Source organism: Agathobacter sp. LCP21S3_B2, from assembly GCF_052118705.1.
GTDB lineage: Bacteria > Bacillota > Clostridia > Lachnospirales > Lachnospiraceae > Roseburia.
In genome coordinates, this window is sequence record NZ_JBQKGQ010000002.1 from 56,130 (window position 1) to 112,844 (window position 56,715).

Annotated in this window: 64 protein-coding genes and 1 tRNA gene (2 of these 65 running past the window's edge); 15 read left to right on the plus strand and 50 right to left on the minus strand. The window is 43.4% G+C overall.

The genetic code is table 11. The features are described 5' to 3' along the window. From ACTQ1L_RS01760 to ACTQ1L_RS01900, 29 genes are all read right to left on the minus strand, one after another. A protein-coding gene (locus tag ACTQ1L_RS01760) for a hypothetical protein (RefSeq protein ID WP_441365234.1) crosses the window boundary here: on the minus strand, positions 1-365 show its 5' portion. The gene continues 37 nt to the left of window position 1, outside the view; only the first 365 of its 402 coding nucleotides appear in the window; it begins with the start codon at positions 363-365; its stop codon lies beyond the left edge, outside the window. Beyond that, the gene (locus tag ACTQ1L_RS01765) at positions 365-592 is read right to left on the minus strand and encodes a hypothetical protein (protein ID WP_441365235.1); all 228 of its coding nucleotides are present in this window, start codon (positions 590-592) and stop codon (positions 365-367) included. Before ACTQ1L_RS01765 ends, ACTQ1L_RS01760 begins: the two co-directional genes overlap by 1 nt. Next, positions 573-968 (minus strand): HNH endonuclease, encoded by a 396-nt coding sequence (locus ACTQ1L_RS01770; RefSeq protein WP_441365236.1) that lies wholly within the window; start codon positions 966-968, stop codon positions 573-575. Before ACTQ1L_RS01770 ends, ACTQ1L_RS01765 begins: the two co-directional genes overlap by 20 nt. A 6-nt stretch (positions 969-974) precedes the next feature. Then, positions 975-1,289 (minus strand): hypothetical protein, encoded by a 315-nt coding sequence (locus ACTQ1L_RS01775; RefSeq protein ID WP_441365237.1) that lies wholly within the window; start codon positions 1,287-1,289, stop codon positions 975-977. Between the two features lie 2 nt (positions 1,290-1,291). Next, positions 1,292-2,047 carry a hypothetical protein gene (locus tag ACTQ1L_RS01780; RefSeq protein ID WP_441365238.1) on the minus strand — a complete coding sequence of 252 codons (756 nt, stop codon included), beginning with the start codon at positions 2,045-2,047 and terminating at the stop codon, positions 1,292-1,294. A 12-nt stretch (positions 2,048-2,059) separates the two neighbouring features. Further along, positions 2,060-2,371 carry a hypothetical protein gene (locus ACTQ1L_RS01785; RefSeq protein ID WP_441365239.1) on the minus strand — a complete coding sequence of 104 codons (312 nt, stop codon included), beginning with the start codon at positions 2,369-2,371 and terminating at the stop codon, positions 2,060-2,062. A gap of 108 nt (positions 2,372-2,479) precedes the next feature. Beyond that, complete coding sequence (locus tag ACTQ1L_RS01790; RefSeq protein ID WP_441365240.1) at positions 2,480-2,758, minus strand: hypothetical protein; 279 nt, start codon at positions 2,756-2,758, stop codon at positions 2,480-2,482. Then, positions 2,759-3,826 carry a DNA polymerase III subunit beta gene (dnaN, locus tag ACTQ1L_RS01795; protein WP_441365241.1) on the minus strand — a complete coding sequence of 356 codons (1,068 nt, stop codon included), beginning with the start codon at positions 3,824-3,826 and terminating at the stop codon, positions 2,759-2,761. Then, positions 3,816-4,340, minus strand: coding sequence for a Holliday junction resolvase RecU (locus ACTQ1L_RS01800; protein ID WP_296035843.1), 525 nt, complete (start codon positions 4,338-4,340; stop codon positions 3,816-3,818). The genes dnaN and ACTQ1L_RS01800 overlap by 11 nt, the downstream gene beginning before the upstream one ends. Further along, positions 4,333-4,626 (minus strand): hypothetical protein, encoded by a 294-nt coding sequence (locus tag ACTQ1L_RS01805; RefSeq protein ID WP_296035840.1) that lies wholly within the window; start codon positions 4,624-4,626, stop codon positions 4,333-4,335. The genes ACTQ1L_RS01800 and ACTQ1L_RS01805 overlap by 8 nt, the downstream gene beginning before the upstream one ends. A gap of 91 nt (positions 4,627-4,717) precedes the next feature. After that, the gene (locus tag ACTQ1L_RS01810) at positions 4,718-5,350 is read right to left on the minus strand and encodes a single-stranded DNA-binding protein (protein ID WP_441365242.1); all 633 of its coding nucleotides are present in this window, start codon (positions 5,348-5,350) and stop codon (positions 4,718-4,720) included. A 3-nt stretch (positions 5,351-5,353) separates the two neighbouring features. Then, a complete protein-coding gene (locus ACTQ1L_RS01815) occupies positions 5,354-6,367 on the minus strand; it encodes a DUF5131 family protein (RefSeq protein WP_441365243.1) in 1,014 nt (337 codons plus the stop codon). Beyond that, entirely contained in the window at positions 6,360-6,626 is a 267-nt protein-coding gene (locus tag ACTQ1L_RS01820; RefSeq protein WP_243863249.1) for a hypothetical protein, read from the minus strand. The genes ACTQ1L_RS01815 and ACTQ1L_RS01820 overlap by 8 nt, the downstream gene beginning before the upstream one ends. Next, the gene (locus ACTQ1L_RS01825) at positions 6,607-6,828 is read right to left on the minus strand and encodes a hypothetical protein (RefSeq protein ID WP_118389150.1); all 222 of its coding nucleotides are present in this window, start codon (positions 6,826-6,828) and stop codon (positions 6,607-6,609) included. Before ACTQ1L_RS01825 ends, ACTQ1L_RS01820 begins: the two co-directional genes overlap by 20 nt. Then, positions 6,794-8,995, minus strand: a complete 2,202-nt coding sequence (locus tag ACTQ1L_RS01830) for a PcfJ domain-containing protein (protein ID WP_441365244.1) — start codon at positions 8,993-8,995, stop codon at positions 6,794-6,796. The genes ACTQ1L_RS01825 and ACTQ1L_RS01830 overlap by 35 nt, the downstream gene beginning before the upstream one ends. 13 nt (positions 8,996-9,008) lie before the next feature. Then, positions 9,009-10,109: a PcfK-like family protein gene (locus ACTQ1L_RS01835; RefSeq protein WP_173885532.1), complete on the minus strand. Its 1,101-nt coding sequence runs from the start codon at positions 10,107-10,109 to the stop codon at positions 9,009-9,011. After that, positions 10,096-10,935, minus strand: coding sequence for an N-6 DNA methylase (locus ACTQ1L_RS01840; protein ID WP_441365245.1), 840 nt, complete (start codon positions 10,933-10,935; stop codon positions 10,096-10,098). Before ACTQ1L_RS01840 ends, ACTQ1L_RS01835 begins: the two co-directional genes overlap by 14 nt. Continuing rightward, positions 10,916-11,563: a replicative helicase loader/inhibitor gene (locus tag ACTQ1L_RS01845; protein WP_441365246.1), complete on the minus strand. Its 648-nt coding sequence runs from the start codon at positions 11,561-11,563 to the stop codon at positions 10,916-10,918. The genes ACTQ1L_RS01840 and ACTQ1L_RS01845 overlap by 20 nt, the downstream gene beginning before the upstream one ends. Next, positions 11,556-12,407, minus strand: coding sequence for a phage replisome organizer N-terminal domain-containing protein (locus ACTQ1L_RS01850; protein WP_441365247.1), 852 nt, complete (start codon positions 12,405-12,407; stop codon positions 11,556-11,558). The genes ACTQ1L_RS01845 and ACTQ1L_RS01850 overlap by 8 nt, the downstream gene beginning before the upstream one ends. A 49-nt stretch (positions 12,408-12,456) precedes the next feature. Then, positions 12,457-16,302, minus strand: coding sequence for a metallophosphoesterase (locus ACTQ1L_RS01855; protein ID WP_441365248.1), 3,846 nt, complete (start codon positions 16,300-16,302; stop codon positions 12,457-12,459). Then, positions 16,299-16,739, minus strand: a complete 441-nt coding sequence (locus ACTQ1L_RS01860) for a hypothetical protein (protein WP_441365249.1) — start codon at positions 16,737-16,739, stop codon at positions 16,299-16,301. Before ACTQ1L_RS01860 ends, ACTQ1L_RS01855 begins: the two co-directional genes overlap by 4 nt. After that, positions 16,739-17,902: a hypothetical protein gene (locus ACTQ1L_RS01865; RefSeq protein ID WP_441365250.1), complete on the minus strand. Its 1,164-nt coding sequence runs from the start codon at positions 17,900-17,902 to the stop codon at positions 16,739-16,741. The genes ACTQ1L_RS01860 and ACTQ1L_RS01865 overlap by 1 nt, the downstream gene beginning before the upstream one ends. 36 nt (positions 17,903-17,938) lie before the next feature. Next, positions 17,939-18,247, minus strand: a complete 309-nt coding sequence (locus ACTQ1L_RS01870; protein ID WP_441365251.1) for a hypothetical protein — start codon at positions 18,245-18,247, stop codon at positions 17,939-17,941. Beyond that, positions 18,186-18,440, minus strand: a complete 255-nt coding sequence (locus ACTQ1L_RS01875) for a hypothetical protein (RefSeq protein WP_441365252.1) — start codon at positions 18,438-18,440, stop codon at positions 18,186-18,188. The genes ACTQ1L_RS01870 and ACTQ1L_RS01875 overlap by 62 nt, the downstream gene beginning before the upstream one ends. A 6-nt stretch (positions 18,441-18,446) precedes the next feature. Continuing rightward, on the minus strand, positions 18,447-19,052 hold the full coding sequence (locus ACTQ1L_RS01880) for a cell wall hydrolase (protein ID WP_441365253.1): 606 nt from the start codon (positions 19,050-19,052) through the stop codon (positions 18,447-18,449). After that, positions 19,049-19,243, minus strand: a complete 195-nt coding sequence (locus tag ACTQ1L_RS01885; protein ID WP_055237817.1) for a hypothetical protein — start codon at positions 19,241-19,243, stop codon at positions 19,049-19,051. Before ACTQ1L_RS01885 ends, ACTQ1L_RS01880 begins: the two co-directional genes overlap by 4 nt. Positions 19,244-19,252: 9 nt before the next feature. Continuing rightward, on the minus strand, positions 19,253-19,498 hold the full coding sequence (locus ACTQ1L_RS01890; RefSeq protein WP_118389128.1) for a transcriptional regulator: 246 nt from the start codon (positions 19,496-19,498) through the stop codon (positions 19,253-19,255). A gap of 8 nt (positions 19,499-19,506) precedes the next feature. Beyond that, positions 19,507-19,986, minus strand: coding sequence for a helix-turn-helix domain-containing protein (locus ACTQ1L_RS01895; RefSeq protein ID WP_441365254.1), 480 nt, complete (start codon positions 19,984-19,986; stop codon positions 19,507-19,509). A gap of 41 nt (positions 19,987-20,027) precedes the next feature. After that, entirely contained in the window at positions 20,028-20,258 is a 231-nt protein-coding gene (locus ACTQ1L_RS01900; RefSeq protein ID WP_441365255.1) for a helix-turn-helix domain-containing protein, read from the minus strand. 150 nt (positions 20,259-20,408) lie between these two features. On the opposite strand from ACTQ1L_RS01900, the gene ACTQ1L_RS01905 reads away from it, so the two are divergent. The 4 genes from ACTQ1L_RS01905 to ACTQ1L_RS01920 all read left to right on the plus strand — a co-directional run bounded on the left by ACTQ1L_RS01905 (position 20,409) and on the right by ACTQ1L_RS01920 (position 22,968). Continuing rightward, positions 20,409-20,993, plus strand: coding sequence for a helix-turn-helix domain-containing protein (locus ACTQ1L_RS01905; RefSeq protein ID WP_441365256.1), 585 nt, complete (start codon positions 20,409-20,411; stop codon positions 20,991-20,993). Positions 20,994-21,076: 83 nt separating this feature from the next. Beyond that, positions 21,077-21,463: a hypothetical protein gene (locus ACTQ1L_RS01910; protein ID WP_118389124.1), complete on the plus strand. Its 387-nt coding sequence runs from the start codon at positions 21,077-21,079 to the stop codon at positions 21,461-21,463. Positions 21,464-21,476: 13 nt separating this feature from the next. Further along, positions 21,477-21,857: a hypothetical protein gene (locus ACTQ1L_RS01915; protein WP_441365257.1), complete on the plus strand. Its 381-nt coding sequence runs from the start codon at positions 21,477-21,479 to the stop codon at positions 21,855-21,857. Positions 21,858-21,888: 31 nt separating this feature from the next. Continuing rightward, positions 21,889-22,968 (plus strand): site-specific integrase, encoded by a 1,080-nt coding sequence (locus ACTQ1L_RS01920; RefSeq protein WP_055237824.1) that lies wholly within the window; start codon positions 21,889-21,891, stop codon positions 22,966-22,968. Between the two features lie 519 nt (positions 22,969-23,487). Here ACTQ1L_RS01920 and guaA read toward each other — a convergent pair. After that, positions 23,488-25,062 (minus strand): glutamine-hydrolyzing GMP synthase, encoded by a 1,575-nt coding sequence (gene guaA / locus ACTQ1L_RS01925; RefSeq protein WP_441365258.1) that lies wholly within the window; start codon positions 25,060-25,062, stop codon positions 23,488-23,490. Between the two features lie 280 nt (positions 25,063-25,342). On the opposite strand from guaA, the gene ACTQ1L_RS01930 reads away from it, so the two are divergent. Both ACTQ1L_RS01930 and spoIIID read left to right on the plus strand, forming a co-directional pair. After that, positions 25,343-25,930, plus strand: coding sequence for an AAA family ATPase (locus ACTQ1L_RS01930; protein ID WP_055163513.1), 588 nt, complete (start codon positions 25,343-25,345; stop codon positions 25,928-25,930). 142 nt (positions 25,931-26,072) lie between these two features. Further along, positions 26,073-26,345 (plus strand): sporulation transcriptional regulator SpoIIID, encoded by a 273-nt coding sequence (gene spoIIID, locus ACTQ1L_RS01935; protein WP_321110452.1) that lies wholly within the window; start codon positions 26,073-26,075, stop codon positions 26,343-26,345. A 38-nt stretch (positions 26,346-26,383) separates the two neighbouring features. Here spoIIID and ACTQ1L_RS01940 read toward each other — a convergent pair whose 3' ends face one another. The 6 genes from ACTQ1L_RS01940 to ACTQ1L_RS01965 form a co-directional block, all read right to left on the minus strand. Further along, positions 26,384-27,559, minus strand: coding sequence for a cellulase family glycosylhydrolase (locus ACTQ1L_RS01940; RefSeq protein ID WP_441365259.1), 1,176 nt, complete (start codon positions 27,557-27,559; stop codon positions 26,384-26,386). A 21-nt stretch (positions 27,560-27,580) separates the two neighbouring features. Further along, entirely contained in the window at positions 27,581-30,229 is a 2,649-nt protein-coding gene (locus ACTQ1L_RS01945; RefSeq protein WP_441365260.1) for a heavy metal translocating P-type ATPase, read from the minus strand. A 55-nt stretch (positions 30,230-30,284) separates the two neighbouring features. Continuing rightward, entirely contained in the window at positions 30,285-30,662 is a 378-nt protein-coding gene (locus ACTQ1L_RS01950; RefSeq protein ID WP_015515627.1) for a heavy-metal-associated domain-containing protein, read from the minus strand. A gap of 24 nt (positions 30,663-30,686) precedes the next feature. After that, the gene (locus ACTQ1L_RS01955) at positions 30,687-30,998 is read right to left on the minus strand and encodes a metal-sensing transcriptional repressor (RefSeq protein ID WP_055061093.1); all 312 of its coding nucleotides are present in this window, start codon (positions 30,996-30,998) and stop codon (positions 30,687-30,689) included. A gap of 147 nt (positions 30,999-31,145) precedes the next feature. Then, entirely contained in the window at positions 31,146-31,802 is a 657-nt protein-coding gene (locus ACTQ1L_RS01960) for a response regulator transcription factor (RefSeq protein WP_117920155.1), read from the minus strand. A 261-nt stretch (positions 31,803-32,063) separates the two neighbouring features. Further along, the gene (locus ACTQ1L_RS01965) at positions 32,064-33,206 is read right to left on the minus strand and encodes a sensor histidine kinase (protein ID WP_441365261.1); all 1,143 of its coding nucleotides are present in this window, start codon (positions 33,204-33,206) and stop codon (positions 32,064-32,066) included. A 210-nt stretch (positions 33,207-33,416) separates the two neighbouring features. On the opposite strand from ACTQ1L_RS01965, the gene ACTQ1L_RS01970 reads away from it, so the two are divergent. Genes ACTQ1L_RS01970 through ACTQ1L_RS01980 form a run of 3 tightly spaced genes read left to right on the plus strand, consistent with a single transcriptional unit; the run spans position 33,417 to position 36,689 of the window. Next, complete coding sequence (locus ACTQ1L_RS01970) at positions 33,417-34,364, plus strand: ATP-binding cassette domain-containing protein (protein ID WP_441365262.1); 948 nt, start codon at positions 33,417-33,419, stop codon at positions 34,362-34,364. Continuing rightward, positions 34,364-35,554, plus strand: coding sequence for an ABC transporter permease (locus ACTQ1L_RS01975; RefSeq protein ID WP_441365263.1), 1,191 nt, complete (start codon positions 34,364-34,366; stop codon positions 35,552-35,554). Before ACTQ1L_RS01970 ends, ACTQ1L_RS01975 begins: the two co-directional genes overlap by 1 nt. Beyond that, complete coding sequence (locus ACTQ1L_RS01980) at positions 35,541-36,689, plus strand: ABC transporter permease (RefSeq protein WP_441365264.1); 1,149 nt, start codon at positions 35,541-35,543, stop codon at positions 36,687-36,689. Before ACTQ1L_RS01975 ends, ACTQ1L_RS01980 begins: the two co-directional genes overlap by 14 nt. Before the next feature lie 78 nt (positions 36,690-36,767). Here ACTQ1L_RS01980 and ACTQ1L_RS01985 read toward each other — a convergent pair. Beyond that, positions 36,768-36,839: transfer RNA gene (locus ACTQ1L_RS01985), tRNA-Glu, on the minus strand. A 478-nt stretch (positions 36,840-37,317) separates the two neighbouring features. Continuing rightward, complete coding sequence (locus ACTQ1L_RS01990; RefSeq protein ID WP_441365265.1) at positions 37,318-38,274, minus strand: hypothetical protein; 957 nt, start codon at positions 38,272-38,274, stop codon at positions 37,318-37,320. 262 nt (positions 38,275-38,536) lie between these two features. Here ACTQ1L_RS01990 and ACTQ1L_RS01995 point away from each other — a divergent pair, with 262 nt between their 5' ends. From ACTQ1L_RS01995 to ACTQ1L_RS02010, 4 genes are all read left to right on the plus strand, one after another. Next, positions 38,537-38,962: an HTH domain-containing protein gene (locus ACTQ1L_RS01995; RefSeq protein ID WP_441365266.1), complete on the plus strand. Its 426-nt coding sequence runs from the start codon at positions 38,537-38,539 to the stop codon at positions 38,960-38,962. 11 nt (positions 38,963-38,973) lie between these two features. Beyond that, entirely contained in the window at positions 38,974-39,993 is a 1,020-nt protein-coding gene (locus ACTQ1L_RS02000) for an IS3 family transposase (protein WP_441365267.1), read from the plus strand. A 229-nt stretch (positions 39,994-40,222) separates the two neighbouring features. Further along, the gene (locus ACTQ1L_RS02005; protein WP_441365268.1) at positions 40,223-40,444 is read left to right on the plus strand and encodes a transposase; all 222 of its coding nucleotides are present in this window, start codon (positions 40,223-40,225) and stop codon (positions 40,442-40,444) included. Between the two features lie 76 nt (positions 40,445-40,520). Further along, complete coding sequence (locus ACTQ1L_RS02010) at positions 40,521-41,378, plus strand: IS3 family transposase (protein WP_441365269.1); 858 nt, start codon at positions 40,521-40,523, stop codon at positions 41,376-41,378. A gap of 286 nt (positions 41,379-41,664) precedes the next feature. Here ACTQ1L_RS02010 and ACTQ1L_RS02015 read toward each other — a convergent pair whose 3' ends face one another. The 4 genes from ACTQ1L_RS02015 to ACTQ1L_RS02030 form a co-directional block, all read right to left on the minus strand. Next, a complete protein-coding gene (locus ACTQ1L_RS02015) occupies positions 41,665-41,970 on the minus strand; it encodes a DUF3592 domain-containing protein (RefSeq protein ID WP_441365270.1) in 306 nt (101 codons plus the stop codon). Next, on the minus strand, positions 41,970-42,434 hold the full coding sequence (locus ACTQ1L_RS02020) for a hypothetical protein (RefSeq protein ID WP_441365271.1): 465 nt from the start codon (positions 42,432-42,434) through the stop codon (positions 41,970-41,972). The genes ACTQ1L_RS02015 and ACTQ1L_RS02020 overlap by 1 nt, the downstream gene beginning before the upstream one ends. A gap of 202 nt (positions 42,435-42,636) precedes the next feature. Further along, positions 42,637-43,830, minus strand: a complete 1,194-nt coding sequence (locus ACTQ1L_RS02025) for a pyridoxal phosphate-dependent aminotransferase (protein ID WP_441365272.1) — start codon at positions 43,828-43,830, stop codon at positions 42,637-42,639. A 110-nt stretch (positions 43,831-43,940) separates the two neighbouring features. Next, positions 43,941-46,712, minus strand: coding sequence for an NYN domain-containing protein (locus ACTQ1L_RS02030; RefSeq protein ID WP_441365273.1), 2,772 nt, complete (start codon positions 46,710-46,712; stop codon positions 43,941-43,943). A gap of 239 nt (positions 46,713-46,951) precedes the next feature. On the opposite strand from ACTQ1L_RS02030, the gene ACTQ1L_RS02035 reads away from it, so the two are divergent. Further along, entirely contained in the window at positions 46,952-48,280 is a 1,329-nt protein-coding gene (locus ACTQ1L_RS02035) for a DUF4317 family protein (protein WP_441365274.1), read from the plus strand. 380 nt (positions 48,281-48,660) lie between these two features. On the opposite strand, the gene ACTQ1L_RS02040 is transcribed toward ACTQ1L_RS02035, so the two are convergent. The 7 genes from ACTQ1L_RS02040 to ACTQ1L_RS02070 form a co-directional block, all read right to left on the minus strand. Next, positions 48,661-49,536: a methionyl aminopeptidase gene (locus tag ACTQ1L_RS02040; RefSeq protein ID WP_441365275.1), complete on the minus strand. Its 876-nt coding sequence runs from the start codon at positions 49,534-49,536 to the stop codon at positions 48,661-48,663. Positions 49,537-49,548: 12 nt separating this feature from the next. Then, entirely contained in the window at positions 49,549-50,211 is a 663-nt protein-coding gene (locus tag ACTQ1L_RS02045; protein WP_441365276.1) for a hypothetical protein, read from the minus strand. Beyond that, entirely contained in the window at positions 50,199-50,639 is a 441-nt protein-coding gene (locus ACTQ1L_RS02050; protein WP_321110343.1) for a GatB/YqeY domain-containing protein, read from the minus strand. Before ACTQ1L_RS02050 ends, ACTQ1L_RS02045 begins: the two co-directional genes overlap by 13 nt. 514 nt (positions 50,640-51,153) lie before the next feature. After that, positions 51,154-52,449 (minus strand): C40 family peptidase, encoded by a 1,296-nt coding sequence (locus ACTQ1L_RS02055; protein ID WP_441365277.1) that lies wholly within the window; start codon positions 52,447-52,449, stop codon positions 51,154-51,156. A 122-nt stretch (positions 52,450-52,571) separates the two neighbouring features. After that, on the minus strand, positions 52,572-54,146 hold the full coding sequence (locus ACTQ1L_RS02060) for a DUF3794 and LysM peptidoglycan-binding domain-containing protein (RefSeq protein ID WP_441365278.1): 1,575 nt from the start codon (positions 54,144-54,146) through the stop codon (positions 52,572-52,574). A gap of 123 nt (positions 54,147-54,269) precedes the next feature. Continuing rightward, positions 54,270-54,512, minus strand: coding sequence for a Veg family protein (locus ACTQ1L_RS02065; protein WP_321110346.1), 243 nt, complete (start codon positions 54,510-54,512; stop codon positions 54,270-54,272). 336 nt (positions 54,513-54,848) lie between these two features. Next, entirely contained in the window at positions 54,849-55,277 is a 429-nt protein-coding gene (locus tag ACTQ1L_RS02070) for a protease complex subunit PrcB family protein (protein ID WP_441365280.1), read from the minus strand. Positions 55,278-55,473: 196 nt separating this feature from the next. On the opposite strand from ACTQ1L_RS02070, the gene ACTQ1L_RS02075 reads away from it, so the two are divergent. Next, positions 55,474-56,205, plus strand: a complete 732-nt coding sequence (locus tag ACTQ1L_RS02075) for a lysophospholipid acyltransferase family protein (protein WP_441365281.1) — start codon at positions 55,474-55,476, stop codon at positions 56,203-56,205. An 88-nt stretch (positions 56,206-56,293) separates the two neighbouring features. Here ACTQ1L_RS02075 and ACTQ1L_RS02080 read toward each other — a convergent pair whose 3' ends face one another. Next, positions 56,294-56,715, minus strand: the 3' portion of a protein-coding gene (locus tag ACTQ1L_RS02080; protein WP_441365282.1) for an alpha-amylase family glycosyl hydrolase. 1,273 nt of this gene lie beyond the right edge of the window; the window shows 422 of its 1,695 coding nt (coding positions 1,274-1,695); the start codon falls outside the window, past its right edge; it ends in the stop codon at positions 56,294-56,296.

The window sequence follows — 56,715 nt, forward strand, 5'->3', positions numbered from 1 at the left end:
GTGTTTTCGGAGATACCCTCTGTCGAAAAGTCGCTCCACGCATGCCCTTGCCTGTAAATTCTTCCGGCAAGTATGTCCAAAGCATACTCTTCACGTTCAGCATCTTTCTTTAGCCACACGCAACTTGCCTTTACATGGTCTATAATCCGCTGTAACAGTGCCTCAGATCCGGATGCAGCTACGCATTCTCTCATGATTTCAACCCATCTTTCCGGCTTAAAATTTCCCGCATGCGTTTCGTATGTTTCCGCAAATGCTAATACTTCCTTTTTGTTCCCTCTACTATTGACAAAATATTGGCCAGTCCCATTTGAGCGACAAACCCGGTGACTTATCTTATAATCCTCCATCCTGTGTACCTGCATCAGCCCACCTCCTTAACCCTCGTAACATGGGAGCAACGGAAGATTGGTCCCATAGTGTTCCCTCCCTTGTCAAGCAATGCATAATAATTATGCTTCCAGTACAGGTTCGGATTATGCTTGACTGCGTCTGTATTGGTTTTCTGCAGACAGCCCTCGTAGGCTCTTCCATCAAACAGCAGTACCTTGACCTGTCTGCCTATATATGTTTCAAGCTTTTCTCTCTTCATTCACTGTTTCCTCCATTTTCTCAAAATAGAATTTGATAGGTTCTCTGTTCTCCTGTACCATGCCATATCTGACCGCAATATTATATGTGCATACATCCCTTGCTAGCCTGTCCGGTATCTTCTGGAGCTGTTTCCGGAAGTCTTCCAGATCCATAGTTGACTTATAACGATTGCATGATCCACAGGCTGGCATAAGGTTTTTAATATCATGCACATCGATACCTGTAAAATCCTCTGTGTACTCATAGTTTCTCAGACAATACAGGTGATCGACATTGAATCCCTTTTCCGGAATTTTGCAGCCACAGTACGCACAATGTCCGTCATACTTTGCGTACACCAGCTTTCGCACTGATTTTGGAATCGGTTTTCGCATTTTACTTCACCTCACAATCCTTAGTTTTTCTCTGTTCTTCCTTGCATGATAATCATCTATCATATACTTCTCGCACTCTTCCCGTTCCATATTTTCTGAGTTCTCTCCACCAAATACACTGCATATATCGCAGAAAAAGCACGGGTGCCAGTCATATGGTACTTCTTCCGGATTAACAGTAAGGCTCTCTGCATTATTGATACACGACCTGCATAAACAGTAGTAACATGGATCCTCCATCGGAACTCTCTCTTGCTTATGTTCCGGTGACTTTTCCTCTGTTATATTCATAAATTCATCAAATTTCAGTTGTCCATTCATAGTTACTCATATGTTGGCTCCGGCTTTGTGTCCGAATAAACATAATCTTCATCACTCAACTCGTCAGCAATAATTCTGACATCTGCTCTCTGCAGCTTTAAGAGTAATAAGTCAAACTCATCTAGATTTCTAAGGGAATTCAGATTCGGGTTTGTATCTACTCTTATTTCCCATCCATCCTTTCTATCTCCATCCCACTTAGAAAGACGTATTGTTCTGTTGAGTTCCTCCTGCTGCTCCTCTTCATCCACTGTAAAATCAATAGTGGCATATTTGAATGAACTCCAGCTTCTCTCACGATCCTCCTCAAATTCAAAGAAAGCAGTCATTGCCTCATACTCTGGCGACTCATCCCATTCAACTTCTCTGCCATCGGTATCCATATTTCTTGCGACAAACTTTTTGTATTCCTTAAACAAATCCGTTAATTTCATTTCTGTTATCTGAGGTTCTTTCATCAAATACTGGAAATTTTCCAACATTTGCTTATTATCCATAAGAACAGATTTATTAACTATTTCCGTAAGAACTGTATCTAATTTTACTATATAGGCAGACATATCATAGTTCTCAATAAACGGAACTAAAACCTGCTCAACTCTTTCTTTGACCGCCTTTTCAAGCTTTCCATAATTAAATGAACTAGCTATTGCTTTTTCTATTCCATCCGTCACCTTTTCTCTAATAATCTGATCAACAGTTCCATCCGATAGGATTTCATCTGTGATTCTCTTAATATCTTCATCAAAATTTGCCATACTATTTTCCTCCTAATTATGCGTATCTCTAAAATTCTCCATAGCCCATCTGTTTCCCGTTGCGCGAACCTTCGCCTCGGTTCTTTCCTGTGGTGTAGAACCTCTGCCGACACATGCGAGTATGGATTTCCTTACGGAGCTTCCCTCCGTCAGCCCCATTGCGTCCAGAGCCTCCTTTGTTCCACACTCATCACAGATCATCGTCTTGTTGTCCACCCTCGACAGAGCTCTTAACCATTCTGTATCTCTTCCACATTTCGGACACTTCATATTTTCTTTCATGGCCGGTGTGATTGCCGCATCAATGGTCTTTGCGGTATGCACCCATGCAGTAATTCACATGAATGCAGCTTCTACACATTTCCTCCGGATCCATTACTCTCCTTTCCGGGCGGTGCACCACGACCGCCCTGTTTTATTTCGTGATATACATTATTTCTGACCATGAGGTAACTTGGTGCCTGATTGCTGTTCCAGATATTTCTTATTGGCGGCTGATATAACCGCCAGCACATCCTGTAATCTGCATGTGATCAGCAGATTCTTCTCCGGTATCTCTAATGTAACGATACCTCCCTGCACAGTTGATGTGATTTTAATATCACACTGCTCCAGATTGACTGCTCCGCCTTTCCGTAGGCTCTTTCCATTGCGGATTTTTCTTATCACTGCTTTCCCATCTATCACCATTACATCTGTAAATCCTGCCATTTATGCCTCCTTAAAATTAACCGGAAGTACCAAAGCTGTCATGTCGCTGTCATCTGCCTTAATCAGAGCAGGAAATTTGGCTGAGGTAAGTTCCATTGTCACAGTGTCACATTCAAAAGCCTTGAGGCTATCCATCATCAATCTAGGATCAAAAGCAATCTTCAAATCCTTTTCAAAGGGTTCCATTACTGGTATATCCTCATGAAAATCTGCCATTACACTTCTGTATGTAATTCCGATTGTGTCACCACTCATATTCATTATCACAGGAGCTTTGTCTTCTGCCGATCCGCAAAGTCTTGCACGATTTATAGCATCCATAAGAACCTTACGATTTATAATTGTGAAAATATCACCGCTCTTGAACATTGCCTCGTACTTGAAGTATTCTCCCTGGATAATTCTGGTGTATACCTCATATCCATCCGATTTGAACAGCGTACCATTTTCATCATGGTAAATTGAAATATCACCTTCAAAATTCAGTTTTTTCACATTTTCCATAGCCGTTCTCGGAACAATAATTTGGAAATTTCCATCGTATTCAATACAGTCCCAAGCAATCCGGTGTCCGTCTAATCCTACAAAATTCAGTTTGCCGCCCTTGCATTCGAGGAACATTCCAGTCATTTGCTGATTGTTTCCATTAGTAGCAACGGCATAGAGAACATGGTCAATCGCCTTTTTAAGTTTCAAGGCAGAAATCTTTGCCGGCTCCGCTTCTGTATCAATACTCTTTGTATAGGCAAACAATGCTGCATCCAATGTTTTGAACTGGTTCTTAATTTTTCCTGTCTTTATGACAATGTTTCCACTCTTGATGCTGATATCCAGCTCTCCATCCGGAAGACTGTTGATAAAATCAAAGGCCTTGGCAGGAATAATAAATGGTTCTGTCTCTTCCTCTATACCCTCTAATTTTGCCTTAACAGTCAAGTTTGTATCAGAGGCGATTAAATACCCGTCCGCACACAAAACCCCTTTCAAAGCCTCAATAGTGGTTCGAGACGGCACTATGCTTTTAAGCTGACCAATCTTTCCGCTTAATTCGTTCTTCTCAATTTTCATCTTTCAATTCGACTCCTTCCAAAATCAATATTGTGCATTGTCTCTCTTGCAACTGATATGGCTTCAGATCTTCCTCTTTCATGTATTTTCTTCCATACAGTTCTTTCATCCTTTTCCATACATCCCAAGGAACTCTGTAAAAATTCCGCAGTCCCATGGAAACCATGACATAGCAGTGAGCACCGAACTTCTCATAAAGATCTAAACTTTCCCACTGTGTGTCAGTAACCACCTCCTGCCGCATTCGGTCTGAATCCGTGTGTTTTGCTTCAAACATTATCCCTGTACCGTCACACAAAATCCCTTTGTAATCCGGCTGACCTTTTTTCTCATAAAACCCTCTGACTTCCCCACTCCGTTCTTTTCCAGTAATATGAAATGGTTCCGGAGTTTTCTCGATATGAGCCCATCCTTGCTTTTTATAAAATTCACAGGCACTGGAAATCCATCTCTCAAATGTTTCTCCGGCAGCTTTGCTCCTTCTTCCGGTAATCTGTCTTCTCGAATCAGCCATTTACTTCTCCTGCCAATCTCTTCAAAAGAATGGTCTTAATATCTGCCAGCTTTCCAGCTCCAATACCTTTTACCATCCCAATCTCATCTACAAGGCTTTGTATGTCTATCTTTGGTGTTGGTCTGCTTTGTGCTTTTCCCTGATTAAATCCTTCACTTCTCGCTTTTTCCACTCTGTCCTCCACATAATGAACCAACTGCTCGTCTGTCATTTTGCGGATTTTAACCGCCTTCTCGTGGATTTTATCTTCATCTACCGTTCTGCGGCAGCTTCTTTTCTTTGCCATATTCCGCTCCTTTCGTTCGTTCCTGCTGGCATGCGATATTGCAATACCAGCAGTGTAATCTTTATAGCCCTCGCTGTTCCGGCACTACATATTACATACTCAGTACAATCCGACTGGCTGATAACTCATAAGCTGTGTGTCGCTCCGAATTATCCTCACTAATTTTCTTTACATATTCACGGCTCTGGATTCTTCCCTGCAGCTGCACTCTCTGTCCAACCTCTAATGTTGATGCAAATCTCGCATTTCTGCCCCATGTAATACAAGGAATGTAATCTGACTTTCCATAAGCTCTGTTCACAGCAATGAGCAAATCTGCAATTTCCCTGCCAAGTGGAGTCTTTCTATAAACTGGTTCTTTGCAAACGTATCCAATAAGATCAATATGGTTTTCTCCAATAAATTCATCTTCAGTTACTGGATTCAATTCTACGGCAAACACAGAGAGTATCAGGCGGTTCTTTTTCTCTTCATGTCTGTTATAAGAGCGGAACTGACCGACAACCTCATACAATTTTCCCACCTTAATGTCTTCAATATTGCACATTCTTTCTGAAACCATAACCGGCACTGTATCAATGTTTCCGCTTTTTCTCGGAATGTCCATGTCAAAAACATAAAATCCTTCTCCGTACACCTCGTGGCTGTATACCGGTGTTCCTGCAACTTCTCCTGCTAATACTACTGCGTTATTTTCAAATCTGTTTTCTGCATTGTTACTCATCTTTTAATCCTCCATATAGTCAAGTTTTGGGAGTTCAACCCCCATATTTTTACAACTGTTCTCAAAGCATGCCCTGCACAGGTAGGCATACTGTTTAGCTGGTGTACCTCTTTTTGATCTTGCCATCAATGCAACCATCTGGTTCTTGCGAAGCACTTTCCCGCACTCAGAGCACGCTTCATAGAGCTTGTTCTGCATTTTTTCGCTGATTGTCTTTTCAAGGAGCTGTTTTGGGAAATCCCTCCGCATATTCTTTTCTCCAACAATCGGAATCAGACTGTCTTTCATAAAAATTGGTATTCCAAACGTATCTGCAGTAAGCACCAGATTCTTAATCCACTCAAACTCTGGAATGACCTTATTCTTTGACCGCCCTGTCTGTGCTCCGACAATAATCCATGGCGGTGCCGTTTTCACCGTTGCCCCAAACTTGCCGAAATCCTCAAGTATCGGTTCGATACTCAAAAACCAGTTATAAGTGCCGGATTCAAACCATGCGTATTCCTGATCCGGTCTCGTCACTGTCGTGCCATACCAGAAATTATTCTGCTGTGGCAGCTTCCCGGCATTTGCCAGCTTCATGTATCGTTCTGGGTTCTTTGTCAGAAACAAATAATTGTGCTCGTCATGCTCCAGGCACACCGTGAATATTTCCTCAATCCACTGATCCGGTACCCACTCTCCGAATACATCAGCCATAGCTCCCACAAAAATGTTGTTACCCATTTTCAGTTTGCCAATCGTATCCATGCGATATCTGTGAAAGGTCGGCTCGAATCCGAATGGATATACCAGCGGATGCCCTGTCTCACTCAGCATCGGCTTATCCAAAATATATAAAGTGCTTTCGTCCGGTCCAGTCTGCGTCGAATAATCCGCCTTACACATCTTATTGAGCCTTACGTCTCCGCTGAATCTGGCTGTCATAGTTCTTGCATAGCAGTAATGGCATCCATGATTGCATCCCGTAATAGGATTCCATGTGTGATCACACCACTCAATTTTTGATTTATTCACAACGTTCCTCCTTTCTGACATATCCAAGCTGGACTTCCTCTTCCCATGGAACATCTGAACAATTAACATGCTGTCCGCACTTGCTACAATAATCCGGCTGATAATCTGGACCGGCATTGAGGATATGGTTGCATCTAGGACAGATACAATACTGATGAAGCGTAATAGCGAATCCATACTTGTTGTATGTCCCGTGCTTAATCTTGGGCTTTCTCGCAATAAACTTTGGCATTATTAAATTAGTTACCTGTCCCAGCATTTGTATCATCTCCTTCCTCCCAATACTCAACAAAGTATTCATACTGTGCTGTCTTCCTGCCTTCTGTTCCGGGAATCATTCCTCTGCCGATACGTGCCGCATATCCTGCTTTGATCAGCATTCCGCATAATGAAAGCCTGTCCTCTTCATTCCACTGGACTGAACCCTTACGCAGACTGTAAATTCTGTTTCTTTTTGCCATTTGTATCTCCTTTCTGGATTGCATCCTGCATTTTCTTCTCGAACACCTGCACAAAGGCTTTCACATCCGGTGGCATCCCACAGTTGCTTTTACCTCTGCACTGTACGACCTTGTTATTTTTCCATTCCATCGTGAAATAAGATTGCTCTGGATGATCTGCCTTTCTGACAAAGAAGATGTTCGTTTCTCCTTTTGCCACTCTCTCAACGTAACCTCCGACACAATGGTGCAAAGCCTCGCCCTCCTTACGGATTTCATCTCCACTCTGAGGTACCACCAGTATCAAGCCTTTTCCCTTTATCTGGAAAGCATCTACCCCATCATTTCTGCTAAATATCTCTTCCATCGCTTTTTTTGTCTCGGCCATTTTCTTGGCGGCAAGTTTCTCTCTGCGTTTCTTTTCAGCTGCAGCTTTTTTATCTTGCAATGCCTTATATTCTTCCGCAGTTCTGTCATGTACCTTTTTGAAATTGTTTGGCATGTAGATAAACTTGTTATCCAGATCGTATTTCAGTTCCCGGCACCACCCTATATACTCAAGCCAGTCATGTGCCATATTCTGTTTTCTCTCTATTCGTGGATCTGTTCTCTCTTTGTACCTGTTGTAGGAATAGCCCCACATGCAGGCATTCTTTTCTCCAATCGGGTATCTCTCACTCTCCTTGTCTATGTACCGGCAGAGCTTATGGAGCGATACCCTTCTATTCTTCTCCTTCAGAAGATCTGTGTTGCATTCAAAGGTTTCGTAAAATTCCTTTAACTGCTCCGGCTTCATCTGGATATCAAGCTGCTGTGCTACCTGCAACAGGCGGAGTTCGTAATGATTGCCGTCTATTGCCTGTAGTGTCCTCGTATTAACCTTATTCAGCCCTAAGATTTCATAGATGGTGTCAGCCTTATAATTGACCTTGCCCGTCATGTTCCCGCTGTAGTTGTAGCCTTCTACCACATCCTTCGCCAACTGGTTCAAGCCCATTTTGCAGAACCACTCAAGCTTCGGAAATTTCAGATAAATATCAATGGCATCCTCGTATCTGAAAGCCGTGGTCGGCATGTTCTGTGCCAGAATTTCCAGTGCGGAATACTTCATAGGTGTGTGTTCCCATGCCTCTGGAAGATTTCCGGGATATAAGATACACTCCATGCATGCGATTTTTCCCTCGTCTGGAATCCAGCGCGAATTCCCCTTCTGGTGGTACACTCCCCATTCATAGCTTTCCTTCATCAGCTTTTCTCCGAAGAATGTGCAAAAACAGCGGCTGTACTCATGCATGGTTTCTTCAATGCGTTTCTTACATATGCTGCCTGTTATCATTGCGTCATTCTTTATGTGTCTCCACGCTTTGAAGTACCGGAGTAAGAAACCTTCCTCCTGCCGATCCACATATATGAACCATCTTTCATCTGCTATCTGGCATGGCATTTTTCCTCTTGCCTTATATGTCACTCTGCTTCCACAGAAAGGACATTCCCCCTTTTCATTGTTCCGAAGTCTTATCCTGCTCCGGTCAACGATTCCTGTCTTCTGGCAGTGCGTACACTCAAATTCAGCCTTTCCCTTGGATGTCTCTTTATAAATTCCGTACCGGCTGAAACTCATGCCCTGCTCCCATACCCAGTCGGTAAAATCCTGTGAAGGCACTCCTATCGGCTCCATCCGCAGATCAATCGGCGCAAGGACTTTTCTGTGCTTCTCTGCCAGTCGTTCTGCCTTGACCTTGTCCTGGAATCTGTCAATAGCATTCCATACGTTCTCGTCAGTTTCTTTGCGGTAGGCCTTGAAAAAGTTCTCCATGATGCCCTTGTCCTCTGCTGTCCAGATAAACACCTTTGGAATGTGTTCGCTTTTCCATGTTTTTTGATCCCATTTGTACTCCCACAGCCGGAAACCCTGCATATTATCAAATGCAGCTGTAAGCCATTTAACCTTTGACTGTGACAGGTCCTGCGTGATATAATCATCACTCGACAGAAATGTCCTAAATGCTGCTTCCGTTTTTCCTTTTTTGAGCTTCGACACCTCATAGAAATTCAGAAGCAGTATTTTGTTATCATCAACCAGCTCCGCAGTCACAATGTGCTCCATTCCGTCCAGTCTATCTGCCATTTCAACCATTTCTGCTGTTGCCTCTGGTCTAGGCAATGCAGACAGCTTTCTTTTTTCCATCGTACATCCCTCCTTACAGGCCCATCATTGAGAACAGATCCATCTGCCCTTCAAGTTCATTCGACCTCTTCTTAGGAGCTTCTTTTTTCTCCGGCTCTTTCTTCGGTTTGTCCGCCTTTGCTTCCGGTTTCGGAGTTTCCTTGGCAGCCTTATCTTTTCCAGCTGTCTCCGCCTTTTTCTCAGCACGCTTCTTCATGCCGTCCAGACGCTTCTGCTGATCGGCTTTCTGTTTCTTTTCTCTCTCCTTGGCTTCCACAGCCTTTTTCTCTTCAAGAGCTTTATCATCCAGTCTGTAATAGTCCTCTGCCCATTCGTAGACTACGGAATCCTTTACCATGGCACAGTTTCCACTCTTGAGCTTTCGTGCCTGATCCATGATGTACTTGAAGCACTTCTCCCAGGTCTTATGCGTCTGGCATACCGCATCAGCCAATGTCTCCGACTCTTTGCACCGGTCAATCATGTGTGACAGGATAGGCTCGGCATAGCCTTCCTTTGCCTTTTTCAATTCTCCCTGCAGCTTTGCAACAGCTCCATCGATGCCCTTTGCTGTCGGCTCAGGATCCGTTTTTTCTTCCTCTCCACCATTTTCAGAAGCCTCCTGCGTTTCAGTATCGTGAGTTTCCTCAATATCCTGGCCGCAAGAATCATCGCCCGGTTCATCACCTTCTGCTTCCTCTGCTCCTGCCTGCTCTTCCATTGCCTTCTGCACTTCTTCCGGTGTCGGATCAGGAACATTCCCTGTCACAATATCCGCAAGGGAAGTCTTCCCCATATACACAGCCTCGTCAAATGCCTGTTTCTCAATCCCTGCAATGGCTCTTCCAATCTCTGACTTCGGCTCTGTTTCATCCAGACTTTCCATTGCCTCGTATTCCTCTTTGAGCCTGTCATTCGTAACATCAAACAATGTGTTACCGTCTGCATCATAGAATGCGGTTACAGTATCTCTTTTTAGAACCTTGTAAGTCGTGCTCCCGACCTCCAGCTCGCAGTTCTTTTCTTCTGCCGGATATCCCTTTTCCAGATACTCCAAAACTGCCTTGCTCCACTCAAATTCATAATCTCTGTTGTCTCCTGATGCGTAATGCACCACTGTCCTACTTGTTCCCATAGGTTTCCTCCTTTTTGTCAAAATCGAAGAAGAATACATATTCATCCTCTTTCTGTTGCTCCGCCTCTGGTAGAAGCATTAGTCTTTTCATGTTTTGTATAAATATCCGCATCTGCCACCTGTTAGAGTAGTAGAGCGGTGTGTACCAGAACTCCTGTCCTTTCTGTTCGTCCGGTTGTAATACCGAGCCTACAACAGGATTTACAATCGTGTCGGCTATGCAGATATATCCGGCACATCCAAGCAGTGACAGCTGAATGTAGCACATCTGGCCAACCACTCTGTCAATGTCCTGTCCTACGAAAAGAACCTTTTCCTGATAATTTATCCCTCGTTCCTTGAATGTGTTTGCAGCGGATATCAGCGTTGCACCTGCTCCGCATGCCGGGTCCGAAACTGCTATGTAATCCCTGTCCTCTGCCTTGCTTCTGACGGTGTCCCCGATTGTTATAAGGGACATCATTTTGCAGACATCATACGGAGTAAAGAATTGTCCATGCCAGTGACTTCCAAGATTGAGCTGCATATACAGCTTTCCGAGGAAATCCTGATCCGGATTGTTTTCTAATGCCATCGTTACAATGGCGAACAGCTTTGCCGGTATCTCTACATCTCCGCCAAGTTCCTTGATGCACCTCTCATATTCTTTTTCCCTGTCAGCTTTCCTTTTGGGGTTGGTCTCAAATACATTTGCAATCGTGCAAGCCATTGCCGACATAAGATCTGACCATACCTGCCATGCCGTTCTGCTGTAGCACAGATGATTGAACAGGTCTAAGAATTCCTTTTCAGTGCCCTTTATTTCATCATTCGTTTGTACCGCCACCCATCAACCGCCTCCTTACTGCTTCAAATTGTCGTGTTCTTTCCTCACGCTGTTGTGGTGTCAGCTCTTTCCTTTCCGGAGCAACAGTCTGTTCTATCGCAGGAGGTTCTCTGGCTTCAATCTGAGGAACATACTGCTGTCGCAGCATCAACTTTTCGTTCGCTATGAAATCTGGTAGCATATTGCTGTTGACCGCTTCCTTTGCCTTTGCTTCGTATGCTTCCCGGAAGTTGGCTCTGTCCGCTGTCGGATTTTCGCTCTGGCACAGCCTGCTCCATCCGAGATTTTTTACCACCGATACCGTCAGATCATCCATCAAGGCAAATGCTTCCTGCGGGTGATACCATCCATACTCCGACATTGCCCTCTGAACCACTCCCCATGCCTCATCAAAACTAAGGACGGGTGGCTTGCATCTTTCCATGCACAACTTTCTGATTTCTGCAATGTTAGGAGGATAAACGCTTGTGCTTATGTGCTCCATAACCGCATTCTCAACGACTTTCCCATTGAGGTCTTTCAGCATCCGGTACCAGAAATTCATAGATGCATCATCCTCCAGAATTTTGGAAGCTGGATATGCTGACTTGATTCCTACCGCTATAACTGCAAATTCCTGTTTATTCATCTCCGGCCCATCCCCTTGCAAAATCTGCGAACTGTTCTACGTGAGACTGTGATCCTCCGTTCTGAGGTTGCGGTGTTGAATTTTCATAGTAGCCGTCATGAACCTTTGGGAAATTGTTCGGTAAGACAAACCAATCGAACGTTATCATCCAACCGCTCTTATTGTTCCCCTTGAGAAAATCGCTGTTTTTTATCCTCTCAATAGCAGCTAGTACTTCATCAATGCCGTATTCTTTAATTCTGGCATTCAAACACTTGGCTCTCTTGGTTCCTGATGTCAACTTACTTACAGGCCTTAATCCATAGACTGCCAGTGAGTTCCATTCTTCCACAACTCGTTGCACATCAGTGCGACTAACAGTATCTTTAGATACTGCAAATATCTCTGTCTCTCCATTTGACTCTTTATCTAATTCTGACTCTATCTCTTTATCTATCTCTGTGTTACACTCTGTTACATTGGTGTTACATTGTAACGCTTTCTTGTTATTTCTAAACCTTCTAACCCGCTCCGCTCCTGCGGTTTCACTTCCTATGGTTTCTGGTACCTCTGTTAATAAATATTCATCTGTATTATTCAATTCAAGCATGCCATTTTTCATTAAAAAGCTAACTGTAATCTTTACATTTTCCACTTCTTCGTCTAAATCCAGTGCTAACTCTGAGACAAAATCATCCTCAACACCTTCAAAAAATAACTTTCCTTCGTTTTTTAGTGATAAAAGTTGCATTTTAAGATAAATAATTGTGTAAGTATCACCGCCTGCTATCGAACGGAGCTTTTTTATTCGTTTATCTCCAAACCAATCATTTCGGAGTTTCAACCAATAGTATTTTTTTGCCATACTTGTCTCCTTTTAGGAGCTGTAGCTGCAACTACAGCTCCATACTTACTTAATAGATTACTTTGCTTCCTTCATCAGTCTTCACAACATCCAAGCTCTGAGGGAATCGAGCCTTCATTGTAGGATCATGGGTGATTGCCATAATCTTCAAATCAGGGTATCTGCTCTGGATTGTCTCCAATGCGTCGCAATATGCCTGTATTCCGTCCCCATCCAAGAATGGAGGCTCATCAATAAAGAGCATTCCGAGCTGGATTCCTGCCGAAGATGATTTAATCTCTGCCAATGCAAGAATTACCGATAATGAAGACTTGACTTTCTCTCCACCGGATTTTGAAAGGTATGGAAGCACCGACTTACCATATTCCTCGATGTAAATATCCAAAGATACCTTTTCCTTTCCATTTTTCTGAAGTCTCTCCAGTCTGAACTCCACTCCCATTTTTCCGCCAGTCATCTGTCCAAGAATGGTATTTGCTGTAGCTGTCAGCTGCGGAATAATAGAACGGATAATCTGATGTGGCACACCGCTCTGGCTAAATGCGACTTTCAATGTATCGTAATCAGCTGTCTCCTTGGCATATTCCACCTGCTTGTCCTGTAAAGCTGCAATATCCTGCTTCAACTTTGCAATCTGTTCCGATTTCTGCTGTAAAGCTCCAATTCGCATCTGTTTTTCCTTTACCATGCTGTTAATGGCATTCACTTCTGTATCCAGTCCGTTTACAATCGCCTGAGCCTCTTCCATTCCCGCCATAGCAAGTATCTCTTTATCAGCCTCTGCCTGTCTCTCTGAGATTTCATCATCGATACCGGTAATTTCTGCTGTCAACTCCAGAACCCTGTTCAATGCTGTTGCATTTCTTTCCTCTGCTACTGGGAGCATTTTTTCCTTTTCTACCCACGGATCAAGAGCAGTAATGGCACTAAGCACATGCACATGTTCTTCAAACGCTTTGGCATATATATCACGCTCTGTTTCTGCCTGTGTGCCCTTTAATTTGACCTCAGCAAGCCTGTTTTCTGCTTCTGATATATTTGACTTCAAATGTTCCAAAGCCGCCTTAATCAAAGCGAGATTGTTTTCCCTCTGGTTGATTTTTTCGAGCTGTGCCACATACGGAAGCAATGTTGCACATTCGTTTTGCAGGACTGTTAAAGCTGCCGCATCATATCCTATCGCATCCATTTCAGCCTGTTTGTTCTCTATTGCATATCTGCTCTTTGCAAGTTCGCAATCTCTGCGAGCGGCAATGTCTACATACAATGCTTCATGTACTTCCAGCTGTTCCTTTGCTTCGATGGCATCCTGCAAGAATTTACAATGTGCTTTCTCGATATCCACACATCCGGATTCATTCAATATTGCAACTTTCTTTTCAAGAAACTGCTTCTGCTCGTCCGCTTTCTGCTTCTCCCTATCAAAGCTTGACCTTGTCTCGCTTTCATGGAAAACTGCCGCAGAGTATTCAGTTTTTGCTTTCTGATATGCAACAGCTTTTTCCTGCATATCCTCTAACTCTGCTTTCTTTTTGGTGTATGTTTCGGCTTTCTGCCTGACCTCACCATCATTGGCCGAATCCAGTATCATTGCATTCTTTTCATCCTGTTTCTTCTGTAAAGCAGCCTGCAACTCCAGAATGTTCTTCTGTTCACTTTCAGCCTGCTTTGCAAGATTTTCAGCCTCCTGTTTCTTTGTGGTGTAGAGTGCTGACTGTCCTGCAAGTTCCAGTTCCCGCTTCAACAAATCATTTCTTTCAGCAATCTTTTCCTCTATTTCAGGCTTCTGGGCGAGAGTTGCTGAACTGCTGTCTGCTATCGCCTGCTGTGTAGCTCTATTCTGCTCTGCAATGGTCTTTTTTGCTTGTAATGTTGTGACAGCTGCAAGAGCTTTCTTTCTCATTTCTGCAGCTTCCTGCTGATTCGACAGGATAAGTTTCTTCTGGTCTCTCTCATTAATCTTTGCCTGCAGTCTGGCTTCCTGCTCTGCCAATTCCGTCTTGCATGCTTCCAGTTCTTCGTCCGGCTTGCCAAATTCAGCAATTGTAGCATTATGAATTGTGATTTCCTGCTTCAAATCCCTGTTCTTTGCTCCATTCACTTTTGCCTTGTCGGAAGCGATTCTCTCCATTAGCTGATACACTCCAAGTCCAAGAAGTGTTCCAAGGACTTCAACTCTTTCCTCTGGTTTTGCCTGTAGAAATAATCCGTACTGATCCTGCATAATCAAAGCACATGACTTGAATGTAAAGCTGTCCATTCCGAGGATGTTCAATATTTCCTGCTGTGTATCGTTGTATCGTTCCTTGGAACAATCTTTCCATTCATTCTCAACAAACTGAGAGATATTCAAAGTTCCTTTTCCGGAACGGGCTCTGGTTCGTGTAACACGATACTTTTTCTCTCCGATACGGAATGTAAACATAATCGAACCAGAACGGACACTTTCATCATTTCTAAGCCATGGTGCCTTTCCTGTATCATCCTTGATTACACCCTCTCTCGGTTCTTCATAAAGGCAGTCGATAATCGCATCCATAAACAAGCTACTCTTTCCTGCTCCATTCTGACCGTTGATTGTGCAGAAAGTGATATCCTCGAAATTAAATGTCTCCTCTTCGTAGTTACGATAATTCTTAACAGCAATTTCTACAGGTTCAAATGTTCCGCTATTTGCTGTCGCTGTCATGCTTGCCTCAGCTTCAGCAATAATCTGTCTTGCCTTTAATACAAGTTCCTGTATTCTTTCCTGCGGTACCTGCTTTTCCTCAAGATACTTAATGAGGTTTGCTTCTGGATCCGTGGCATTTTCAAGCTGTGTTCTGTTGGCGAATTCATCTATCTTGTCCGGAAGAATTTCCCATACCATAAATGCTCCGTCTTCCAGAAGCTCTCTTTCCAAAGTTGCCTTATTCAGAGCTTTGCTGTTTTCTGCGGTACAGCTATAATGAACACGGACAATCTTTCCATCAATCTGCCCTCTCCACTTTTCAGTAGCAACAAAATCCATAGCCTGCATATTTATCTGTGTCACATCATCATTATTGAGTTCAATAGTCGCAAACTCTCTGATAGGTGTTTCATGGAAAATACTCTGCCATGTTCCCAGCTCGTGCCAGTTGTGAATCCAAAAGCCCCTCTGCTGTCCCTCATCATTAAAGTTCATGGCATTTATCGCACCGGAATAATACCAGTCTCTGTGCATTATCTTCTGTGGTCTGTGAATATGTCCTAAAGCAACCAGATTGTAATTGGCCGCCAATAAAGCCTCCTGCGGAATGATTGGCTCAAACTGTGTGAGCATCATTGTCTGTCCGCTCTCGGTATTGCATCCTGGCACTGTGTAATGTGCCATCAGAATACTTTCCTTTTCTGGAGAGCATTGTGCTTTCAGTCCTGTTACAATATTTGATAATTCATTGGTAAACACCACATTTTCTTCATCACTTGACAATCCCGGATGATTAGCTCTGAACACTCCCCTGTCAAATCCCGGGAGTACCGCAATATCAACATCATCAAATGAAATTACCTGTGGGGTAATCACCACATGAACATTCGGAACATCTGCAAACATTTCAGATAGGACATTGAACTGTCCTGATCCGTCATGGTTTGGAGTACCTCTCATAACAACGACCTGCTTTGATACTGCCGCAAGCTCTCTGATATAATGAATTGCAGTGATAATTTCCTCGCAGCACCTGTCTGACCACAGGCGGCCAACATGGAATATGTCACCAGATACAAGCGAGTAATCCGGTTTTTCCTCATTTGCCACTCTGATCAGTTCATCCAGACATCTTTTCGTGTCCTCTGTTCGGAGATTTACTCCGTCCTTGACTGGGCTTCGGAATGTTCCAAGATGCCAGTCGGCTGTATGTAATATCTTCATTTCAACACCTCCATAGTGGCTTTCATAGCCATAATCATATTGTGTAATTCAAGTTCCAGAAGCTTAAATGTCTTCTCCTCCAATCCACAGAAGTCGATACCATCGCCGCTCCATTCTTCGCCAACAAAGAGTACATTTCCCACAATTGGCTGATTATGCTCATCTGTTTTATAAAGATAGCTTCCAATGAGGTTTGGTGTGTTTGGCTTTAATCGCCCCTCCTCATCAATCAGCATGCTCACGCACTGTCCCGGTATCTTTGTTGGTCGGTCTTTCATATTCAAGTCTGTATATAATCGCTCTGGCATAACATGCTCATACAGCTCGCAGCCATTTCCAATCAGTCCTCTAAGGTAATCGTTCTGTTCTGAATGTGTTCCTGTCGGAAAATCATGCACTGTCAGTTCAAGGTCCGTTGAAATCTTAATCAGCTTCATTACTTACCAGCTCCTTTCTGACACTTCATGCACAGCGGTCTTCCAAATTTATTGAGCGAATACTCATATACCCTTTCGTTGATTTCTGCTCCACATCCATCGCAGAAATATCCAGTTGTCTCATTTCCATTTGTTGTCGGCTGTGACTGTGGTTGTTCCTGTGCCGGCTGTTCCTGATCGAACCTGTTTCTTTCCTGTTCTTCCACAGCCCCATCACTATCCTCAACCTGTTCGGAAGTAAATGCAGGATTGTCAATTTCATCCTCCGGATTAAAGTCTGACGAAAATGCTTCGCCAGAAAATGCAGTGGAGATTGCAGGCGGTGTGGATGAGGCACCGAACATATTCCCCATGGAATTCATCCCCTGCTGGAGCATTGCACTTCTCACTGTAGGATCCGTGTAATCTGGTGCAAATGTTACTGTAGGAACAACAAACGGCTTCTCCAATTCTGCCTTTGAGTATGTCCCCTTAATACCAAGCAATGCTCTGATAACTCTGAGGATTGCTCCTGTCTGTGCTTTTTCAGAAGCAGTCTTTCTAAGAAGTGTCATATTCACCAAGATTGACCTCTCGATATACTTTTCCCTGTCACTGTCAGCAATGACATAATATTTCTCTGGCTTGCCCCACTGATTCATCTTCTCTGGATCATCTTTCCACTCTCCTTTGAACATTTCAGAGGCGGCCTTGGCAGCTCTCCAATCATGGATTCCCATAATTGACTTGTCCATAAATTCAAGGCGGTACTTAGATTCTTCATCATCAAGGCAGATACGCTTGGTTTCCGCATGTGTCTTGTAGCTTCCGTCCGGAAGTCTGACAGCTCCGTATGCCTTGCCTACATAGGTGTTCGTATTCTCTCTTGTAACTGTGGTGTACTCTGGATGAAACTGGATACCTGCCGCAGTTGCCAGCTTCATAAGAAGCGGCTTCGCAGGAGAGTAAACCTCCTCATATACTGCTTTTCCGGTTCTATCCTCTCCGGTTTTTACCTTTCCAACCGAAAAAATATCACCAGAATTCTGTGCTGTATCTGCCACCACTTCCATAACGGAGCACTTGTAAAATGGATTGATCTGCACTGATGTAGCTGCCGGTAACAGCAGATTGCAGTTAGGATATTTGGACTGAATTTCAGCCAAAGCATTTGAATTGTTCATAGATTAAACCTCCATATTGTATAAATTTTATTGATTTTAAGCAGTTGGCTGTGGTACAATATGGTTGCTTACGAGGGTGTTCTGGACTTTGTCCGAGCACTCTTTTTCCATATCTCTCAGTACACTGCATAAATCCATTGTGAATTTTGAAAACGCAAGACTTCTCACATATTCCTCTGTCAGCTTAACGAGATACCAGTGCTGTAACACGACCTCTCTCTGTTCACGCTGATATATGTACTCCTGCTTATGTCTGGCATACTTTAATGCCTGTTCAAACTGCTCATCTGTAATCTCGCATCCGAGCAGTTCTTCTACTTCTCTTTTTTCTACGATTTCTTTCACATTCCAATTCCTCCAACGAATCAAATAAATAGTTAATTGCTTTCCATGCAGCCATATAAGCCACCAATATCACAAGATACTCACCGCCTACCGCCTTGTACCCTCTTTCCAGATATGCAACGTGAAAAGCCCATTTGCTTATTGCTCCGGTAACGAGCAATGACCAAGTAACTGCTATCAAGTCTCTCTTCACTCTTCATCACTCCTTGTAAAAATAATGTTTCCCATGCTTGAACAAAAATGTCAGATGCTCGCTGTGCCAGTTGGATTCGCTCTTACTCTCGAAGTAAGTCGCTCCATGGCTTTCGTCCCAACCATCAATCTGGATAAGCTGTAATGCTCTGTAACAGTCTGCGTCTGGTTCGACCTCGTCATACCGACCGTTGCTGATCGGACTGAACTGTCCGTCTTGAAAAATAACTCCTGCAATCGTATCCGGAAACTCTTCGCTCCAAACTCTGTTTAATACCACCAGTATTACAAGAGCTTTGCCCTCGGTGTCCTCGGATTCCGCTTCTGCCATTGCAATCTTGGCAAGCATATAAGCATCTTCCGCATCCCAGTCCATGCTTCCACTCAATGAACTGCCAGCCGACTGTAAGGTTGCTGTTGTGTCCTCTGTTTCTGCCGAAACTGTCTGCTCTGAGGTTGTTTCCTCACTCTCTGTCGCAGGAGTCACTACAACAATCTGTCGTTGATCGTTCTTTACGTCCGGCTCTCCGGTAAAGCTGAAAGCAAATGCGACAATTGAGGTCAGGGACATGGCAAATACCAATCCCAATGCAAATAGGCACTTATTTCTCATGCTCCTATCGCACCTCCTCCCGGATGTTCGAATGCAAACGACATCTGACCGCTGTTCTTTTCTGTTCTCAACATCTGGCTGAAAAACAGCCTGTTCTTCTCCTGTTCCTTTGCCCTTATACTCTGGCAATCGCACCGTTCTCCCGGATCAAGATTGCTTCCACAAACAGGGCAGACATTGTAATATGCCATGATTACCTCCTATCTGTTCTCCTGTGCAGCTACATACTGAATTGCCTGCTCAATATCCTCTTCCGGAATCTGCAACTTATCCGCAAATAAATGCTTATTGACTTTTCCGGAGCCTATGCTGATATATCCCTGGCTCTCGGATTCCTTATTGATTTTGCGCATCGTCTTGTACGCAAAGTCTTCTTTGCAACCGAGTAAAATCATAACTTCCTTTACGGTAAGAAATGGTCTCGGTGCGGTTCTTACTGCTTCCATAAAGCCTCCTATTCCAGGTTCTTTTGAACCCAAACTTTTAGATTTTGTGATACAGCTGTCAACTCATCCAAGTTGCTAAGTATGTCCTGCAAAATTGGTTTTTCATCCTCAGATATCACTCCGTCGGCTACGACATCTAAAAGGTTTTCTTTTGATTCCTGTACCTTTTTGAGTGAAGCAAGGGCTCTTACAGCAATTCTGTCTAAGCTTTCTGTATCAACCAGCGGTACATCCTGTCCCAAAGGACAGCTATACTTGCAATAGTGATTTCTGAGTTCCGGTGCATTATAAAGATCAGCCATTCTCAAAATCGCATCAGCTGGGATAATCTTTGTAATACCTAATTCATAATCAGCAAGTGTACTAGCAGAAATTCCAAGAAGTTCAGCCGCTCCTTCACGGCTATTCAACTTGTCATTGTATTTTGCAGCTTCTTTTCTACACCGACAGTAGATGTTATCAGCAGCTTTTGTAGGATTTGTTCCCATTTATTTTTCTTCCTCTCTGCAATAAAATATTTTTATAAACATTAGTCTATGGTTTGTGGACTTTTAGAACAAAAAAAATCAGTAGTTATTCCACAAGCCAAAGATATTTGGACAGCACTCTCATAGGTCAAACGAATATGACCTCTCTCTAATTCGGATACCCATTGCTTGGATCGTCCAATTTTTAATCCAAGTTCAGACTGTGTAAGTTTGGCTTTTTTTCTAGCATTTCTAATCTGCTTACCTATGAGTACAGAGTTCAATTCTCTCACTTTGGCTTCTCCTTTCCGTCCATTTTTCTTGGACTTATCTGTATATTAGTCCATTGATTATGGATTGTCAAGTGTTTTGTCAATGTTTTTTGGACTTTTGTTGAAATCCAATAATTTTGGACTATAATATTTTTTAACAGGAGGTGTAACATGATAGGTGATGTAATTCGAAATTTAAGAACTGCTTCATCAATGACACAAGCAGAGTTAGGTCAACGAATGGGAGTTATCAAGCAAACTATCAGTAATTGGGAAAAAAATATATCCACTCCTAACATCGATGCAATAGTAAAGCTATCTAGTATATTTAATGTTCCAACAGACTATCTTTTGGAATCTGGTGTTTTTAGTAATTGGGATTTATTACTTGCCAATAAGATGAAAGTGCTTGAAGTGATTTCTTCATGCTCTACAAGAATATCTAAAGATCTTTTGAATGGCACTGATGATATAACATTTGCAAAATTAGTATATGCATTTAATATTCAAATCCAAAACAGGGACGATGGTGTTGGAATATCTGCCAAAGATCCAATCCCAACATATGCAAATAATGCGATTCAAAAGCATCCTGTTATGAATAATTCCTCTCAGGATATTCTTCAATATTACAACCAACTAACAAATATTGATAAAGTGTGGATTATGGGACAAATAGTGGATCTTATTAAAGGATACGAAAAACCACACTCGTCTGTTGCAGCAGATGATCAAAGAAAAGTTGTTGGAAAATAATAGACCTCGCGTGGTACCGAGGTCACCATAAAAGATAGTATTTTTCTGATTGGTCGTCAGATTAAAAAAGGGGGGATTGTTTTTTGAAAAAAAGAATTTTATATGTACTACTATCATCGCTTATTCTATGTTCGTGTGGTCACGAGCAATCGGCAAGTGATAAGGCTTTAACCAATGCTAAAAAAGCTTACGAAATAGGTCAAAATTATTTATCTGGAGATATATCTGCTGAGGATGCTCAGGAACAATTAGAAAACATTGAAGAGAATATAAGTTATGCTTCTGACTATTCTTATGACGAAAGAAAAAATGATACCCAGAAGTCGGCTGATTATTACTTACACAATTATGTCTACTTCTTATCTCTTGATGTCATGATGGATAAAGGCGACCGAGGCGATGCGGATTCATACGACAAAGTCAAGGATAGTGTAAAAAAATTAAAAGAGCAGATTGACAAGTACGATTAAGGAGGTACATACCATGTATGATGCAGGCAAAACCTCACAAAAGATAAGCGATCTTGAAAAAGAGTACAGAAAGTCACAACAGAAAAAAGGGGCTGAATCCCTTATGGAACTGGAAGCACAGGTTCGTGCCAAGCTCAAACGTCAGGCTGAGGCGGATGATAATATCTACGATCCAGAGTTTGAAAAAGAGATTGAAGAAAGGCTGGCAAAGCTCGACGAGGAATCCAGGTCCGAATTCTACCGGATCCGGACACACAGGAAGAATGACGGAATCCTCTCTGCCAGGGAGATTGATCTGCTCACTCTAGAGGCTATGGAACGGTCATACTATCATTACAAAGGCATAGAATACGAAAAACCGAAGTATAAGAAAGAATTTCACTTCGGAGGATAAATAATCTGCAAAGAATGGAAAGGGGTGCGGCATGCCAGCATATAAATATACTCTGAAAAATGGAAAAACGATGTGGTATGCCAACTTCTACTATACCGATTGGACTGGAGAGAAGAAGCATATCTGCAAAAGGGGCTTCTCTACGCAGCGTGAAGCAAAAGAATATGAACGTACTTTCATGGATCAGCAGAATGCTACTAGCGACATACTGTTCTCCTCGCTTGTTACCAATTATCTCGAGGATATGGAACACCGCCTCAAACCTACCACAATGGAGAATAAGCGGTTTATCATAGATACAAAGCTACTCCCTTACTTCGGAAGACAGAAAGTGTGCGACATTGATACGATCAAGATACGCAAATGGCAGAATGAGCTTATCTCATTCCGGGACAGAGACGATAAGCCTTTCTCCCAAACATATCTGAAAACTGTAAACAATCAGATGTCCGCTATTATGAATTATGCTGTCTCGCACTACCACCTCGCCCTCAATCCCTGCAAGGCCGCAGGCAGTATGGGAAAAAGCAATGCTGACGAAATGAATATCTGGACACAGGCTGAGTACGAGAAATTTTCCAAGGCTATCAGCAAATCATCCATGAAGCTGGCTTTTGATATCCTGTTCTATACCGGTATGCGTTCCGGAGAGCTGCTCGCACTGACACCAGCGGATATTCTTCCATCCAAGAGGATAGACATAAACAAAAACTATGCAAAGGTAAAGGGGAAAGAGATATTTCTGGAACCGAAGACACCAAAATCCAAAAGGTGTATCTCCATTCCGGATTTCCTGTATGACGATATCCAGGAATACATTTCAAAGCTGTATGGGATTGAAAAGGGTGATCGGATATTCTACTTCCAGAAGACTGCTCTGGAAAAGGAAATGAAAAGAGTGTCTGAAAGGGTAGGTCTGAAGCCGATCAGAGTGCATGATCTGCGGCATTCCCACGCAAGTATGCTCATAGAGCTTGGGTTCTCTGCTCTGGAAATTGCAGACCGGCTTGGTCATGAATCCGTAAAGACTACTCTTGACACGTACTCACATCTTTATCCTGATAAGGATCAGAAACTTGCGGACCGGCTGAATCAGTTCCGAAACCAGTAAAATGAAGTTGAAATCATCCGCTGATTGTGATATATTAAGCATAAAGAAAGGCACCTGCTCGAACAGATGCCTCTCAGGAGCCCCACTCCAAAAGGTGGAGTTTCCCGAGTTAGCTTATTTCTCTAAATAGAGACGCCTACTCTGGTTGCGACAGAGTAGGCATTTTTATTTTCGCTTGTTTCTCTTGTCGAGAAAGGCAAGCAACGCAATAACTAAGCTGCCAAAAGACATCAGCAGAGCTAATATCCCAATGAAAATCGAAATGATCTCATAAGCTGTCATCGGCGCCACCTCCCTTCCTATGTATTCCGGAAAACCGGTCCATTGGCTCGGGAGGCTACCACCCCCTGTCGTGGGTTCCATGGCTGTCATTTTATCACACATCAAGACAATTTTCAATCCAGTATAATATGCATAGGAAAAATAATGGTGTCATTTTTCAGCATCACGTTAACATCACGGAGCAAAACAAAAGAGCCACAATCCCATTAAAATAAGGATTCGTGGCTCAAATGTCCGTTATTCAAACTCAATAGTTCCCGGTGGCTTACTGGTCAAATCATAGAATACTCTATTGACTCCCTTTACCTCATTTATAATTCTGCTCATCACTGTCTGAAGTACCTCAAACGGTATCTCGGCTGCTTCGGCTGTCATGAAGTCCACGGTGCGGACTGCACGGACTGCAACGGCATAATCATATGTTCTCTCATCACCCATGACACCTACTGAACGCATGTTGGTAAGGGCTGCAAAGTACTGGTTTGGCATCCATGATGGTTCCTCGCCGTGGGCCTCTTTGTACTCTTTTGCTGCCTTTTCCACTTCGCTTCTGTAAATCCAGTCTGCATCCTGGACAATGCGTACCTTTTCGGCTGTGACTTCGCCGATGATACGGATTCCAAGGCCTGGGCCTGGGAATGGCTGACGGAATACGAGATAGTCAGGTAATCCAAGCTCCAGTCCGACCTTGCGTACCTCGTCCTTGAAGAGGTTTTTGAGTGGCTCCACGATATCCTTGAAATCGACATGCTCCGGGAGACCTCCTACGTTGTGGTGTGATTTGATGACTGCAGATTCTCCGCCGAGTCCACTCTCCACTACGTCCGGATAGATGGTTCCCTGCGCAAGGAAGTCAACCTTTCCGATTTTCTTAGCTTCTTCCTCGAATACACGGATAAATTCCTCACCGATTATTTTACGCTTGCGCTCAGGCTCTGTGACGCCTGCAAGCTTGCTGTAGTAGCGCTCCTGTGCGTTGACGCGGACAAAGTTGATGTCGAACGAACCGCCTTTGCCGAATACGCCCTCTACCTCATCGCCCTCGTTCTTGCGGAGAAGTCCGTGGTCTACGAATACGCAGGTGAGCTGCTTGCCGATTGCCTTGGCAAGGAGTGCTGCGAGTACTGATGAGTCTACTCCACCCGAAAGTGCAAGGAGCACTTTGCCGTCACCGACCTGCTCTCTGATTTCTTCGATTGTGTTTTTGACGAATGAATCCATCTTCCATGTGCCTGCACATCCACATACGCCACGGACGAAATTGTAAATCATCTGTGTTCCGTTCTTGGTGTGAAGTACCTCCGGATGGAACTGTACTGCATATAATTTCTTCTCAACATTCTGTGTTGCGGCTATTGGACAGTCTGCAGTGTGCGCAACTACCTCAAAGCCAGGTGCAGCCTCTGCAATTCTGTCGAAATGACTCATCCAGCATACTGATTCTGATGGCAGATCCTTGAACATCACGCCGTTTGCAGAATATGTGATTCCTGTCTTTCCATACTCTCCAACCTCCGGTGTGATTACCTTTCCGCCTAATTTATGCATCATAAGCTGTGCACCATAGCAGATGCCAAGCACCGGTATTCCCAGCTCAAACAGCTCTTTCCGGTATGATGGAGAATCCTCTTCATAACAGCTGTTTGGACCTCCTGTAAGGATGATGCCCTTTGGATTCATTTCTTTGATTTTCTCAATGTCTATTTTGTATGAGTAAATCTCACAGTACACGTTGCACTCGCGGACACGGCGCGCAACAAGCTGATTGTACTGACCACCAAAGTCTATGACTATGACCTTTTCCTGATCCATGTTTTCCTCCTAATTGTTTATTCGCTATGCTGCTGTTTTACAATCTTTGAAACGTCACGTAATTGCTGTTTGCCACACTGTGGTGTAAACAATAACAAAAACATAACATATGTTATCTGCTGCCATCTCATTGATTACGTAAAAGCAACATGTTTTCTTATGTCATTATAGATTACGGAGTGCTTATCTGCAAGCGATTTTGTTAAATTTCTGTTTTGATTTTATGTGCAATTACGTTATAATGAGTTATAAACACTTTTATAAGCTGGGAGGTTTCATCATGAGTTTTAAAATAATCACTATAAGCCGAGAGTTTGGCAGTGGCGGTCGCTTTATCGGCGAGCAGATTGCTCAAAAATGCGGCATTGAGTTTTACGATAAAAAAATAATTGAGCATGTGGCAAAGGAGCTCGGTATCTCTGAACAGATTGTCGCAAACCAGGGCGAATATGCACCTGCCGGAAGTATTTTTTCATATGCATTTGTGGGGCGCGACATCACAGGAGTTTCTCTTTCTGACCAGATTTTCAATATTCAGCAGAAGCTCATCAAGGATATTGCGCAAAAAGAGCCATGCGTTATTGTGGGACGTTGCGCAGACTACATTCTTTCTGACAGGGATGATGTGCTGAATGTTTTTATAGAGGCAAACACTCCTGAGAAGGCTGCAAGAATAAAAAAGCTCTACCAAAAAAGCGATGACGAGGTCAAAAAGCTGCTAAAGGATGTCGATAAGAAGCGCTCTGTAAATTACCGCTACTTTACCGACAAGGAGTGGGGCAGCAGGAAAAATTATGACCTGGTGCTAAACAGCTCTGTACTTGGATACGATAAATGTATTGAGCTCATCGCATCCGCATACGCTTAATTCACTTAAGATACATCTTTCCTGCTGTTAAGAAACCGTTTTCTTATTTTATTATGAAAAATGTAAATAGAATTACAACCTGTGTGTAATATTAAAAATACTCCTGCATAAACTGTAACAACAGAATATGCAGGAGTATTTTTTGAAATCATATATTGAGACAAGGGCGGTGGAAATCGCCAACTACATAGTTGAAAACAATGCCACGGTGCGTCAGGCTGCAAAGCAGTTTGGCATCAGCAAATCCACTGTGCACAAGGATATCACGGATGCTGACAGGCTGCTTCGCATAAACCCGGAGCTTGCCGCAAAAGCGCGTCACATTCTCGATATCAACAAGTCCGAGCGCCATATCCGCGGCGGACTTGCCACCAGAGAGAAGTATCTGCATCTGCCTCATGTGCATGCCGGCTGAGTGTATATTACCTCCGAATGTTTTTATATGCCATGTGTTTACGGTGTCACATGACTTGTGAGCACACCGTACAGCCACTTGCCCTCATCGCTTAGATCCTCATAGGTAAAGCCGCTTGTCTTATCGCAGGCAGGTGTTAGAAGCGCTGATTTTTCGTCCTTATTGGACAGATTCCAGCACACATAGCTGATGCCGTAGCTGTCAAGCAGGCTGATCCAGCTGTTTGCAGAATCTATGTCCACCTGACCGTTTCCGTCGGCGCTGCAGATGCCAAACTCTGATACAAATATCGGCAGTCCGGCGTCTGCCGCCGATTTTAGCTTGTTTTGCAAGTCCTCCTTGTGGGTTGCGGCATAGAAATGCAGTGTATACATGATATTATCATAGCCTGTGACAGGGTCCTTGACTGCCTCATCCACATCCTGGCTCCAGTTAGGTGTGCCTATCAGTATGACTGCATCCTTGTCGTAGCTTCTGATTGACGGAATGACCTCGCTGGCGTAAAACTTCACATCTCCCCAGGTCGCACCGTTGCACGGCTCATTACAAATCTCGTAAATCACGTTGTTGTATGAGGCATACTGCTGTGCCATTTTGGCAAAAAAAGTATTTGCCACATCACTGTAGCGGTTTGGATTGCCATCGTTAAGCACATGCCAGTCGATGATGACATACATGTCATTGTTTAGTGCGTACTGCACTCCGTTTTGCACAAGTGTCTCAAGCTGTTGCCTGTCACCATCTGTGCAGTAGCCACCGCTTTCGTAGGTGTACATGGCGAGCCTCACCACGTTTGCTCCAAAGCTTTTTAGCGTGGCAAAGCAATCATTGGTCACATACTGTGGATACCACGCAAGACCGTGTGTGCTGACTCCGCGAAGCTGCACCTCGTTGTTATTTTGATCAACGAGCTTGCTGCCCTCCACATGCAGCTTACCGTTTACTGACGGACAGGCAAGAACTGAGCTCTCCTGTCCGTTTTCTGTGGTGAGCTGCTCTGTGTCAGCCACATTCTGATTTTCTGTACTGTTTTCTGTACTGTTTTCTGTACTGCTTTGCGTACTGTCCTCAGTATTATTTTCTGAAGAATTCACCAACTCAGTGGCTTTCTCATCTGTCTGTGATTCTGTCTCTTTGTTGCCCTTGTTACCACATCCTGTAAAAATCCCAAGCACCAGCACTGCAGCCAATACCAATGCTATATATTTCTTCATATTGTTATACTGTCTGACTGATTACTGAATGGATGTAACCTTGTAGTCCTCAGCCTCTACAGTCTCCTTTAATTTCTCATCGGAAATGTCAGAGCTTAATGTCACTACTGCAGTTCCGCTCTCATGGCTTACTGCTGCCTCACTAACTGCATCAAGCGACTCGAGTGCCTTCTTTACTCTTGCCTCGCAGTGGCCGCACATCATTCCTTCGATATTCATTGTCTTTGTCATTGATTTTTCCTCACTTTCATTTGGTTTATTTGTTTTGTTTTTTCTATCTGGTGTTGCTTTTCTGTCATGCTTAGGATCATACACCCTGCACAGATTCAGCCGCAGGGCATTGGTAACAACGCAGAAGCTCGACAGGCTCATCGCCGCCGCTCCAAACATCGGATTGAGCTTCCATCCTAATAAAGGATACCACAAACCGGCCGCAAGTGGAATACCTATTACATTATAGAAAAATGCCCAGAACAGATTTTCGTGTATATTTGTCAATGTAGCACGGCTTAACCGCACTGCTGCCGGTACATCTATCAGGCGGCTCTTCATCAGGACAACATCCGCTGCATCTATTGCCACATCACTTCCCGCGCCGATTGCAATTCCCATATCCGCACGTGTGAGCGCCGGTGCATCATTGATTCCGTCACCAACCATGGCTACCCTGCCCTGTTTTTTTAGTTTCCTTATGACAGCCTCCTTACCATCCGGAAGCACACCTGCGATGACTTCATCCACTCCCGCCTGCTTTCCAATGGCATTGGCAGTCTGCTCGTTGTCACCGGTGAGCATAACAACTCTGATACCCATATTTTTAAGCTGTCTGACAGCTTCCGGACTGTCCTCCTTTATTGTATCTGCAACGGCTATGATACCGCAAAGCCTGTCATCTGCGGCAAAGAACAGAGGAGTTTTTCCTTCCTTTGAAAACTCGACAGCTTTCGCGCGCATATCATCTGACACTTTTACAAATTTGCTGACAAAAGCAAGATTTCCTGCTTTTATCATTTTGCCTGCAAGTATTGCAGTCAGACCATTTCCTACAACAGCGCTAAAATCCGTCACCTCTGCAACGGCGATTTCATCCGTTTTAGCGCGCTCCATAATGGCTTTTGCAAGCGGATGCTCGCTCTTGGCCTCGACTGATGCGGCTATTGCAAGAAGCTTCCTTGACCACAGTGCTTTATCTGTTGATGAGTACGGGTTTAAATCGTCTGCCTTACGCTGACACTCACCGGCATGCTTGCCGATTTCCTCAAAAAATGTCTTATCCGGCACGATATCCGTCACCTTCGGCTCACCGCTTGTTATGGTGCCTGTCTTATCAAGAGCCACAATCTGTGTGCGGCCTGTTGCCTCAAGGCTTGCCGCTGTCTTGAAGAGTATACCGCTCTTTGCGCCCTTGCCATTTCCTACCATTATCGCAACAGGAGTTGCCAGTCCAAGTGCACAAGGACAGCTTATCACGAGCACCGAAATGCCTCTGGCAAGCGCAAAGCCCACTGTCTCACCGGCTATAAGCCATGCTATTATTGTAATGATTGCAATTGTAATAACCGCCGGCACAAATACTCCCGATACCCTGTCAGCGATTTTTGCAATAGGTGCCTTTGTCGCTGCGGCATCAGAAACCATCTGTATAATCTGTGAGAGTGTGGTGTCTTCGCCTACTCTGGTTGCGCGGCATTTTATAAAGCCTGACTGGTTCACTGTGGCAGCGCTTACTGCATCTTTCGGCTGCTTATCCACAGGGATGCTCTCTCCTGTGAGTGCCGATTCGTTGACAGCGGTTGTTCCCTCTATTATTTCACCGTCCACAGGGATATTTTCCCCCGGTCTGACCACGAAAATATCGCCCTTTTTCACTGCATCCACAGAAATTTCCTGCTCCACGCCATCCCTTACAACGGTTGCTGTCTTTGGGGCAAGCTGCATCAGGCTCTTTAAAGCGTCTGTTGTTTTGCCCTTTGAGTGCGCTTCAAGCATTTTTCCGACAGTAATCAGTGCCAAAATCATGGCTGCGGATTCAAAATAAAACTCATGCATATATGACACGACCGCATCCATATCGCCATTCACCTGCGCAGCTGTCATGGCAAAAAGTGCATACACGCTGTATCCAAACGATGCCGCAGAGCCAAGCGCAACAAGCGTATCCATGTTGGGAGCGCCGTGAATCAAGCCCTTAAAGCCACTGATAAAAAACTTCTGGTTTATGACCATTACCGCCACTGTAAGCAGAAGCTGCAAAAGCCCCATAGCCACATGGTTTCCATTGAAAAACTCAGGCAACGGCCAGCCCCACATCATATGTCCCATGGAAAAATACATGAGAACAACTAAGAATATGAGCGATGCTATAAGCCTGTTGCGCAGCTTCGGTGTCTCCCTGTCTACAAGCGCATCCTGCGCTGCCTTTAGCTGCTCTAAGCTGTTATTCGCTTTGTCATTTTCTGATTCTGTTGCTGTGCCTTTGGGACTTGCTCCATAGCCCGCCTGCTCTACTGCCTCCACTATCTGCGCATCTGTAGCGCTTCCCTCGACTCCCATCGAGTTGGTCAAAAGGCTGACAGAGCAGCTCGTCACACCATCAACCTTAGAGACCGCCTTTTCCACTCTGGCAGAGCATGCCGCACAGCTCATTCCTGTAACTGAATATTGCTTCATACTGTCTGTATTTCCTTCTTTCTACTATTCGAATCTAACTATTCAGAAGCCTTTTCTAAAATCTCTCAATTCCTGTCACCTTGAAATCCAGTCTTTCGATGGCAAATGTGATTTCCTCATCGCTTAGCTCTCTGGTTGCCTCAACATGTGCCACGCCATGCTTTAAATCCACATCTGCCGATACTCCGCTCATCTTCTGAAGCGAGCGTGTGACTGAGTTCTTGCAGTTCATGCAGTGCATTCCGTCTATGTGCACATCTGCTCTCGTGACTATCTCGCCTGTAAGCTGTACTGTGGCTTCCTCGTCCTCCTTCATGGCTCCACCGCCACAGCAGGCGCCCTCTCCCTTTGAATGCTTAATAGTCTCCTTTAAGCCCACAATCACCAGAGCGGCAATTATTGCTATTATTAATATTGTGATTATTGTACTCATTTTTATACCTGCCTTCTTATAATGCTACTTCATAAGCTTCTGCAGTGTGTTCAAAAGCTCATCTATTGTCTCATCCTTGCCGGCTCTTATGTCATCTGCCACACACGTCTTTATATGATTGGCCAAAAGGACTTTATTGAAGCTGTTGAGCGCGGCATTTGCGGCCGCCACCTGTGTGATGATGTCAGGGCAGTAGCAATCCTCATCCAGCATACGCTTGATTCCACGGATCTGCCCCTCTATACGGCTAAGTCTGTTGATGAGATCCTTATATTCCTGCTCTGACCGCTCTTTTTTGCGGTTGCAGCAACAGCATTTGGTTTCTTTTTCTGCCATGGGTGCCTCCATTTGTTCTTTGTTCCGCATTATGCATTTGTTTCACATATCTAACCATACCCCTTATGGGTATCTGTCTTCAAGAGTATTGTATACCCCGGTGGGGTATATTGCAAGGGAAGATTTCCTTATTGAGAAATTTTCATGTTATACCATACTTTTATAATAAAAGCATGCAAGCTGTGTCCTGTCCCTCAGCTGCAGCTTTTCAAGTATGACACTGATATAGTTTCGTACGGTTCCCTCACTCAGATACAGCTCATCCGCTATTTCCTTGTTGTTTAGTCCTTCTGCAACCAGCTCTATGATTGAAAGCTCCTTGCCGCTTATATCATAGCTCTTCATTGCGTCAATGAACCGGGCCTGACCGGTGCCTGATGAAGCTTTACCATCAGCTCCGAACAGGTGTGGTATCCTGTCCATTATCTGTGTTCCAAACACTGTCTGTCCGTTGTTTACAGCTCTAAGTGCCGGGGCAATACTCTCAAAGGCCTGTTTTAGTATATAGCCCTTCGCCCCCAGCGAGATTGCTTTTACAATGTATTCATCATCCGAAAATGTAGTCAGAAGAAGTATTTTGGCATCCGGATATTTTCCGAGTATTTTTTCTGCTGCTTCAAGACCTGTCATGCCCTGCATCCTTATATCCATGAGCATCACATCTGGCATATGCTCCTCGTACAGCTTTACCGCCTGCTGCCCGCTGTCTCCAACCGCAGACACCTCTATGTCATCCTGTGCGCTCAGTATTGTATTCAGCGAAAGTGATACGAGATTATCATCATCTATTATTACTATTTTCATGTCCTGTTCCTTTCTTTTTCAAGCCTTGATTTTATGATTAAAGGGTCAAAAGGTATCATCGATGCATGCTTGCATGCAATTCGATGTATACCTTAGTGACCCGCACTACACCGAGAAAGTAGCAATTTGCTGCGGAGATGCGGCAAATTAGCGGATTTCGAGGTGGAGTCAGATTACGGGAATGCGTAGCATGTAGTAATCTGATTAATCATAAATGAGGGGCAAAATACCTTTTGACCCTCATATCATTTTTTTATATCCTCACTTCTTCATGAGCGTCACAAATATCATGAAACCATCGTCTGCCTTTATACGCATGGTTCCTCCTATCGCTGCAACACGCTCCTTTATATTTTTTATGCCTATTCCATCTCCTGTTTCTCCCGAAAGTCTTATTTCGTCAGCCGATGTGCCGTTGTCCATTATCTCAAGCTGGTAAAAGGCGGGATGCTCTCTGACTATTATCCTGATTTCATCGCCGTTACTGTGCTTAACTGCGTTGTTTACCGCTTCCTTTGCAATTGCAATAAAAGCATACTTGACATCTCTGGGCACATCATCCTCACAGTCGTATTCGAGTGAAAATGCAAATGCACTGCCTGTGGGCTTAAGCTTCGCAAGCGCCTGACGCAAATCGACCGATTCATCGTACAAATCATGAACGCTTTTTCTCATGCTGTCCATTGCCGTATCGAGTGTACTCTTTAGGTCTGCGATAGGCGCTTTAAGCTTTTCATCGGTATTTATCACACCGATTGCTCCCACCTGCAAAATAGAGCGCGTAATCATGTGCCCCACGTTGTCATGTATCTCCCTTGCGATACGGTTTCTCTCCTTTAGCGTGGCATTGTATATCTGCGCATTCTGCTTCTCGATAAGCTGGTGATTCATCTGCTCCATAAGCATGTCGTGCTCCATGGACGCATCTCTCATGCTGTGCAGCTTCATCTGATACCCCAAAAGCAGCTCTGTGAAATACGAAAGCATTACCGCAAAAGCCATGAGAAGTACAACCTCCAGGATATAAAAAATCCCGGGTGCTATATGTTTTATCTTTAAAATACAGTCCACCGATACAGCTATCCCCACTAAGGCTGCAGCCATCCTCGACACCGTGTATTTTCTCTTTCTGAATACCATCGCTGCATACGGCAGCATAAAAAATGATGGTGCAAAAAATACTCCGGACAGAATATAAACCGCCAGAATCAAATCCAAAGCCCGGTCTGCCATTTTGCTCTTGTTCTCAGGACTCATCTGCGGCACATCCTGCATGTCTATAAATGTGCACACGATTATTCCTGTAAGTATGCACGCTATCATGACGTAATCGACCTGAAGGGATACCACCATAAGCATCACGCATGATAGAACTATTAAAAACTGACTACATATCTTATACATCAAAAGCCTCCATTTCCATAAAATAAGCTTACAACAAATTCCATCAAACGTCACTATGACAAATGTCATTTTTTACACAACAATGCCTCATCCAAACATAAATACGAATGTGACATTTGACACTTACTTTCCGGCACGCCATATAGTAATCTGTTATTGAGCCGGATATCAGGCTTGCAAACGAAAATACAACATTATGGAGGCAATTCAATGGATACAACCAAAAATGCGATAGAAGTAACCAACCTTGTAAAACGCTACAAGGAGCTTGTGGCACTCGACCATTTCAATCTGACCGTTAAAACCGGAGAGATTTTCGGATTGCTCGGACCAAACGGCTCCGGAAAGACCACCACTATAAACTGCATACTTTCCCTGCTCACATACGATAAGGGAGATATAAAGGTATTCGGGCAGGAAATGTACTCAAACAGCTACGATATCAAACGCGAAATCGGCGTGGTCATGCAGAATGTGGCCGTGTACGACGAGCTGACTGTATATGAAAATATCGACTATTTCTGCGGTCTTTACGTGAGTGACAAAAAGCTCCGCAAAAAATATGTAAAGGAAGCAATGGATTTCGTGGACATAGCGGATTACAGCAAATTTCTGCCAAAGAAGCTCTCCGGCGGACTTTTGAGACGTCTCAACATCGCGTGTGGCATAGCACACAAGCCAAAGCTCATCTTCTTTGATGAACCGACCGTGGCTGTTGACCCTCAAAGCAGAAACAAGATTCTGGAGGGCATCAAAAAACTAAACCGTGATGGTGCGACAATCATCTACACCTCACACTACATGGAGGAGGTTGAGCAGCTCTGTGACCGAATACTCATCATGGACAAGGGCAAGGCTCTCGCGCTCGGCACAAAGGATGAGCTAAAGCGCATGATCAAAAATACAGAGACAATAAACGTAGAAATTGCAGACCTGTCAGAAGCACAGCTTGACTCATTAAAGCAGCTGCACAATGCATATCAGGTCAGCTTTGAAAACGGACAGCTTCGGATTCATTTCAGTGGCGGACGCCACAATATAATCCATGTGCTTGATTATCTGGAGCAGAATAATCTTTCCTTCGGTCAGGTGTACACGCAGCTTCCGACTCTTAACGACGTATTCTTAGAGATTACCGGAAAGGAGCTAAGGGATTAATGAATGGACTAAAATTATTTTTTCACAACTCAAAATACACCATGCTAAGCATGCTCCGCCTGAAAGTCACGCTGTTCTGGACACTTGCATTTCCACTGATACTCGCCACCTTTATGTATATGGCATTCGGAAATCTGTTTGAAAAGGATGAAATGTTTAAGACAATAAATGTAGCAGTGGTTGAATCTGAAAATGATGACACTCTGATGAGCGTGCTTGAGTCTCTCGATGTAAACCATACTGATTCAGCCAGTAAATCCGACGACAAGGACGACAGTTCAAATTCATTTTCAGACCTCATAAACATGAAGCTAATGGATAGCTCAGCAGCCATAAAAGCTCTAAATGACAAAAAAGTGACCGGCATTATTTACACAGAGGATGCTTCACTTGTAGTGGATGAAAACTCATACAATGCCACAATACTTGAATCCATCCTGACACAGTACAAACAGCAAAAAAACGTATTTGCAAACATAGCAAAGACAAATCCGGCTGCACTTGAGGCTGCAATTGCCGGACTATCTGACACCACATCAGAGTATAAAGAGATTTCTCTTTCATCGGGAAATCAGGATGAATACACCAATTACTTTTACGCTGTATTTGCGATGAGCTGCCTGTTCGCCTCATTTTCAGCTGTGACAGCCACAAACCGTCTGCTTGCAAACACAAGTCCTCTCGGCATGCGAAAAAGCCTTGCAGCTCTAAGCAAAAACATACTGATTTTTTCAGAGTATATCTCACTCTTAATCATCCATTTTGTTGTCGAGCTAATTGCATTAGTCTACCTGACACTACTCGGTGTGGACTTCGGAAACAAATATCCGGCAATCATCCTGACACTGTTTTTCGGCTGCATGATAGGTCTTTCAATCGGAGTGATAACAGGTGCCATTCCTAAGCTTACAGAGGGTAGCAAAATCGGTATCTCTGTCGGAATCGGCATGGTGCTTTCCGTGCTTGCGGATCTATGCGCCAACGGTATAAAAGATATGATTGAGCACAAGTTTCCGATTGCTAACCGCCTCAACCCTGCCTGTCTCATATCCGACTGCTTTTACTCGCTCAACGTATATGACAGCTACGACAGATTTTTCAGAAATATATCAATAATGGCAGTTGAATCAGTGATTCTTTTAATCATTGCCTTTGCACTGCTTCGGAGGGAAAAATATGCAAGTATTTAAATCATATTTCAAAATACTCAACAGACATATGGGCCAGATGATTATGTACCTGTCCATATTCATAGGTATCATGGTCGTTCTCACTGCGACACGCACAAACAAGGCTGAACGTGATTATGAGGCTGCCAAGCCCAAATTTGCGGTATTTGACTACGACAAATCATCAGAAAGCAAAGCTCTGACAGAGTATCTTAAAAAGACATGCATCCAAAAAAATATCAAAAATGACAAAAAGGAAACTATGCAGGATGAGCTTTTTGCCAGAAATGTAAACTGTATTCTCATCATAAAAGAAGGCTTTAGTCTCGATGTCGTGACCATACCCGGTACACAGGCAGCGACCACCTTTGAGTCTGCCATAAACAGCTTTACGAAAACGTACAATACCTACATCGCTTCCGGCTACTCTGAAGCTGATGCTCTAGCCGCAGTAAACACCTCGCTAAGTCAAAAGGCTTCTGTCTCACTGCTCAGTGGCAAAAGTGTCACCTCGCACTCAGGGATATACTACTGCTTCAGTTATCTGGGATGGGTGCTCCTTATCATGATGATTGCAGGTATAGCTCCTGTCCTTCAGGTTTTCTCCAAAAAAGAAATCAAAGAGAGAATATCCTGCTCATCCTATAAATTTGCAAACTACAACCGCGAGCTGCTTTTGGGTGTGATTTTAACCGGACTTGTGGTATGCGCTGTAATTTTTGTCTCAGCTACAATCATGTTTAAAGGCAGCACATTCTCGTTTTCAGGTTTCCTGTTCACACTCAACATGCTCTGCTACATGCTCGTTTCACTGGCATTTGCCTTTTTAATCAGCAAAATTACCTCAAAAAGTGAGATACTGAACATGTTTGCGAACACAGTGTCACTCGGCATGGCATTCCTGTGCGGTATATTTGTGCCGGAGGAATTTCTAAGTGATGGCATCATAAAAGCCGCCCACTTCCTGCCTGCCTACTGGTACAACCAGGCTGTAAAAAATATTGACTTTCATCCGGTCAAGGAGCTTGGCTTCATTTTGATGTGCATGGGAATACAGCTGCTGTTTGCCGCCGCAATAATTGTCGTTGCCCTTCGCATCACAAAAGCGCCTGACGGCATCAAAAAACATGCAGTAGCTGTAGCTGCTCATAAATAGCTCTGCCTCATATGAATATATACAACGAAAAAGCCGGTACATCATGCTTCCATGAATGTACCGACTTTAAATACTTAGCAGTCCGTACGGGAATCGAACCCGTGTTTCCGCCGTGAGAGGGCGGCGTCTTAACCGCTTGACCAACGAACCGTGTATTATAATATCATGGTCAAACGAATAATGCAAGTACTTTTTTAAGTTTTTTTAAAAATTTTTTCCGATCTCTTTACCTTGAACATTATCCCTTTAATGTTCTTGTTTTATTAATTCATTTTCACTTATGTAAAAGCTTAATGATAATTACTATTACTCTTTCCGACCTGCTTATCATAAAAGCTTTAATACATCTTGTTTATTGATACCTCAATTTATCGCTACTCCAAATATTTCTCCTTCCATTTATTTATTTTTAACTATTCATACTTAACCTCTTGATAACATTATACAATCATTCGGTCACACAACGGTCACACGGAAACAACTTTGTGAAAACTGCACATTGAACAATTATTTTTTAATCTGATTTTTAGACATTTTTTGCTTGTTTTAGTCATTTTTCACCTTTTTTTAAATCGATACTCATTTTCCATTTTTCATTTGGTAGCCTAACAACTGTATTTTCCAAATGCTACATATTCCTTTTCTCTTCTATATCATAAATTGGAAGTCTCATTTCATTTTCTAAGATGACATCAATTTTCTTTCCACTTCTTTCTACATCTTTTACTTCACTTACAGAGCTACCATACTTTAGTTTACGGTCACAATAAAAAATACGTTTACGATTCACTTTTAACACATAGTGATACTCCATGAATAAACAAAATATAAGAATATAGAATGTTACCAGCAATATATTCCAAATCACTTTTGTTACCATACTGCTATGTTCTGTCATAGCGCCAACTAAAATGATGGAACCCCATCCATTTACCATCTCAGTAGCAAATATCCATGCGATACATCTTCCCTTATGAATATGTACCTTATACCTTTTATTAGGTTTTATTTTCTCCGTTAAAACAATTAACATCCTCGCAATGAAATATAAATGCAACAGAATCATTATGGTTATAAAAAATGCTTTATTCACCTTTTGTTTTAAGGCAAATGGCACCCCATTTACTTCTCGAACCATTCCCATTTTACAATGGCTCAAATAACTTACTTTTATTTGATCTCCAACCTGAACATATGGAAAATATGTCTTCTTTATAGAAAATATCTTATTCGTATTTTCTTCTTGTATTTTTGCCGAAACTAACGTCCATTCCCCCTCATTCGGACTGGTTTTATCTGTAAACTCTATAATTGTACCAGTTACAGTTTTTCCACTTCCACTAAAATACTCTGGTATATCTAAAAGAACCGGTGGCAAAACAGCAAATAATACAACCATTACCACTGTTATAAATACACTAAAAAATCCCATCATCATTTTCCCTATACGTTCATCCTGCATTGGGTTCTTTTCTACCAGGTCATAACCTGAACATACCTCCGCATTCATATATAGCAAACATGGCATTATTACAATTAAAAACAAACTATATAAAACAAAAACTACACTATTATAGGATAACATACTTTTCCTCTCTATTCCTTTAAATTTTCCGCACTATTCATCTTATCTTTTGCATGATGCCAGGCAAATCACTCCCATAATCAAAGAAAATACTACTTATAATGTACCCATAACAGTGGACACACGAATTAGTGTAGTACCCGTTTTACGGACACCCACACAAGACGTGCCCCTGTTCTTAATCACCGTTCCCATGTGAACCCTTTTTCTTGGACACTCCCTTCTAGATGTGATATTCTAATCACAGAAATGGAGGATTTTCATGAGCAGAAAACTATTCACAGAGGAACAACAACAGTTACTTCGCCAAAACCCTTACATCTACAGTGTTACTGAGACAAGGATCACTCTCACCAAAGAGTTCAAGGAGCTCTTCATGACCGCATACAAAGCCGGTGAATCTCCGAGAAAGATTCTTGAAGATCATGGTTTTGACATCAGCATCATTGGCGAGCGGCGCATATGGAGCATTTCCCAGCATATCCGTACAGAATACAAAAAGTACGGGGAATTCCATGAGGGTTATGGTCCACGGGGCGAAGCAGCCAGCCCTGATGCACCCACAGATGCTGCCAAGCCGCTATCCGAGACCGATGAGATCAAGCAGCTCCGGCATGAAGTAGATTACCTGAAACAGGAAATGGAATTTCTAAAAAAAATTTCCTCGATCAGAACTACAAGGAAGTAGGTGCACTGCTCATGAACGATTCTTCCTGTGTATTCGAAATCATCTACAACACCATGCAGCAAAGCCATAACACAATGTCTGTCAAGACACTCTGTGAAATGGCAGGTGTATCCCGCAGCGGTTATTATGCCTGGATCAAAGCCGCTTCTGCAAGAGAACTCAGGGAACAGCAGGACCGTGATGACTTTGATCTGATACTCGCTGCCTACAAAATGCACGGCTATACAAAAGGTGCCAAGGGCATCTACATGGCCCTGCTTCATATGGATCCGCCTGTGATCATGAATCTCAAAAAGATCCGGCGTCTGATGGACAAATTCAATCTGTCCTGCCCCTACAGGGGTCCGAACCCTTACAGGCGGATGGCCAAAGCCCTTAAGACAAGTAATGTCGCAGACAACCTTCTTCAGCGTGAATTTGAGGCATACGGTCCCAGAATCGTCCTGCTGACCGACATCACCTATCTGCCGTACAATGGCACCTTTGCTTATTTATCTACTATCCTAGATGCCTTTACTAAGCAGATACTGTCGTACGTGCTCAGTCCATCGCTGGAAATGGATTTCGTCTTGGAAACCATCAACAAACTGGTAGAAAATCATGGAGTCTCCCTCCAAGCGGAAACGATCATTCATTCCGATCAGGGCTGCCACTATACCAGCCACAAGTTCATAAATATCCTTTATGATAAAAAACTCCGTCAGTCCATGTCCCGCAGGGGAAACTGCTGGGACAATGCTCCGCAGGAAAGCTTCTTCGGCCATATGAAGGACCACATCATGCCGAAACTTGCGGAATGTACTGAGTTTGCTGAGGTTCAGGTCATCATCGATGACTATATGGATTATTACAACAATCGGCGTTACCAGTGGCATCTTGCCAAGCTGTCGCCTAATGAATTCTACAAATTTGTTACTACGGGGGAATATCCTCTGGATATCCCGAATGCACCTGCCCCGCCAGCCATCCGGAAAAAAACGAAAGACCTTGGCAAAACGGCAGTTCATATAGATTCTGAAAATAAAACTTAACTGAATACCATATCAATTCGGTTTGTCCAATTCTGTGGGCACATCAAATGTCATGTGTCCACTTATGTGGATAACCAAACAAAGGAATGTCCAAAATCAGGGATATCACTTTCGTGTAGGTGTCTAAAAAATAGGCACTATAATGGTCTCATAAATTAAGACACTTTTTCGGACAGTTTTTAATGAATCTGATATACTAAAATCAGTAACAAAGAAAGGATTCATAAAAATGTCCAGACAAAGAAGAAATTTCAGTGCCAAATTTAAATCAGACCTTGTAATCGAACTACTTAAGGGTGAGAAAGATCTTAATACCCTTGCTGTTGAAAATAATATCCAGCCGAATCTGCTCCGCAACTGGAAAAAAGAATTCCTCGACAATGCTTCTGCTGTATTTGATGACAAGCGTGAGGATAACCTCAAAGAAAAGCTTGCTGAAGAACGCAAGTAAAAGGCGGAGTATGCCAAAAAGGTTGGTCAGTTAACCATGCAGGTTGACTGGCTCAAAAAAAAATCTGAAGAAATTTGTGGACCAGACTACGAGAGTAAGTTTAGTCCAAAACCTTTTGACGACTAAAGAAATCCCGGCTTCTGTCGGCGCAAAACTGCTTGATATCAATCGTACAAGTATTTATTACAAAGGCACGCCTACATCCGATGAAGAACTGGCTTGTAAAGAGATTATCGATCATCTCCATACAGATAACCCATCCTGGGGTGCAAGACAAATGTCCGCCCAGCTGAAGGCTAGAGGATATCATGTGGGACGTCGAAAAACACGACGTTATATGAATGAAATGGATATTTATCCAATCTATCCTAAGATGAACCTTTCCAAGCGTATGCAACAGGCCAAGGTATGTCCTTATCTGCTCCGTAATGCTATCATAGATAAGCCAAATCAGGCATGGTCTATTGACATTACATATATTCCAATCAAGCGAGGTTTTCTATATTTGACAGCTGTTATTGATTGGCACAGTCGTTGCATCGTTGGCTGGGAAGTAGATGATACGCTTGATACCAGAATGGTCATTAACGCTTTAAAAAAGGCATTCAAGGTAGCAAAACCGCAGATATTGAATTCTGATCAGGGTTGCCAGTTTACAAGTCAGCAGTACATTGATTTTGTAAAGGTAAACGGCATCCGGCAAAGCATGGATGGCAAAAGCCGCTGGGCAGATAACATCATGATTGAGCGTTGGTTCCGCAGCTTCAAATATGAAGAAGCTTATCTGACACAATACAATAACATCAAAGAAGCCAGAACTGCCATCGGACAGTATATCCACACTTACAATTTTGAGCGGCGTCATTCTGCACTTGATTATAAGACACCGGCTGAATGCTACTATCCGGCAATGCTGTTGCCATATGTAGCTTAGCATAAATGGGACTGGGGAAGGTTCAACTACTTTCCCTATGTTCTCTGTAACTTATCAACCATATCAGTTCATTATAAAAATCTCAGATTTTTGTCTTGACAACTGAGCCACTATACACTACACTAATTCAAAATGTCCTTGACAAGGGGTACAGTTTAGTTTACTTTTTCTACAAACCCCTCTTTTTTACTAGCATCATCCTCTGCAATTTCTTACCATCCTGAACTTCCTATTCAAACTTTAACTATTAGCTCAACTAATTTTCTGCGATTTTGACTGCAAAAGATTATGAGATATGATATCCATTATTCTCTGGCAAATAACTTTGCTTTGGTTTGTTTGGATTATATCTAACACGTATACTCGCTCCCACTTCGATATTTTCAATTGTCGAACTTGCATGAACTCCCACAGGAATACTACCTATTTTATGTTTTTTTGTAATATGATACGTTAACTGTTCTTTTACTATATACGTTTTTCCATCTACACTGTATTCCACTGTCAGAAACCATAAATCACCATTCCATCGTTTCTTTTTTATAAATCCAATCGTTTCTTCTGTGCATTTTTTTTTGTTAAACACAAACATTATTTATACCCCAATTCCTTAACAACACTTTTTGCCTTATCCTCATAATCATGGTATGCTGTCACATATAATACTGTATTTTCCTTTTTTAAAACTCTACAATAATAATCAGATGCACTTACGCTGTAGTCCGAAATATTCTGTTTTTCTTTTTCCAAAATCGTAGCATTTTCCACATCTTTATATGTATCACCGAGATTTGTAACCGCATATTGATATACCACATCAGCCGATTCAGCACTATTCATAAAGTAATACTCAAATGAGTATTTTTTATCATCTACTGCAACATATATCTTTTGATATGTTGAGTCAGCTGCTGAAGCTGTTTGATCAACAACAGTAAAACCTTTCTTTTCCATACTTTTTTTAAATTCATTAGCTGTCATCGTTTCTGTACTTGAACATCCTACTAAAAAAATTATTACTAATGTTAAACTAAGTATGCCTTTAATGTTTTTCATTCTATCACCTTTCTATAGTATTTTTTGTAACTATTCCGTTACGATTTTATTTATATTCCCACTCTTCATGCCATTATACAAAACAATGGTCACACAACGGTCACACGGAGACAACTTTATGAAAACTGCATATTGAAAGCGCCAAAAATTGCATATTTTCAGACAATTTTCGGCGCTTTTTCGAATTATTTTTTTGTAACTATTATTTATTATACTTGTTGTATATCTTTTCAAACGCAGGCATAGAGCGCTTTATCATTTCCCTGTCCACACAGTATGATATTCTTACCCAGCCCGGACAGCCGAAGCCATCTGCTGCTACTATGAGCACATCCTCCTCCTTTGCCTTCTCACAGAATGCATTGCTGTCATCCTCGAGTGCCTTTACAAACATATAAAAGGCTCCGTCCGGCTTGAAGCAGTGATAGCCTATCCTTGTGAGTCCCTCGTACAGAAGGTCTCTGTTTTCTTTGTAGGCATTGATATCACCGGTTGCCCCCTGGCATTTTACTATCATCTTCTGGAACAGGCTTGGTGCGCATACATAACCGAGTGCTCTTCCCGCACCACAGACTGCTGCATACAGCTCTGCCTTATCGTACACCTCATCAGGCACGAGGACGTATCCTATTCTCTCTCCCGGCAGCGAAAGTGACTTGCTGTATGAGTAGCATACCAGTGTGTTATCGTAATATTTGGTCACAAACGGTACCTTGATTCCGTCGTAGACTATCTCCCTGTACGGCTCATCTGCGATAATGAATATCGGTCTTCCTATCTCCTTAGACTTTTTCTCAAGGAGGTCTGAGAGCTTTTTGATGGTCTCCTCAGAATATACTGTGCCGGATGGGTTGTTTGGTGAATTGATTATGACACCTCTGGTGTGCTCACTGATTCTCTCCTCAAGCGCATCGAAATCTATCTGAAAATGCTCTGTGTCTGCAGGCACCTCTACAAGCCTTGCGCCTGCTGCATTCACAAATACCTTGTACTCCGGGAAATATGGCGCTATGGTAATAAATTCATCATATGCGTCGCTTGTCAACGCACGAAAGCAGATTGACAGCGATGCCGCTGCTCCCATTGTCATGTAAAGGTTGTCTGCATTAAAATGTGTACTGTGTGTGTTGTTCAAAAATTCAGCTATTGCCGCTCTCGTTTCCACATCTCCCTGTGCTGAGGTGTAGCCGTGCAGCGCAACAGAATCATAATCTGTCACAAGCTCCTTTATTGTGTCGTTTACTATCTGCGGAGCCGGTATGCTCGGGTTTCCTATTGAGAAATCATATACATTTTCCTTACCTACAATTGCTGCTCTTTTTTTACCATACTCGAAAAGCTCCCTGATTGCTGAGCGCACGCTTCCGAGCTGGTACATGCTTTCGTTTACTACCATTTTCTTGTCTCCTTATCTCTGATGTTCTTGCATGTTTACTATTATAATATCTCTGCTTATGACATACAAATGTCTTTATAAACATCTCTTTATACACATATTGTTACCATTCATGACCGTTTATCCGATATGAATGCCTCCATTCCGGCACGCTTCGTCATCTCAATATGCTCCTTAAGCTCGCGGGCTGACATTTGCAGTGCCCCCAGGCTCATGACCGTCTGCTGCTCCAGTCCGTCAGAAGTTGCCACTGTTACCTTGTACCTGTCACGTATGCCAAACACAGTCTTTTCGATAAATGCATCGGCTGTCTCGTCCTGCTTTGTATACACAACCTCTATGTTGTGGAAGGTCTCTCTCTTTCCGGCATTGCCCTTCACCTTGTACGCATCAAACACCAGCAACAGATGACAGCCCTTATAGCCCTGGTAATCCGATAAAACATCCTTCAGCGCATCTCTCGCCGAATCAATGTTTATGCGCGAGAGCTCCTTTAAATCCTCCCATGCAAATATTATATTATATCCGTCAACTATCAGGTACTCTTCCCCCGGGGATTTCTTCGGATAAATCGGATTGCCATGCTTATCATGCTTTACGGTGCGCGGTTTACCACTTAGGCCTTCATACTCATTTTTCTTTTTACCTGACCATTTGCGCCTCTGATCCCCTGCGATATCGTTTTTGCCCATGCCAAACTCCCTGGCATAAACATCTGCAAGCTGCGCATCAAGCTCCACTGATGACATACCTGAAACAGCTTTCTCAAAGCTCGTCCTGCGGCGGTTTCCGGCAAGCGCCTGCGCATCCTCCGCTGAAAATGCATTCTGCGTGCGGGCACTCGCTGCAAGTGCCTCCTCAGACTCATCTCCGTGGTAGACATACGGCAGGTGCATATGCTCCGGGACCTCATCCCACGGCACCACGTAGCCTGAGCCGTGCGCACAAAATACCGAGCCTGTCGGATTGCGGAAATCCTCCTCACTGTCATAGTGCATCTGCGCAATCACCTCCGCAGGATTGTGACACTCATCATAACCCCACAGCTCCAGTGTCAGGTGCCCGAGCCCCTTTGTATACGCATGCACCAGACTCACATAATCCTGCATTGTCGCAACCGGTGCCTTTCCTGTAATTGTTGCCATCTCCCTCGCAGCGGTTGTGGCAAACTGCGGGCTCCCGGCTCTTGCAAATCTCTGCTCCAGATCTGTCATTGCACGGCCGACATACTCCATCGGCACCTGTAGGATAAAGCTGTAGTATGGCTCCAGCAGCACGCTCTCTGTGGATTTAAGCCCCTGGCGGATTGCTCTGTATGTAGCCTGGCGGAAATCGCCTCCCTCCGTGTGCTTTACATGTGCTCTTCCTGTAAGAATAGTGACCTTCACATCGGTAAGCGCTGAGCCTGTGAGCACACCCCTGTGCTCCTTTTCCTCAACGTGTGTGGCTATGAGGCGCTGCCAGTTTTTGTCGAGCACATCCTCACTGCAGGTGGATGTGACTGTGATTCCGCTGCCACGCTCCGCCGGCGACAAAAGCAGATGCACCTCTGCATAGTGGCGCAGCGGCTCAAAATGTCCTACTCCCTCGACAGCCCTCGCTATCGTTTCCTTATATACAATGCTGCCCGGTCCGAACGTGACAACAACACCAAACCTGTCCTTTATGAGACGCACAAGCACCTCCATCTGCACCTGCCCCATGAGCTGCACATGGATTTCCTTAAACTCCTCCACCCACACTATGTAAAGCTGTGGGTCTTCCTCCTCAAGCTGCTTTAGCTTTTCCATAAATGCCGCCGGATTTACATCATCCGGCAGAATCATCCTATAGTTTAGTACCGGTTCAAGGATTGGCATATTTGACTGCTGCTCAAACCCGAGCCCCTGCCCCGGAAATGTCGAGCTAAGACCTGTGACAGCAACTATCTCCCCCGCCTCTGCCACATCAGCTATCTCATATTTTTCGCCGGAATACTTTCTTATCTGGTCGATTTTCTCAATCAGAAGGCCTTTCGCCTCGTCACCGCCATGCGCTTTGTACTCTATTTTGTCCCTGACTCTAAGACAGCCTCCGGTAACCTTTAAAAATGTCAGCCTGCTGCCTCTGTCATCCCTGCCTATCTTATATACGCGGGCAGAAAAATCGTCAGGGTAATTTCTTTCACACATAAACCTCGAAAGCCCCTGAATCAGCGTATCCACTCTGTCAAGCTTAAGTGCCGAGCCGTAAAAGCAGGGGAACACCTCCCTTTGAGCCACCGCCTGCGCAATATGTGCATCCGCAAGCTCTCCCGATTCCATAAATTCATCTAAAAGAGGCTCGCTGCACATGGCAAGCTCCTCAAATAAATCCTGTGAAGAAAAATCCACGCAGCCATCACTCAGCTCGCTCCTTAGCTCTGCCTGCACTTTCTCCGCATCCGTGCCCTGCATATCCATCTTGTTTACAAAAATAAATGTCGGCACGTTATAGTGCTTTAAAAGTCTCCACAGTGTGCGCGTGTGCCCCTGCACTCCATCAGTTGCGCTGATTACAAGTATTGCATAGTCGAGCACCTGAAGGGTACGCTCCATCTCTGCCGAAAAATCCACATGCCCCGGTGTATCAAGCATGACTACATGCCATGTACGAGCTGTATCTGCTGTATGTGCTGTATCTGCCACATTTGTGCCACGCGAAATATCAAGCCTTGCCTGCTTTGAAAAAATGGTTATTCCACGCTCTCTCTCCTGCGCATCGTTGTCCAGATACGCGTCCTGATGGTCCACACGCCCGAGTGAGCGAATCTGCCCGGTGCTGTAAAGCATGGCCTCAGACAGGGTTGTCTTTCCAGCATCTACATGTGCGAGAATGCCTATTGTAATGTGATTGTTTGTCATTTTCTGCTCCATTTATGCCTCAATCCAAGAACAGAGACACCTGTGGATGTCTCTGTGTCAGACTTTATATCATAATCCGTTGATTTCCTAAATTATAGCATTTTGTGGTTGGTCTGTCATCTTTTTTCTTGATTGAAAGCGTGACATAAAAGGCGCCGCTCAATTGACAAATATTTATTCCATACATATAATGTGATTACGGAAATTTTTGAATGGTATGGAAATAATGCGAGGATAATATGAACAAAAAAGAAGTATTGGAACTAAAACGAAGATTAAAAAAAGACCAGGCAACCTTCAGTCGTCTGGTCGGCTGCTACGTGGACTGCAACCATGAAAAGGTCTGCAAATTCGGTGGCAAATTTCTCACTCTTGAGGAGGATGAATACTACAAATATCTCGAGATTTCAAACAAGGTGCTTTCCGGCACTCTCGGAAACAACCTGCTTAATCTGCAGTTTCCGCTTGAGGAGGAAGAGGTCGGAGGTCGCCAGCAGATTCTCATGGCGCTTCGCGACAGTGAGCTTAATGATGAGACTCTGCTCGATACATACTATGATCTGGTCATCGACACATACGATGAGGCCGGGAACTATCTGATTCTTTTGTATCTCGACAGCTACGATGTCATGACACGCACAAAGGACAACATCAACGTGGATGAGTCCGAGGAGGTGTACAAATACATGCTCTGCGCCATCTGCCCTGTCACACTTTCAAAGCCGGGCCTTGGCTATCTGGAAAAAGAGCAGCGTATCGGAGCCCGCATAAGGGACTGGGTAGTCGGCGCTCCTGAGACAGGCTTTTTATTCCCTGCTTTCAATGATAGGAGCACTGACATACACTCCACTCTTTTCTATACGAAAAATACCAAGGAGCCTCACTCTGAGTTTATGACAAACGGTCTCGGCTGCGGTGTGGAGCGCACAGCTACTGAGCAGAAGATGGCTTTTCATTCAATCGTCAGAAACGTGCTAGGTGCCGAGGACGAGAGCACTGATGACAAGCTGCTTGATATCCAGCAGAATCTGTCCGAGATGGCCGATGACTACGCTGAGACTCACGATGATGACGATGATCCGTTCATTCTCGACAGCGAGGCTATGAACAAGGTGCTTAGTGACTGCCATATCTCTGAGGAAAAGATTTCACGCATTGAAAAATCCGTCAATGAGGCCTTCGGTGACAAGCCGCCTATCGCAACCAATGTCATTGATTCAAAGGCTCTTGCAGCTAATGAAATCCGCGTGGAAAAGCTTGCTCTTGAGAGCCAGGTCGGCGATTTAACTCTCGAGCTCAATGAGAAAAATGCGCAGCTTGAGGAGAAGGATTCTGTTATCCAGGAGAAAAATAATCAGATTGAGGAGCGCACCTCACAGCTTCTTGAGAAGCAGGAAGAGATTGATAATTACACTGCCCAAATTAAGACTTATGATGTGGTGCTTCATGTAAAGCCGGAGAAGGCTTCACAGATTCATGCGCAGGTCATCAATGGGGAGAAGTGTCTCGTCATTCCTATGAGGGAGAATGAGAATGCGACCATAAATGGGGTGAATACAAGTTTATAGTGGCTTCGCTATCATGGTGCTTCGCATATTCAGGCTGTGAAAACCGGCCTAGCATGCAGTATATTCCTCAGAAAAATATAAAATCAGCCACGGCATCATTTGCGGATAGTTTATTGATAGTTTGCTATGAATTATCATATCCACATTTTATGGAACGCCGTGGCAGTTTATATTTTTCTTCGGAACACACTGCATACTCTCCGGTAATTTTAGGTTATTTATGCGAAGCAATTAACGATGAGTTTATAAACCATCAAGTTGCTTATCTTATTATATAAAAGGGCGTGTGAAAATACTTTCGTTTTTCACACGCCCTTTATAATGTTATCACCTATGAAATAATATCCTTTTATAAAGGCACTCTCGTAATACTTACAGGTTTACCAGCTCAGCACCTCATGGCCATCCTCTGTGACAAGTACCATGATTTCCCATTGGGCTGATGGAAGTCCGTCGTCGGTGTATACTTCCCAGTTGTTCTTGTCATCTACGTAGATATCGGCCTTGCCCATGTTGACCATTGGCTCGATGGTAAATATCATGCCAGGTGCCATGACCATGTCAGTGCCGCGCTTGGTGTTGTAGCCTACCCACGGATCCTCATGAAATTCAAGTCCCACTCCGTGTCCACCGATTTCACGCACTACTGTGTAACCGTTTGCAAATGCATGGTCGTGCACCGCCTGTCCCATATCTCCGAGGAAGCCCCACGGCTTTACCTCTTTGAGTCCAAGCTCCACACACTCCTTTGTGACTTCAACTAGCTTTTTCTTCTCAGGGCTTACATTTCCGATACAGTACATTCTTGATGAATCCGAAAAATATCCGTTTAAAATTGTAGAACAGTCTACATTTATGATGTCACCATCCTTTAAGATGACGTCCTTTGAAGGAAATCCGTGGCAAACCTGCTCATTTACTGATGTACATACGCTGTAAGGATAACCCTCATAGTTGAGCGGTGCAGGGATGCCACCCATGCTGGTTGTCATATCATAGACTATTTTATCAATCTCTGCTGTGTTCATACCCTCGTGGATATGCTCTCCTATGTAGTCGAGCACTGCGACATTTATCTTGGCGCTCTCCTTGATTCCCGCTATCTGGTCAGGTGTCTTGATGATTGAATGGCTCGGTATCTTATGATGTGCCTCAGCAAGCCTTTCAAGCTTCATATCAAATGCTGCATGACAGGTCTTATATTTCTTTCCGCTGCCACACCAGCAAGGGTCATTTCTTCCAATTTTTGTTGACATAAAATCTTCTTTCTAGTGATCAAGAGTAACGTTTCCCATATCGACTCTTTTCCACACCTTTTCTTTTATTTTATAGTTATTTTTCTCCAGCAGCTTCTTGTATCTGCCTCCCGAGAAATCATAATCCGTTATATCGGCATTGTCAAGCCCTGCATATATTTCCTGATATTTCCGGGCTATTGCATACTTTTCCATGGACGAATAAATATCCTTTTTTTCGACTCCAAGCTTCTTTGCACCATCTATATCAGACAAATCATACCAGAAGTCCTTCTCGGAATTTTTCAAAGCTGCTTTCTCGTCGTCAGTAAGTGTAATGCTCTCTTTTTTGGCCATCGCATAAAAAATCTCATCGTGAATGGCCATGGACATAGCTGCTTTACGCGCTGTAACACGGACAAATTCACCGTTTGTGTGGATATTCCAATACTTGTTTGGATTATCAGAATCATACACAAGAGCCTGCTTCTCAACATTCATCTCCTCATATGCCACATAAAATGCCATATCGCGCAATGTCAGCTCTTTCCCATTCACGTTAACAGCCACGTCTTCCAGATGCTCATTATATACAATATTCTGCTTCATATCATGATAATTATATGCATACACGCCGGCTATGACAGCCAGCACTGCAAGTATAATTGTTGTGATGTGTTTTCTTATTTTGCGCAAAGCTTTGCAACCACCTGATTTATGACCTTTCCGTCAGCCTTGCCCTTGAAATACGGCATGACTGCCTTCATTATCTGTCCTTTGTTTCCTGTTGCGATTACATCTGAGAACTGCTCTGTGAGCTCCTTTTCTACCTCTTCTGCCGACATCATTGCAGGAGCGTACTCCTCAAAGATTGCATATCTGGTATTGTACTCATCAAGCAGATCTGTTCTTGTGGCAGGGCATGTGTCAATCTGCTCCTTCACAGATTTCATTTCCTTAAGGATGACCTTGTTGACAAGATCCTCCGGTATATTGTCTCTACAGCCCTCATCTATTGCCGCCTTTTTGGCTGCCGATACAAGTGAGGATATAGCATCCTTTCTTACCTTGTCTCTTGCTTTCATTGCTGCAATCATGTCTTTTTGTAATTGTTCCATCTGCATGGCTTGTTCCTCCTGCTTTTCTTACTTTATTTACAGGCTTGCTAGTTCGTTTTGTGCGAATTGATGCCGTCTATCTCTATAATACACCTTATGGATGGAAAATGCTATTATTTATTACAATTAGTTTGTTGCCGGTTACTAACATTGGGTCGTGACGTAAGACACGGACATGCCTCCAGCCGCAAGGGACTCTCAATGCGCTAACGCTATGCTGTCAAGAGGCTGTACGAATTATGCCTGTATGGTTTTCTATGCTCGACGAAACCGGCTTTTATGCGCCGTCCATGGCGCATAACACCTTGCCCTGCCGTCCATGGCAGGACATTTCTGTGTTCCATGTGCATAATTCTACAGACTCTAAACAGCTCCGCTAGTCGCTTATTGAGAGCCCCTTGCGGCTGGTGGCAGGTCCGCGTCTTACGCCCTTACTTTATTGGTAACAATTCAGTACTTTGTAGTAAAAATAAAAAGAGCCGGTAAGTATAATAAATATACTTATCGGCTCCTAACCATCCTATACAAGGCGTCGTATAGCAAGTATTGTATGACACTGTACGCTTCTGTTTGCCGTGATTCCTGCCTTTGTGGACTGTGCCTCCACTATAACACCACCACCTGCATATATAGCTACATGTCCCGGATATACCACTACGTCTCCCGGCTGTATATTATCGAAGGATACGGCCTGTCCCACAGACTTAAATGCCTGTGAATATCTCGGTGTGCTGATACCAAAATGTGCATATACCTCATGTACAAAGCCTGAACAGTCTACACCATTTGTAAGACTGTTTCCACCCCATACATATGGATTGCCCTTAAACTGCATAGCGTATGATACTACAGAGCTTCCTGAAACTCCTGTTGAAGCACTCGGGTTCTTTCCACCGCCTGCTGCATAGTCACCGGCAATACTTCCGCCCTTGCCGGCTCCACCACCATCATAGCTGGAACCTGATGAGCTTCCGGATGATGCAGCTGCCTGCTGTGCTGCTCTCTGCTGTGCTGCAAGTGCGGCAGCGGCTGCAGCGGCTTCCTCCTCCTGAATTATCTTTCCCTGTGCACTGATTATATTCTGGTAATTTGATGCCTGCTGCTGAGCCTCACTAATCTGGGCTGCATACTGCTCCTTCTGATTTTCGAGGGCAAGTATTGCTGCCTCTATCTCTGACTGCTGCTTCTCATAGCTGTCCTGCATGGCGTTCAGATCATCCATATCTTTATTGAGCTGCTCGCCAATGGTCTTTACCTGCTGTACCGCTGCCTGATAAGAATCCATCAGCGCTCTGTCCGAATCATAAACATCAGACACATACTCAATACGGTTGAGCATATCTGAGATTCCGTCAGCCTCAATGATCGCTGTCCAGACATTATCATCTGTACTGTTTTCATACATGAACTGTATACGTTTCTTCATTGCGTCATACTGTTCCTGCTGCTTCTGCTGGGCGGCGGCAAGATCCTTCTGGTTCTGCTCTATCTCACCCTGTTTATTTGTGATATCTGTCTGAAGCTCTTTCTGAGCTGCAAGTACCTCGTCAAGCTTGTTTGAATTGGCCTGAATATCATTTGCAGTAACTGTCTGCTTATCCTTTAAGCTATCGATCTGACCGTTTGTATTGTTAAGGTCCTCTTTAGCTTTTTTCATTTTCTCTTCGGCGTCCTTCTGCTTCTGGGACTTGGCATATACCTTCTCAAGTCCACTGTGTATGTATCCACTAAATGCGGTACCTTCTATTGCCGGTCCTGTAAAAACAAGTGCTGATGTCAATACTGTACATATAACGCGCGTCCATTTTTGATTCATTTTATGCCTCCCACAATTTACTTTTCCTAAACATTCGGATATATTATCGCACAAAATGAACCTTTTTTCCACAACTTTTTGTAATTTTACAGAATTTTCCACATTTTTTTATAACATATGGTTCACATCCGCGCTATTATAAGGCGGTCATTTGTTTTGATGCTGTCGGAGGTCAGATCATTTATTTCCATTATGTTTTCAACAGTGGTCCGATATTTCTTTGCAATGTCCCACATTTTATCATCCTTTTGCACTATATAACCAACCAATCCGACTTCCGCATCAGTATCAGGCGCGTTCTTTTCCTGCTCTACTGATGTTATGACTGACAATTCATCCTGCTGCAGGGCAATGGCATTTATGCTGACAACACCCTTAATTTCATATTCGCTGTTGTCGAGTAGATTGACCTGCACCTGGTCCACCTGCACATTTACCTCGCAGCAGGTGTGGGCATCAATGCCCGGTATTTCAACAAACTGTTCAAACGGCACAGTGTCCGTATGCATCTCTATCGGACAGCCATCATCCTCCACAATATTCACACAATTCACCTGCAATACACCTGACACAATAATGCCTGCGTCTGCATTTCTTATCTGTGCAATAGAGGCCTGTGTCTTTGTACCGCAGATTCTTAAAATCCTTTTTTTGCCGTTCTCTCTGTATCGCTGCTCCAAAATACGGCATTTTGTATCATTTTTCATAAGAAGACGGCACACCTTCACATTTTTAAAGGCGGGTCTAATCGGGCAGGAAACGCTGTACATATCATTGAGTATCTCCACAGTTTCCTCACTCCAGACCTTTCCGTCTACCGCAAGCGCTGCCTCAATCGAAAGCTGCCTGAGCTCTCCGTCATAATCATTCTCAGCTTCAACCTGCTGCATGGCTGGCTGTGTTCGAAGCCAGGCGATATTTCCTGCATTATCACCCTCGCAGCGTATTTCATTTGAAAAGCCCTCCTGCACCTCAAAGCAGCATATTTCCTGTTCTTCGCTCAGATACACTATACACGCATGGCACTCACCTGTCAGTGTAATATGGTCACGCTCGTATGTATACTCCAGATTTCTCATATCAACAAGACTCGATATGAGCTTACATATATTCGGCTTGGTCTTTGGCAGGGTGACGACATTTTTGATTCTGACAATATCCCTGACAGCACTGTCAAGCCTAAGCACCTTCATCTGCCCCATAAGCTGCTCCACATCCTTGTCATCAATCCTTTGTGCAATCTCAAGATTTTCCTCCCTCTCTCCATAAAGCTCCACTCTTATAAGACCTCTGACCGAGAGCTTTCGCGAATTGATAACTCCCACCGTAAGCTCATCAAGCCCGGTATACACACGAACCGTATCCTTCTCGCATACTCCCTGAAGCACAAGCTTCTCCTGAAACGGTATTGCATCCTTTATATGCTCCACCCGATTTCCGGCGATACCACCCTCAATGGCATCACCTTCAAAGTTCTCCTCTCTCGTATACAGCACTTCAAACTCAATGCTTCCACTGAGCCAGATATTCTCGCCGGACGCTTTTATCTCGTCAATCTTTACCTGTCCGTTCTGACATACCACCTTTGAAACATCAGGCTTGTTGTCCTTTATGACATAGTCCCTGTCGAAGCCAACCTGCGACATATCATTTACCTTTTCTATGCATTGCCTGATTTTTTGTGTAATTAATTCCATAAAAAATACCCCACTTCAAATATGTATATAAAATACATATTCAAAATGGAGTAACTTTATGCAGCTGCAGCCATTTTAATTCACGATAAAATGATGAAACTGCAATCTCTTTAATTCATGATGCTAGCAAAGCTGCATCCTTATATCCTTTGTAATAACATCAGTGTAGGTAAATGATACGAGCTGTGGCGGATTCTGCTTAAACTCATCATCTATCAGAACCGTAAACACACTTGGGTAAGCCTGCTGAATAACACCCTCCTGAATGTCAACCTTGTTGCGGCCGAGATCCTGCTGGATCTTTACCCTGTTGCCACACTGCTGATGAATCGATGCTCTGACCTTTCTGATCTCTGTCTGTTCCATTTAAAGCCTCCTCTATATATGGCATAACCGCACAAAATCTGTCACTACACACAGCCTTGCACGATTAACAGCCTAAACATAACCACGGGGTCCTCGACCAGTATTGCTATACCGATATTGAAATAGAAACCAATCTGCCTTCAACGGTTAACATTGTATAAATATAAGTCAAAATATTTAAAAATGACCATTTCGCAAATCAATATATTTGAATCTATTAATATATCACCACAATATCTAGTAGCTTTAGTATAGCAAAGTATTACAGTGATAGCAATAGGGGATAAGTACCAATTATCTGATTTTTTGTGAATTTATCTATAATTTGCTCATTTTTTACTCAAATACCACCGGTAATTCACTTAATTCGGTCTTTATGACAATATAAGGATAGCTCGGCTGGCTGCTGACCTTCTCTCCCTCCTTTGGTGCCAGAAGCTTTGTATCAAAATACATTGCCTTATCCTTCACATACAACTGGTTAACCGTAATGCTGTAGCCACCTGTTTCCTTTGTACCAAAGCCTTCCGCTATGTATAAATATTCATCGTCCTTGTACGTCAGCTTCATCGCCTTTGCCTTGCTTTCATTTATCTGCTTTTTAAACTCCTCCGGGATTGCATCCCCGCAGATCACCGTGTACTCAACCATCCTGTCACTCTCCGTGCCTGAAATATTTGCGCGGCAGCCCGAAATCACTGTCGCTGCCGATATCACAAGCACACCTGCAGCCATCACCAGAAATTTTCTCAATTTTTCTGACATTTTTTCCTCTCTTTCTTATCATATCGCTTATGATATGATATAATATCAAATATTGAACTACATTATAGCTATTCAAAATTTCCTTGAGAGCAAAAAAGCTGCTGCTTACATGCAAGCATGACGCATCAGCTTTTTTATTCTCAATGGTTATGAATAGTTACATTACATTTTATATTATGAAAAAGAGAGGTCAAATATGCGTTCAGTTTTAATCGTAATATTCGTATTTTTCTATCTGTTGCTCGGTCTTCCGGTACTTGGAGCCATGTGGATAATACACAAATCTGCACCGGCATGGGCCGATATGGCACAGCTTCGCCTGGTACAGTGGGCTTTCCGTGTCATCATATTCCTAAGCGGAGCAGACATTGAATTTATAGGGGAGGAAAATGTGCCAAAGGACGAGGCTGTACTATATATAGGAAATCACCGTAGTTTCTTTGACATCATAATCACCTACTCCAGATGTCCACGCCTGACCGGCTACATCTCAAAGCAGAGTATCGCAAAAATACCGGTGCTTGGTCTATGGATGAAGCGCCTGCACTGCCTGTTTTTGGACCGCGATGACATCAAGCAGGGACTAAAGATTGTGCTTGCAGCCATAGATCAGGTCAAATCCGGCATCAGCATATGTGTATTTCCTGAGGGCACACGCTGCAAAAACAAAGATGACCTGACAGAGGTACAATCTTTCAAAGAAGGTACTTTCAAGATTGCCACAAAAAGCAAATGCAAGATAGTGCCAATGGCAATCATGGGAACAAATGAAATATTCGAGGATCACCTTCCATGGGTCAAAAAGAATCATGTGATTATCCGATATGGCACTCCTATTGATCCGGCGGCACTCAGTAAAGAGGAACAAAAGCATCTCGGAGCTCATTGCAGAGAAGTGATTGTAGATATGCTTCATGAAATGGTATAGCTGAAAAAACCGCCCAGTCGGGCGGTTTTTCATATTTCTTCTTCAAATTCCTTTAAACTATTACATTTTTATTCTCATCAAATATTTTTTACTTCAAAACAAGCACCGAATACGCCGGCAGCTTTGCCGCCCCATCCTTATACGACGGTGCTTTCTTTGTAGTCTGAAGCATTGCAACAGCATTATTTACTCCAAGCGATGACACATCCACACTTGCTTCATCCTTTGATAGATTAAATATAAGCACTGCTTTCTCACCATTGTACTCTCTTGTGAATATACACACATTATCATTTGACAGATCCTTTTCAAAGGTATTTGTACCTCGTGCTATCTCTGGGAAAGCATTTCTTATTGATATTGTCTGCTTCACAAAGTTGTAAATAGAGTATGGATCCTCCATCTGCTTATCAAGTGTATCATATGTCTGCTCGGTTTCTTCTGCATTCTGAGGTCCCACACACATTCCCTTAGCTTTTGAATCCCCGCTCCATCTCATGGCAAGACGCT

What these genes read in the sequence shown, in the direction of transcription:
- ACTQ1L_RS02020 (WP_441365271.1), bottom strand. Translation starts at nt 42,434, where the DNA reads ATGAAAAACATTAAAGGCATACTTAGTTTAACATTAGTAATAATTTTT.
- ACTQ1L_RS01780 (WP_441365238.1), bottom strand. Translation starts at nt 2,047, where the DNA reads ATGGCAAATTTTGATGAAGATATTAAGAGAATCACAGATGAAATCCTA.
- ACTQ1L_RS02065 (WP_321110346.1), bottom strand. Translation starts at nt 54,512, where the DNA reads ATGGAACAGACAGAGATCAGAAAGGTCAGAGCATCGATTCATCAGCAG.
- ACTQ1L_RS01940 (WP_441365259.1), bottom strand. Translation starts at nt 27,559, where the DNA reads ATGAAGAAATATATAGCATTGGTATTGGCTGCAGTGCTGGTGCTTGGG.
- ACTQ1L_RS01920 (WP_055237824.1), top strand. Translation starts at nt 21,889, where the DNA reads ATGCCAGCATATAAATATACTCTGAAAAATGGAAAAACGATGTGGTAT.
- ACTQ1L_RS01950 (WP_015515627.1), bottom strand. Translation starts at nt 30,662, where the DNA reads ATGAGTACAATAATCACAATATTAATAATAGCAATAATTGCCGCTCTG.
- ACTQ1L_RS02025 (WP_441365272.1), bottom strand. Translation starts at nt 43,830, where the DNA reads ATGGTAGTAAACGAAAGCATGTACCAGCTCGGAAGCGTGCGCTCAGCA.
- ACTQ1L_RS01860 (WP_441365249.1), bottom strand. Translation starts at nt 16,739, where the DNA reads ATGAAGCTGATTAAGATTTCAACGGACCTTGAACTGACAGTGCATGAT.
- ACTQ1L_RS02070 (WP_441365280.1), bottom strand. Translation starts at nt 55,277, where the DNA reads ATGTCAGAAAAATTGAGAAAATTTCTGGTGATGGCTGCAGGTGTGCTT.
- ACTQ1L_RS02055 (WP_441365277.1), bottom strand. Translation starts at nt 52,449, where the DNA reads ATGAATCAAAAATGGACGCGCGTTATATGTACAGTATTGACATCAGCA.
- ACTQ1L_RS01965 (WP_441365261.1), bottom strand. Translation starts at nt 33,206, where the DNA reads ATGTATAAGATATGTAGTCAGTTTTTAATAGTTCTATCATGCGTGATG.
- dnaN (WP_441365241.1), bottom strand. Translation starts at nt 3,826, where the DNA reads ATGAAAATTGAGAAGAACGAATTAAGCGGAAAGATTGGTCAGCTTAAA.
- ACTQ1L_RS01930 (WP_055163513.1), top strand. Translation starts at nt 25,343, where the DNA reads ATGAGTTTTAAAATAATCACTATAAGCCGAGAGTTTGGCAGTGGCGGT.
- ACTQ1L_RS01865 (WP_441365250.1), bottom strand. Translation starts at nt 17,902, where the DNA reads ATGAACAATTCAAATGCTTTGGCTGAAATTCAGTCCAAATATCCTAAC.
- ACTQ1L_RS01960 (WP_117920155.1), bottom strand. Translation starts at nt 31,802, where the DNA reads ATGAAAATAGTAATAATAGATGATGATAATCTCGTATCACTTTCGCTG.
- ACTQ1L_RS02030 (WP_441365273.1), bottom strand. Translation starts at nt 46,712, where the DNA reads ATGACAAACAATCACATTACAATAGGCATTCTCGCACATGTAGATGCT.
- ACTQ1L_RS01990 (WP_441365265.1), bottom strand. Translation starts at nt 38,274, where the DNA reads ATGTTATCCTATAATAGTGTAGTTTTTGTTTTATATAGTTTGTTTTTA.
- ACTQ1L_RS02075 (WP_441365281.1), top strand. Translation starts at nt 55,474, where the DNA reads ATGCGTTCAGTTTTAATCGTAATATTCGTATTTTTCTATCTGTTGCTC.
- ACTQ1L_RS01830 (WP_441365244.1), bottom strand. Translation starts at nt 8,995, where the DNA reads ATGGAAAAAAGAAAGCTGTCTGCATTGCCTAGACCAGAGGCAACAGCA.
- ACTQ1L_RS01895 (WP_441365254.1), bottom strand. Translation starts at nt 19,986, where the DNA reads ATGGGAACAAATCCTACAAAAGCTGCTGATAACATCTACTGTCGGTGT.
- ACTQ1L_RS01970 (WP_441365262.1), top strand. Translation starts at nt 33,417, where the DNA reads ATGGATACAACCAAAAATGCGATAGAAGTAACCAACCTTGTAAAACGC.
- ACTQ1L_RS01995 (WP_441365266.1), top strand. Translation starts at nt 38,537, where the DNA reads ATGAGCAGAAAACTATTCACAGAGGAACAACAACAGTTACTTCGCCAA.
- ACTQ1L_RS01765 (WP_441365235.1), bottom strand. Translation starts at nt 592, where the DNA reads ATGAAGAGAGAAAAGCTTGAAACATATATAGGCAGACAGGTCAAGGTA.
- ACTQ1L_RS01825 (WP_118389150.1), bottom strand. Translation starts at nt 6,828, where the DNA reads ATGGCAAAAAGAAACAGAATTTACAGTCTGCGTAAGGGTTCAGTCCAG.
- ACTQ1L_RS01880 (WP_441365253.1), bottom strand. Translation starts at nt 19,052, where the DNA reads ATGAGAAATAAGTGCCTATTTGCATTGGGATTGGTATTTGCCATGTCC.
- ACTQ1L_RS02035 (WP_441365274.1), top strand. Translation starts at nt 46,952, where the DNA reads ATGAACAAAAAAGAAGTATTGGAACTAAAACGAAGATTAAAAAAAGAC.
- ACTQ1L_RS02005 (WP_441365268.1), top strand. Translation starts at nt 40,223, where the DNA reads ATGTCCAGACAAAGAAGAAATTTCAGTGCCAAATTTAAATCAGACCTT.
- ACTQ1L_RS02050 (WP_321110343.1), bottom strand. Translation starts at nt 50,639, where the DNA reads ATGCAGATGGAACAATTACAAAAAGACATGATTGCAGCAATGAAAGCA.
- ACTQ1L_RS02015 (WP_441365270.1), bottom strand. Translation starts at nt 41,970, where the DNA reads ATGTTTGTGTTTAACAAAAAAAAATGCACAGAAGAAACGATTGGATTT.
- ACTQ1L_RS01775 (WP_441365237.1), bottom strand. Translation starts at nt 1,289, where the DNA reads ATGAATGGACAACTGAAATTTGATGAATTTATGAATATAACAGAGGAA.
- ACTQ1L_RS01790 (WP_441365240.1), bottom strand. Translation starts at nt 2,758, where the DNA reads ATGGCAGGATTTACAGATGTAATGGTGATAGATGGGAAAGCAGTGATA.
- ACTQ1L_RS01805 (WP_296035840.1), bottom strand. Translation starts at nt 4,626, where the DNA reads ATGGCAAAGAAAAGAAGCTGCCGCAGAACGGTAGATGAAGATAAAATC.
- ACTQ1L_RS01885 (WP_055237817.1), bottom strand. Translation starts at nt 19,243, where the DNA reads ATGGCATATTACAATGTCTGCCCTGTTTGTGGAAGCAATCTTGATCCG.
- ACTQ1L_RS01975 (WP_441365263.1), top strand. Translation starts at nt 34,364, where the DNA reads ATGAATGGACTAAAATTATTTTTTCACAACTCAAAATACACCATGCTA.
- ACTQ1L_RS01915 (WP_441365257.1), top strand. Translation starts at nt 21,477, where the DNA reads ATGTATGATGCAGGCAAAACCTCACAAAAGATAAGCGATCTTGAAAAA.
- ACTQ1L_RS01905 (WP_441365256.1), top strand. Translation starts at nt 20,409, where the DNA reads ATGATAGGTGATGTAATTCGAAATTTAAGAACTGCTTCATCAATGACA.
- ACTQ1L_RS01850 (WP_441365247.1), bottom strand. Translation starts at nt 12,407, where the DNA reads ATGGCAAAAAAATACTATTGGTTGAAACTCCGAAATGATTGGTTTGGA.
- ACTQ1L_RS01770 (WP_441365236.1), bottom strand. Translation starts at nt 968, where the DNA reads ATGCGAAAACCGATTCCAAAATCAGTGCGAAAGCTGGTGTACGCAAAG.
- ACTQ1L_RS01955 (WP_055061093.1), bottom strand. Translation starts at nt 30,998, where the DNA reads ATGGCAGAAAAAGAAACCAAATGCTGTTGCTGCAACCGCAAAAAAGAG.
- ACTQ1L_RS01845 (WP_441365246.1), bottom strand. Translation starts at nt 11,563, where the DNA reads ATGAATAAACAGGAATTTGCAGTTATAGCGGTAGGAATCAAGTCAGCA.
- ACTQ1L_RS02060 (WP_441365278.1), bottom strand. Translation starts at nt 54,146, where the DNA reads ATGGAATTAATTACACAAAAAATCAGGCAATGCATAGAAAAGGTAAAT.
- ACTQ1L_RS01945 (WP_441365260.1), bottom strand. Translation starts at nt 30,229, where the DNA reads ATGAAGCAATATTCAGTTACAGGAATGAGCTGTGCGGCATGCTCTGCC.
- ACTQ1L_RS02000 (WP_441365267.1), top strand. Translation starts at nt 38,974, where the DNA reads ATGAACGATTCTTCCTGTGTATTCGAAATCATCTACAACACCATGCAG.
- ACTQ1L_RS01835 (WP_173885532.1), bottom strand. Translation starts at nt 10,109, where the DNA reads ATGGGAACAAGTAGGACAGTGGTGCATTACGCATCAGGAGACAACAGA.
- ACTQ1L_RS02040 (WP_441365275.1), bottom strand. Translation starts at nt 49,536, where the DNA reads ATGTCAACAAAAATTGGAAGAAATGACCCTTGCTGGTGTGGCAGCGGA.
- ACTQ1L_RS01890 (WP_118389128.1), bottom strand. Translation starts at nt 19,498, where the DNA reads ATGGAAGCAGTAAGAACCGCACCGAGACCATTTCTTACCGTAAAGGAA.
- ACTQ1L_RS01820 (WP_243863249.1), bottom strand. Translation starts at nt 6,626, where the DNA reads ATGCTGGGACAGGTAACTAATTTAATAATGCCAAAGTTTATTGCGAGA.
- ACTQ1L_RS01810 (WP_441365242.1), bottom strand. Translation starts at nt 5,350, where the DNA reads ATGAGTAACAATGCAGAAAACAGATTTGAAAATAACGCAGTAGTATTA.
- ACTQ1L_RS01855 (WP_441365248.1), bottom strand. Translation starts at nt 16,302, where the DNA reads ATGAAGATATTACATACAGCCGACTGGCATCTTGGAACATTCCGAAGC.
- guaA (WP_441365258.1), bottom strand. Translation starts at nt 25,062, where the DNA reads ATGGATCAGGAAAAGGTCATAGTCATAGACTTTGGTGGTCAGTACAAT.
- ACTQ1L_RS01980 (WP_441365264.1), top strand. Translation starts at nt 35,541, where the DNA reads ATGCAAGTATTTAAATCATATTTCAAAATACTCAACAGACATATGGGC.
- ACTQ1L_RS01800 (WP_296035843.1), bottom strand. Translation starts at nt 4,340, where the DNA reads ATGGCTGATTCGAGAAGACAGATTACCGGAAGAAGGAGCAAAGCTGCC.